The organism is Clostridium gasigenes (assembly GCF_017348895.1).
GTDB lineage: Bacteria > Bacillota > Clostridia > Clostridiales > Clostridiaceae > Clostridium > Clostridium gasigenes.
On sequence record NZ_CP071376.1, the window covers coordinates 3,500,805 to 3,558,475 of the forward strand.

A 57,671-nucleotide genomic window follows, 5' to 3' on the forward strand; every position below is an offset into this window, starting at 1 on the left:
TTTGCTCATTATCTTTAACTTTATCATAATATGCAAGTTCTTCTGCTAATTTAACTTTAGCTTCATATATATCCTCATCCTTTGATTTTATTTCTAATAAACTCTTAGCCATTTTAAAAACTAATTTTAAAGGGTTATTATCACTTATATTCTCAAGATTTATAGTTTCTACATCTATAGTTCTAAAATTATACCGTAGTATTTCTTCCTCTATTTCTGGAAGTTTATATACATATCTTTCATCCTTGCCTGCGCTGCCTTTGTACGTATATATTGCAGCTGCAACTATTTCAGATTTATCATCATATTTGTATCTGAATTTATCCCAAATTCTATAGAAATATCTAAACATTCTTTCTCCAAAGATCTCTTTCTTGCTATCATAACTTTGTACTTCTATATGAATAAATAATATTTTACTACCGTTATCTTTTAATCTAACCTTTATTATCTTATCTGATATTACTTTGTCACCGTTATATTTATCAAAAATTTCCTTTTGTATTTCTTTAAGCTCCATATCTAATGATTCAGTTCCAAGTTTCCAATCAATTTCATTAAATATCTCAGGAAATAACAATTCAACTATTTCTACTTCAAATGCTTCTAAAATAGCTTTCCAAGCGCCATCAAAATCGTGTGTCTTAGGCAATTTTGCTCACGTCCTTATATACTTTATTATTTCTCTTTCTACTTTATATTATATCCCCTAATCTATTTTTATTATAGTTTTTTATTTAATAGGAGGTCGTTGTTGAAGCGTTTTTTAATAATATGTTTTTAACTTTCAAATGATAAAGGACACTTTTTCCGTGGCCTCATTTATCTGATAGCAATATTTCTTTTTAACAATCATTATTAATATCTATGATGTAATATGTATTATTTATCAACTAAAATTAAATGTGTCCTTAACAATATTTACAAATACTTGCTGGTTAGAGTATAGCTTTACACCCCTTATCATGAATGTTATTCATACTCTTTTTTACTTATCCACCTCTATTATAATAAAGTAAACTTTAAAAATCTACTTTAAATTTAAAGTTGCAACTATATTATAATTATTAACACAAACATCCGTTCTTATGCAAACATTTATTCTTATTTTTAATTAACTTCATACTTAAACATTTATATGTACTACTTAATATTTATTACGTATCAAAGAGACTTAGAAGTTTCATCCACTTCTAAGTCCTTAAATTCCTATTAATACTAAAGCACTACATCTGTAGTTTCCTTAGTTACTATTTGAGCCTCTGCTTTAGTCTTAAGTTTACCACCTTTAGATAAGAAGATATCTTTAGTGATAATACTATCCATAGCTGTAGCAATATCTTCATCTTTAATATCAGGTTTTATATCTTTAATTGCAAAAGTAAATTTACCCTCAGCTACGTCATTAAACTTCATATTTAATACTCTTTCAACCATTCATTTCACCTCCTTTCTTTTGACATTAACTGGTTTAAACTAAGAATCAATTTACTATCTAGATAGTAAATTTACTGTTTCATTAGTTACTTGAGATATTGGATAACTAATGAAGCCTCCAATTATGTCTCCAAGATCCATTAATGTTTCCTCTGTAGCTAATAAATTTAAATCATTAGCTCTTTGATTTCTAAATATCTCATTACCTTTTGTATCAACACCAACTTTGTATTTAACAACAACTGCTGTATCAACTAATACTGAATTAACTGCCATATGTTTCACCGCCCTTCACTTAAATATATGCAGTAGTTAATGTTTTTGAAAAAATAGTTGAATTATTTAATTAGATTTTTCTTATAATGTTTACATTTTGTTACGCCTTAATACAACTACCTTATATCATTTTAAGAACAAGAAAATAGGATAGGTATAATGGTTTTAGTACCACTATTCCTATCCTCTTTATTTAAGTTATTGTATTTAATTATTTCCAGTAACCATAAAAATAGAAAATACAAGCTAAGGTAAGCATTGATTTACCTTAGCTTGATAGCTATGGGGGCTGACTCCTTTGTGAGGTAAGAGTTACCGAACTTAGTCATTGCCCATTTATATCAGTATTATTTTAAACACTACTAAATTCATATCCATAACTTGTTAATATACATCTTTAGCAATACTTAATTCACTCTCTACTTCCTTTATAACCAGTTTCGCTCTTTTACTTAAATTTAAAGCTTCTTCCACTAAACTATTTATATTTACTAATACCTCAAATACCATATCAATCATATCTTCACTATAAAATCTATTTTTTGTAGGATATCTATATAATATGAAATTATTATCTAATAATTTTAATGATGCATAATCATTTTTACTTGTTTCTGAACCTAAATCATATTTAATAGCGTCATATATAGCACTTGTTTCATGAACCAATAGTTCTATTCCATATTCTTTAATAATAAAGGATTTAAGTATTCTTTCTACAGCTCCATGTATCATTTCTAATTGCCTTGGATAAGATATACTTATTTTATTAGCAAGAATAGCGTCTCTAACCATGACATTAGAGTCTGCTTTCCAAAATTTATAAGTTTCTTTATTTACATTGTTGGGCTTAAATCTCTTTAATTTTGCTGATTTATTTGTTCTACATTCTATTGTAAATTTCTCTATTAAATCTTCCATTTCTAACCTCTTAAAAAATCTACTAAAACATTAAACCCGCACTCTTTAGAATACTCTTCAATATTAGTAAGAATCTCTCCCATTTCTTTTGCCTTTATTTCGGACTTAACATAAACCTGTATCACATAATAACCATCAAGTTCTTTATATTTAAATTCTGATATTTTTTCTAATATACTTTCACATAATGTATCTTTAGCATTGCTAATTATTTTATTATATTGTTCTTTACTCAATTATCATCACACCTGCCCTTTTTTATATTTCTATCATGGCATTATCTATTATCTGCCCAACTTCATTACTTTTTGCATTATCTCTTATGTAGTTCTATATTGATATTTGAGGTACCTATAGCTTACCTATTACCTTTGCTTGTTCCTTTTGGAGCATAATATTAGATAAGGTAATATAAAATTCTTGTTCTTCCTTCGTTTTTGCACACTTAAACAAATTCATCAATTCACTATATGAGCACTTTTCAAATATATCATATAACTTTTCCTTATTATCATTCATTAATAAAATCCTCCTGATTAAAAGTATTTATATACCACTAGAAGAATATTATCATCTAATTTAATTTAATTATACTCTTAGATGTTTTTCTATACACCTTAACATTTATTAAGCAACAAAGGACCTAGAATTTTATCCATTTCTAGGTCCTTTAAATTACGCTTAATACTAAAGTGCTACATCAGTAGTTTCCTTAGTTACTATTTGAGCCTCTGCTTTAGTATTAAGTTTACCCCCTTTAGATAAGAAGATATCTTTAGTGATAATACTATCCATAGTTGTAGCAATGTCCTCATCTTTAACTTCAGGTTTTATATCTTTAATTGCAAAAGTAAATTTACCCTCAGCTGCGTCATTAAACTTCATATTTAATACTCTTTCAATCATTCACTTCACCTCCCTTCTTTTTACATTAACAAATTTAACCTAAGTATAAATTTACTATTTTGATAGTAAACTTACTGTTTCTTTGGTTACTTGAGATACTGGATAACTAATGAAGCCTCCAATTATATCTCCAAGATCCATTAATGTTCCTTCTGTAGCTAATAAGTTTAAATCATTAGCTCTTTGGTTTTTTATGATTTCATTTCCTTTTGTATCAACACCAACTTTGTATTTAACAACAACTGCTGTATCAACTAATACTGAATTAACTTCCATATGTTTCACCTCCCTTCACTTAACCATGCAGTAGTTGAGGTTTTTGAAAAAATAGTTGGATTAATTACAGTTATTTTTCTACTATGATATTTAGATTTAAATATTCGTTAATAAAACTCCCTTATAGGATTTTAGGAACAAAAAACAGGGTGGACTAGTAATTACAACATTACTAGTCCACCTTATATATTTAAATTATTGTTCTTCCTTATTTAACTTTTACCTGGGAATAGTTCCCTCCCCCGCGGGTTTTTACGACGCCATAGGTGCCGTTTGCTACACATTATTTAGATTGATATATCTAATAATGCTGAAAATACATCTTATAGTTCATTTGAACCAAAAGCTCTCTTCCTTTATTTCGATATTTTTTAGGCGATATTTTGTTCCATTATTATAACAATATACTGATTAAATTTATTCAAAATAAAACTTTAACAACTTTCTACATTTTATGAGGATATTTTTGAAAATTAAAAATTTATTTTTGTAAATTTTCCCACCAGGTCTTTATATTTCAACCTTTCAATAAAATATCTTTTATATTTGCTTATGTTAAATATTTATTTAAATTGCACATTAAATTCACAGTGTTATAATTAAGTTATAATTAAATTGCAAATAAAAGGAGTGATAATTTTATGAAAATTAACTTACAAGAAAAATATAAATTATTTATTAACGGAGAATGGATAGATTCTTCAGATGGTGCAACTATTAAAGCTTATAATCCAGCTACAGGCGAACTTTTATCTGAAATAGCAGATGCTACAGAACAAGATGTAGATAATGCAGTAAAAGCTGCAAGAAATGCCTTTAATACATGGAGTAAGACTACACCAATCGAAAGAGCCGCTGTACTAAATAAAATTGCTGATATAATTGATGAAAATAAAGAATATTTAGCTACTATAGAATCTATGGATAACGGAAAGCCAATTAGAGAAACAATAGGTGCAGATATTCCATTAGCAGCAGATCATTTTAGATATTTTGCTGGAGTTATTCGTGCAGATGAAGGTTCTGCGACAATTCTTGATGAAAATACATTAAATATAATATTAAGAGAGCCACTTGGAGTTGTTGGACAAATTGTACCTTGGAATTTTCCATTCTTAATGGCATCATGGAAATTAGCTCCAGCATTAGCTGCAGGCGATGTTTCAGTATTTAAGCCATCAAGTACTACTTCATTAAGTGTATTAGAACTTATGAGATTAATACAAGATGTTCTTCCTAAGGGAGTAATTAATGTAATTACAGGTAAAGGTTCTAAAAGTGGTGAATATCTACAACATCATAAAGGCATTGACAAATTAGCCTTTACTGGATCTACAGAAGTAGGTAGACAAATTGGAATTGCTGCAGCAAAACGTATTATTCCTGCAACTTTAGAACTTGGCGGAAAGTCAGCTAATATCTTCTTTAGTGATGCAAATATGGATATTGCTCTTGAAGGTATTCAACTAGGAATTCTATTTAATCAAGGACAAGTTTGTTCTGCAGGATCTAGAATCTTTGTACAAGAAGATTTCTATGATGAATTTATGAAAAAAGCAATCGAATCTTTTGAAAAAGTTAAAGTTGGTAATCCATTAGATTTTAATACTCAAATGGGTGCACAAGCTAGTGAATCACAACTTAAGAAGATTCTAAGCTATGTGGAAATAGGTAAACAAGAAGGTGCTATAGTAGCTACTGGTGGAGAAAGATTCGTTGAAGGCGATGCTAAAAATGGATACTTTATGAAACCTACTTTACTTACAGGTGTTACTAATGACATGAGAGTAGCTAGAGAAGAAATCTTTGGACCAGTAGGTGTTGTTATTAAATTTAAGACTGAAGAAGAAGTTATTGCTATGGCAAATGACAGTGATTTTGGTTTAGGTGGAGGAGTATTTACTCGTGACTTAAACCGTGCTATTAGAGTTGCAAGAGGTATAAGGACAGGCCGTGTATGGGTAAATACTTATAATTCCTTCCCAGCAGGTGCAACCTTTGGAGGATATAAAGAATCAGGAATAGGTAGAGAAACTCATAAGTCTATCTTAGAGGCTTATACTCAAAAGAAAAATATTATAGTTAATTTATCTGAAACTCCTGGTGGAATGTATGTAAAATAATTATCTTAAATGATAGTAAAAAGGCTGATAATCTCATTATTAAATGAAGATTATCAGCCTTTCTTTTTTTCTTTCTTTATCATGAAAGATTTGAATAGGTCTCTTATTTGCAATACTACAATATTATATATGTAGCTAATAAGTTTAAATCATTAGCTCTTTGAGTTCTAAATACATCATTACCTTTAGAATCAACACTAACTTTGTATTTAACTACTACTGCGGTATCCACTAATACTGAATTAACTGCCATATTATCATCTCCCTTCACTATAAATATATGCACTAATGAAAGTTTTTGAAAAATACTTATAATTTTTTAAGATAATAATAAAAAGGATATCTATTTAAATGACATTACATCATTAATAGATATCCTCAATATTTATAACAATGTTTTTCTTTATTCCATTTTATATAATTGGAAATTTTTACAACCCCCAAGGATGCTGGCCCCGACTGAATTTGCGAAGGATTGTAGGGCTTGCTGCCTCCTAATTCTAAAAACTTAGCTTTCAGAATTAGCTCCCCTATTTTTTCCTTTTAGCTATACCCGCAGCAATCCAGTTTGGAGCATAGGCAGATGTACAACCTTTTGCTACTTTCAAATCTTTATATACTCCTAATGTTTCGCCAATACTTATGCATCTTTCTGTAAATTGTGGGTATGTTATCCCTATTTGACATAACGCATGATTCATTGCCCATTGCTTTCCTGGATTCGCAGTTTGCAATTCAGTTTCAATGTTTGCAAGAATATCCTCTAAATCAGCATCACTTAATTTACCGGTGGATATTTTATGAACTATCAGCTTCCAGCCAGCTCTACCTAAGTTATCTTTAGTAGAATTTGCCCACTCTTCCATAAGAATGTCAACATACTGGCTATTACAAAGAACTTCAGAAATAAACTTATCAATAATATCAAGATATGTTAATTGAGAAACCATGCTTCTAACTTCATCTAAAGATAATTTTTCTACCTCAAACATCATGCAAGCAAGCCATTGCGCATCTGTGTTTCCACTATTCCAAAGCTCTAACGCTAACTTATTATTTTTCCCTAATTTCTTTGCAAGTTTTCGTAATTCCCCTAGTAAAACACCATAAGTATTTTCACTTGCACCATTCTTTATATACATCTCTTTTCTTTTCTCGTTCCCTAAATCATTAAGTTTTGCAAGTATCTCATTTTTTGTCATTTTTGTATTCCTTTCTTTTCTACATTTTGAAATTCCTCTTTAATCGTTCTAGAAATATTTGAAGTCATAATTTCAATTTCCTCATTTTTTGATGTTAATATATTTTCAATTTTATATTTGTCTTTAAATTCATCATAATACTATTGGAATTATTGCCGGAAGTTTAAATCCCTTACTTTTAATGTTTTTCTTTGAATCATTTCTTAATATATCTCTCCAAATTTCACATATGTACTGAAATACTCTTATAGGCATACTATAATCTACTTTTGACTGCAATTCCATTAAAATATAAAAATAAACTTCTTTATCTTGCAGGTATCTCCTAATCATAAAGGAAAGTTTCTTGTTTGTTATGTTATATTCATTATCCTTAGCTTTACCATCCATAGCTTTAAGCTCTGCATCTGTAATAAACTCATTGTATTTATCACTAATATTATTAAAATGAGTAAATAACATAATAAGTATTTCTAAAACTTCATTGCTACTACCACTTATTTTAGGTAATATTTTTGAGTTATACAAAAATCCCATGCAATATCAAATTACATAATATTATCTCTAGTAGCATAAATCATATAAAACACAATTTTATCTCTAACTCTATAACCAAAATGTTGATTTGTAAGGAGTTAAAATTTCATTAATCTTAATTAACTTACTTATAACATCCGTAGCTACATCTTTATAATCTCCACACTCATAAATATCACAATTCCATTTATTTTATATTTTTCTTGATTTTATTTGGTATATATTGTGATATATATATATCTAATAGAACAAATGTTCTATTAGTCTTATGTGAAAATCTAACAAACTTCATGGCTATTATGTAGTTTTATAAAATTATAAATGACTTTTATATGTAATATATTTTCAAGTATCTAATAATTTATTTAAATCTAGAGGGGGTAATCTTTATATGCAAGTTAAATTTAATAAAGAAGTTACAAACATTACACCCAATGCAGACATCTCAATAAAAACCAGTGATTACAATGAACTCTATGAATTATTAAGCAATGCTCAAAATGGTGACGAGGCTGCAAAAAAAATTATTAATAAAAAGATACTATGGTTTTATACTTCTACAAACTAAAGGCATTTACTTAAATGGTTATACATTTGATGATCTTGTTCAAAGTTGTATAGAAACAGTTCTTAAGTCAATTAATACCTTTAATATTAAAAAAGCAATTGAAGACTTTACTCCTTATGTACTTTTGTCTATAAAAAATAACTTTAATTATTTATGTAGAAAAGACATTAGATATAATAAAGTTGTAAGTTTAAATACTGTGTTTAAAGATAATATGGAATCTATGGGTTTTATTTATGACACTAAAATTCTTGAAGAAGTTATCATTAAAAGAATAACTTCCAAAGAGTTACTGCTTTCACTTAAACTCTTAGATAAAGAAGAGCTTGGACTTATAAGGTTTATATATCTAAATAATACAGGTAAAAAAGAATATCTATCCAACTATTCTAAGCTAAAAAATAAAGATTACTATTATTGTACAATCCTAAAGAAAAGAGCACTTAGTAAGTTTAACCAAGAGTTGGAGCTCACCAGGGAAAACATTGGTTATAATATTTTCAATTAAGCTACACTCTTAATTATTTTCATGTACTACTTAACATTTATTAAGTAGCAAAAAGGGACTAGAAGTTTATCACCTCTAGTCCCTTTAAATTTCTCTTAATGCTAAAGTACTACATCTGTAGTTTCCTTAGTTACTATTTGAGCTTCTGCTTTAGTCTTAAGTTTACCACCTTTAGATAAGAAGATATCTTTAGTGATAATACTATCCATAGCCGTAGCAATGTCCTCATCTTTAACTTCAGATTTTATGTCTTTAATTGCAAAAGTAAATTTACCCTCAGCTGCGTCATTAAACTTCATATTTAATACTCTTTCAACCATTCATTTCACCTCCTTTCTTTTGTCATTAACTGGTTTAAACTAAGAAGCCATTTACTATCTAGATAGTAAATTTACTGTTTCTTTAGTTACTTGAGATATTGGATAACTAATGAAGCCTCCAATTATGTCTCCAAGATCCATTAATGTTTCCTCTGTAGCTAATAAATTTAAATCATTAGCTCTTTGGTTTTTGATGATATCATTTCCTTTAGTGTCTACACCAACTTTGTATTTAACAACAACTGCTGTATCAACTAATACTGAATTAACTGCCATATGTTTCACCTCCCTTCACTTAAATATATGCACTAGTGAAGGTTTTTGAAAAAATAGTTGAATTAATTACAGTTATTTTTCTACTAGGATATTTAGCTTTAAATATTCATTAATAAAGCTAACTTATAGGATTTTAGACACAAAAATAGGGTGGAATAGTAATTAAAGCATTACTAGTCCACCCTATATATTTAAATTATTGTTCTTCCTTATTTAACTTGTCCCTGGGAATAGCCCCCTCCCCCGCGGGTTTTTACGGCGCCATAGGTGCCGTTTGCTAAATAATTGTAGCTACCGAAAAACATATTACGGTAACTACAATAAGTGATTTCTCTGAAGTTATTTTCTAGGTTTGCTTTTAAATCATTAAAAATCTCTTCTTCTACTGCTTTTACCTCTAAGTTCCAAGCCTTTTCTTCCACTTCTAAAGTTAGGTTTATAACTATCACCTCTAAGCATTTGTAGCTTTTCTTTACAACATCTACATCTTTCACTTGAGTAATCCCACGCTAGCTTTTTACCGCAGTCTAAGCAAACTCTTTCATGATCAAGAAGACTATTTAAAAGTAGTTCATTTATTTTATTTGCTGTGTTTTCTTTTTCACTTGCAATATAGCTATTATTTATCATTAGTTTAAAGTTTTTACCGAAGGAGTAGTTTAATTCTAATGATTTATAATAACTTTCAAGTTCATCAAGTTCTTTCTTTGTGTTAACTATTTTATTTAGTTTTGGACTTTTTAGGTTTACTACACCTTTGCTGTACATCATACAGTATTCTTCCCATAATGCTAAAACTTTTTTATTATTTTCTTCAAATGGAATAGTTGCCATCTTTAAAAGATCTGATTTGGAAGCTTTAACATTAAGCGCTTTTAATCTATTTAACAGGAATATTATTGTTGTAACATCCGGCTTTTTAAAATATCCTTTTACTGGCGCCAAACTCCAAGTTTTTAATGCGTCTATAATACTTATATCTAATTCTAAAAGAGAATCTGGAATTTCTATATAGCATTTTTCTATTTTATTTGCCACTGAAGTTAATGATGACTTAATTAAATTGCTATCAGATGTTGTTATAACATAGCCTTCATCGTAAAGGCCTTTACGTCCAGCTCTTCCAGCTATTTGTTTAATTTCCGAAACTTTTAATTTTCTTTGTGAAACACCATCAAACTTTCTTGTTTCTAAGAATACAATACGTTTAATAGGTAGATTTACCCCCATCCCTATTGCATCTGTACAAACTATTACATCTGTTTCTCCATCTAAGAATCTTTCAAACTGCTTCTTTCTTGTTGAATATGGAAGTGAGCCATAGATAATACTAGTTTTTACATTATTATTTAGAAGCTCAGCTGAAACTGCTAATGCTTTCTTTTTACCAAAGACAACTAGTGCATCTCCTTGTTTAATATCTTTCTTAAGATCAAACTTCTTCTCTTCAAATATTAATTCTGTATCCCTTTTATGATCTATAACCTCAAAGGTATTTCCACAATCTTTAATCAACTTAATTATTATGTCTTTAGCCTCATAAGCCATACAAATATGTATCTCTGGTGCGAGTACTCCAATTATAGCTCTTGTCCACGCCCAGCCTCTTTGCCTGTCATCTATCATTTGAGCCTCATCTATAACACATACATCATATGGTATTCCAAGCTGCAGTTTTTCAATAGTTGAAGAAACATGTGAGGCATGGCATTTAATATCCTCTTCTTCACCAGTTAATAATGAACAAGATATATTTTGAGAGTTAAGCTTATCTTGAATTTCTAATGCGAGTAATCTTAAAGGCGCTAAATAAACGCCTGTCTCCGCATCCATAAGTCTTTCTATACTTGCATATGTTTTCCCTGTATTTGTATCACCAACATGAAGATAAAAATGTCTTTTCATCTTTCTTGCTTCTTCATGTTCCTCTATTGGATTATCTGAAATTATTTCTTGTATTTCGTCTTTTACTATACTTTTAATATAGATATTTTCAGATGTCCAAATTAATCCCTTTGTACATATCCATGGAATACACTCTGAGAAATTTTTCATCTCTTCAATAGATGGTGCTTTATCATTATTATTTAAATAGGCTTTGTACAATATATTTTCAACTATTGCGACTCTTCTTATTAATTTTTTAATCTTATCTTCACTGCCGCAAAGTTGACTTCTAAAGCTTTCCACAGTAACAGTTTTATAATATCCAAATATCATTTCTCTAGCATTTTGCATAAATAAACTCATATGATCATCTGTATTATAAATGTTCATATTAATAAGTAAATCTAACTTATCATCAATAGAGTTAATAATTTTAACCTTAAGCCTATTAATCCCTTTAGCTGATTTTGCTGCTACTTTACAATTAGATGTCATTATATCTATTAATTTTTCTTCATTATAACTCTTATCGCACTCTATTATTTCTGCCAAATATTCGTTAGTAATACCTAGTAGGGTGCACCCTTCATTATAAGTATCTAATAAAAGCTCATTATTTAAAGATCCTACCTTTGCTGCAACAAGGTTTCCCCATCTGGCCTTATATGCATTACCTATTTCAGCTTTTATTTGTTCTTCATATTTTACCCTTTTATCTTCATCTAACTCTTTTAAATCTATATCACAATATACTTTTCCATCTCTAGATCTCTTGTACCATCTAACTCTGCTAAACAGATATTCTGATGTATATCTCTCCTTAAATTCTTTATAAAGTTCACCTTTTCTAAGTTGCATAGATTTTTCTACTTTTTCAAATAAAATAGTAGCAATATCCTTAGGAATATACTTATATGTAATATCTGATTCCTCTGTTATCTTCATTGGTATGTACTTAGATCTATCTTTTAAAGCATCTGAAAGTTCACTTTCCTTAAACTCTTTTATATAGGTCCCTTCCCATGATAACTCATATAAAAAGTCCTTAACATAGATATAATCATCAATGTTAAAAGATCCATCACTTATTAAATTAACCCTAGAATTTTCATCTTCTTCATCAAAATTAGAATCAACAATCCTAACCTTATTAGTTGTATTTATATAGTTAACTATTTCCTTAATCATTTCAATAATAAATTCACTATCTATATATTTATTAATCTCATTTCTAACTTCTTTTCTTAAGGTACATTTAGTTGAACTCATCTTATCACTTCCTTCATAATATAAATTATTATTAGCTATAAGCTTTATCTTTTGATTTCCCTTTTGCTACATTTAACTATACTACAAATAAGCTGATAACTCAAAATACTTGTCTTTGATATTTCTATTGCTTTGTGTAGTTTTTCTTGAAATAATTCTTTAAGTGGCAGCAGAGTTAAATATTGACCAACATGTATTCCACTCTTATCCACTTCAAGCAGCTCTATTAATACAAGTCGTGTTAATTTTCTATGATAAAATAATAAATCAATATAGTAATCCTTATTTCCAACAGTTACTCTTAATTATTTCTATGTACTACTTAACATTTATTAAGTGGCAAAAAGGACCCAGAAGTTCATCCACTTCTAGGTCCTTAAATTCCTATTAATACTAAAGTACTACATCTGTAGTTTCCTTAGTTACTATTTGAGCTTCTGCTTTAGTCTTAAGTTTACCACCTTTAGATAAGAAGATATCTTTAGTGATAATACTATCCATAGCCGTAGCAATGTCCTCATCTTTAACTTCAGATTTTATGTCTTTAATTGCAAAAGTAAATTTACCCTCAGCTGCGTCATTAAACTTCATATTTAATACTCTTTCAACCATTCATTTCACCTCCTTTCTTTTGACATTAACAGGTTTAACCTAAGAAGCCATTTACTATCTAGATAGTAAAGATACTGTTTCTTTGGTTACTTGAGATATTGGGTAACTAATGAAGCCACCAATTATATCTCCAAGATCCATTAATGTTTCCTCTGGAGCTAATAAATTTAAATCATTAGCTCTTTGGTTTTTGAATATTTCATTACCTTTTGTATCAACACCAACTTTGTATTTAACAACAACTGCTGTATCAACTAATACTGAATTAACTGCCATATGTTTCACCTCCCCTCACTTAAATATATGCAGCCGTTAAGGTTTTTGAAAAAATAGTTGAATTAATTACAGTTATTTTTCTACTAGAATATTTATGTTTAAATATTCATTAATAAAGCTAACTTATAGGATTTTAGACACAAAAATAGGGTTGACTAGTAATTAAAATATTACTAGTCAACCCTATATATTAAAATTATTGTGCTTACTTATTTAACTTGTACCTGGAAAATTTAAAAATCCCCGTAGTGCGTGTCCCCGACTTAGTTTGCTAAGAGTGAAGGGGGTTGCTATCCATTTTTTCACAAGTACCTGACCCCTTTGTGAGGGAAGAATGACCGAACTTGTTACCTAGAAAATTTTAAACCCCTAAGGGCTGGCCTTGCCTTAGTTGCTAAGGATTAAAGGGTTTATTATGCATTCTCAGTTATTCTTTTGCATTTTTTGTATATTTTTCTTGATTTTAGTTGTAATAAATTGTATTATATAATCAAATAACAAACATCTGTTTGCGTTTTATGAAAATATAATAAGCTTTCTTATTTTCTACTAGTTTTATAAACAATATTTACAAGCAATATTCTTTATAAATATTAGTAAGGACTGTTATATCTAATCTATTTTTTCAAATACCTAATAATTAATTTAAAACTGGAGGTGGGATCTTTATATGAAAGTTAAATTTAATAAGAACTATACAGATATTAAGCAACCTGGAGATAAGGATGATGTTTTTGTATTATTAACCCTTTCAAAAAATGGGGATAAGGCTGCAAAAGAATTATTAATAAAAAAATATTATGCTTTAATAGTTTTCCAAACTAAAGGTATTTACTTAAATGGATATACCTTTGATGATCTTGTTCAAACTGGTATAGAATCAGTACTTAAGTCAATAAACAACTTTGATATAAGTAAAGGAATTGAAGCTTTTAATTCTTATGTGTTTTTTTCTATAAAAAACAACTTCAACTATTTATGCAGAAAAGAAATTAAATACAATGAAGTTTTTAGCTTAAACACCATAGTTAAGGATGATATGGAATCTATAGATTTTATCCCAGATACTAAAATATTAGAAGAAGTTATTATTAAAACAATAACTTCAAAAGAGTTACTATCTTCACTGAAACTCTTAGATAAAGAAGAACTTGAACTTATAAGGTTTCTATATTTAGATGAGGATGGTGAAAAAGAATATCTTTCCAACTATGCTAAGGTAAAAGGTAAAGACTATTATTATTGTACAAGCCTTAAAAAAAGAGCTCTTAGTAAGTTGCGCCAAAGGTACGCCTAGGAAAAGGACCTAGAAGTTTATCACTTCTAGGTCTTACGTTCCTCTTAATACTAAAGTGCTATATCTGTAGTTTCCTTAGTTACTATTTGAGCTCCTGCTTTAGTTTTAAGTTTACCACCTTTAGATAAGAATATATCTTTAGTGATAATACTATCCATAGCTGTAGCAATTTCATCATCTTTAACTTCTGGTTTTATATCTTTAATTGCAAAAGTAAATTTACCCTCAGCTGCGTCATTAAACTTCATATTTAATACTCTTTCAACCATTCATTTCACCTCCTTTCTTTTCACATTAACAGGTTTAACCTAAGAAGCCATTTACTACCTAGATAGTAAATTTACTGTTTCTTTAGTTACTTGAGATATTGGATAACTAATGAATCCTCCAATTATGTCTCCAAGATCAATTAATGTTTCTTCTGTAGCTAATAAATTTAAATCATTAGCTCTTTGCTTTCTACACCAAAGCTGGGCAGCGCCAAAAGAGGATATCTATTTCAATGGTTTTAGTCCCATTAATAGATATCCTCAATCTTTATAATAATGTTTTGTTTATGCCACTTTATATAATTGGAATTTTTTACAACCCCCAGAGGTGTTTGCCCCGACTGAGTTTACGAAGGAAAAAGGGCTTGCTAAACAGTTAACTACTATTTTATAGTATATCACACTCTACAAATGGCTTAAGACCGTTGTTTTTCAACTCTTCTCCAAAAGAACAATTTAGCGAAATAGTGTAAAGTATGAATTATTTTCTAAATTAATATATTTTGAATTTCTTTAATTAGTATGAAACTTAATACAGCTCAAATTCTTTGCGATATAAGGTAATGGTATCTATATATTAAATGTGGTATATTTGTATAAATGGGAAATGTTAAGATGATCTAAACTGATATGGAGGAATTAAAGTGAAGTATAAAAATGAAGTTCATGATATAGAAATTTGGCTTGAATATAAGATGTTAAAACTTATGCAATTTAGATTGTTTATGCTCATAATGTATTCAATAGCTATAATAACAACTATTTTAAATATTATTGAAATGTATAATACAAAGCCTACTAGTCCAATATTAATTAGTCATATAGTGGCTTTTTTAACAATACTACTTGTTATATATATATTCTTCATTTGGTTACCAAAACTTATAAAATCTAGGTTGAGAAAAAAATCTAGTCAGCTGTTCAAAAACAAGAAAATTTTTTCGAGAGAGAAGGAAATTATTATAATAGAAAATGGAGTAAATATTGCTTATGATAATGAGAAAATCAATATTATATTCGAAAAAAATACAAGAGTAATTAAATTTAAAGATTATATATTTATTACAAAGATTATTGCCAAAGATATGCCTATAAAGATTTATCCTATAATAATTCCTATATATGCATTAAAAACTATTAGTGATAATAATAATTTCATAGAGGTCTTGAAATCTAAAATACCACTTTGAAAAAAGTTATATATTAGATTTTATATATAACTTTTTAATTAATTTAGTAAGAATAATTTTTAAAAAATTTATACAAAAAAATCCTAGCAAATATAATTGCTAGGATTTTTTTGTATAAAGAGGTAGCGTCAAGCAAAGATCAAAATCCAGTTCTTATATTTATAATACTTTATAGTCTATCTATTATACTAAACCCTTGATTTACTGCAATTTGATATATAGGTGATATACTACCTCTTAATTTTTCTGAAAACCCAGCTTTCCCTTTATGTTTATAAAATTCTAAGGGGTTTTCAAGCCTCATTATATCTACATACTGCTCAAAATCTTTCTTTCTATTCTTCTCACATATAAACGAAAAGGCTTCATATTGGATATTACAGAAATCCTCTATATAATTTTCATACTTTAAAAGTTTATCACTTTTCCTACTGTTAACATTTTTGAATGTAGGCACCAAATTCCACATTTGATCATGCATTACAAAGCTCCATGGAATAAAATGATCTATACTCAAAGTTCCATGACTTTCATAGTTTTCTTTAATAAACTCTTTTCCTGTATATATTTCTTTTATTTTTCTATCATCAATTATCTCTGTCCATATTTTAGTCGCAGCAGTTAATTTTCTATAAATAGGTGGATCTAGCTTAAACATTATTGCTGGTACATTTGGATTTCTTTTTTGCAAAAAGCAAGTTAATCTATAATATATCCAGGCTTTAATTACCCTATAATTATCCTTCATATAATTAGCCCAGTCATAATTCATTTCTATTTCATCTTCATCACCTTTAATTATTCTATATAAAACCCCTTCTTCTGAATTAGATAATTCAGTTATTCTTCTAACTCTCTCTGTTCCATCTAATCCTTTTATCTCCTCATCAAAAAATGGTGTTAAAAGCTTATATGGTACCTGCTTTGTTAAATCTTTTATTTGTTTATTGAGTATTTTATCATTACTGTTATTTATAAATTCTAATAACTCTGAACTATTAATATTAGCTGATTTATTATATTCACTAGTTATATAATCTATTGATTTAACCAGATTATCAAATTGCCCAAAATAAAGTTTATATTGTATTGTAGGATACCATGCCCCTGTTATCATCCTTGCTATAATTCGTTTAAAAGATATTACGCTATTACCTAAGTTAACCTCTTCAATAATACCTAATAGCCAATACATTTTATAGCTTGCCACAACTCTACTCTCTTCTAATAACCTACCAAATATCCTTGTATCTACACTATTAGAACTAGGTAACTTGTATGATATATCCTCAAAATCACTTAATGAGATACTCTTTTCAATTATTGAAATTTTATCTATTATATTTTTCGGTCCCTTAACCTTATCTATAACATCCTTAACTCCCATTAATCCACCTCTATTAAAATAGTTGTACAAAATCTAAATGAGTTTTAAATATATGTATAACTCTTTATCTTAGTTACAAAATATCCATATATAACTTTAACTCTGTTTATCATTATGTTTATAATTTATTACTTCTAGATCCCTTAAGTTTAACTTAATACTAAAGTACCACATCCGTAGTTTCTTTAGTTACTATTTGAGCTTCTTCCTTAGATTCAAATTTACCACCTTTATATAAAATGGAATTATATGATCATAAATTCAAACTCCTTATCTAACTTTACTGTTTTTTCCAAGTAACAGTTACCTTTGCGAAGAAGGAAGAGATGAGCTTGCTACTCATATTAAACTCTATCCATTTTCTCACAAGTACCTGCCCCTTTGTGAGGGAAGAATGACCGAACTTGTTAACTAGTATCTTCTTTTATTATTTATTTTAACTTAATATCCAATTTAAGTAAAATAACTCATTCACTTATGGTACGGTTCTCCTCATCATCCCAAGTTATATTTTTCTATTTATAACTTATATAACTATATCTATATCCCTTTTTTACACATCTATCTTTTATACTATCAACTCTAATCTTCTTATCGTCTCGAATAACTTGTCATTACCAACAATCTTGATATTGTGCCATTTCATCTCTGCATTCTGCTTCATAGTCTTCTATATAACTAAATTCATAATCACAACCGTCTAGAAAATTGAATATTGCTTGCATATACTTATATACATTTTTTAAATCTATATCTTTATCATTAAATTTGTATTCAAAACTATAAGATGCAGGATACCTAAACATATCACCATTTTTATCAATACTACTAAGTTCTTTTAACTGTTTCTCCACAATATTAATTACACTAACATCTTGTCCTCTTGAATTAGCATAATATTGTATCATTGGTCTTACATTTTTCCATAATTCTTTATACAATAAATGACTTTTTCTTTTACTATAAAAAATATGTTTTGGCACCCTATATTCAATACTTTTATAAAACATTCTTTTTAGTCCCAATTCTATTAAATTTCTATGTAAAAAGAGTAGTGGGTATACTTTTTCTTCATTAGATATATGATCACATTTGCAAAATAAAAATTCTGCTGCTTTACTATATCCAACAACCTGTTTATGGAAACCATCACTTGCTATAGAATCCCACAAATAGCAATTTCCAATACCATGATTAGCAAATTGTAAAAATTCTGAAGTTCTATTTTTATCAAATTCTATAATATTTGAATTATTACCTTTCTCCAAACATTTCTTTATAAGCGAATAACTCTGCAAAAGATTATTTCCCATATGAGGAATATCTAAAAACTGGTCTCGATATTGTGATAAAAAATCGTCATTAAATGGGAACCGAAATAAATCAGAATTTCCATCTATACTTTCTAAACTCCTTAAATAATTTTCTAGCCAATTTAATTCAACATCTTCTAAATAACTTTCTTCACTCTTCTTATATAATTCAAATAATTTATATAAATTATGTTTACAGCTATGGAATATCTCTTGAATTTTATTGTTAGAATTGATAATTCTACATATCAATGCTTTAATTGCTAACTCCATACCCTGTCTAAACATATACACACTTGGTAAAAACCACATATCAGATTTAACATTATTATGACCGCTATCTACAACTTCTTTACAAATTTCATATGCACACTTAAAATAAGAATCAGCTAATTTCGAATAATCTTTTTCATGGTTTTTACACCATTTAATATTTACCAAAAACTCAGTACCTTCTATATCATAAAAACTATGTTTTTCTTTTGGCCATAGATCTTCTGTATCTAATGATTCCATGTTATCCCCCCTTACACACTATTAGTATATATCTATATATTTTACTATTCCAAAGTACACAAGTATTTTAATAAAACTAGTACCATTATTTGTCTACTTAATATATCTAATGATATTATTTCATTAATATTATAATTACACCTTTTTTAATATTAATTTATTATTATCATATTTTATCTCAATTGGAATTGTCAGAATTTCTAATATTTATATGCTTAAAAACTATATTATCAACCATGTCACGTAAACGGTAACTGTCAAGTGAGTTGACGTATTATTATAAAAAAACTTATTGATTGACCTTATTGGGTTTCTTAGGTCGATGGCTATGGTGCTAGTCTCCGACCTGAGGTTGCTATTATATAGTTAAAATTGCTACTAAGGCATGTACCTACTTCATCCCTTACTTCCTTTTCTTATTACATTAAATTCAATATCTTTTTTCCTTTTTCCCGCTGAGTATATATATAGTATATCGGATATAATTCAAACTCCGTCTTTACATCTTTAGTTAATTTTTCATAACACTTTCCAAATTCTTCATAGTCATCTAGTAGTATATAAATAGCAGCCTTGCATTTATCATCTGTTGTATTGTCTTTAATATCTAGAAGTCTCCCTATGGTTTTATAATTTAACCTTCCTGTTAATCTATACTCTATCTGAGCTTTATTAATTTCTAATATTTTGTCATCAGTATCTTCTTTTATAAAATCTAGTATATATTTTGCTAAGTCAATATATGCATCTTTACTACTTATATCCCATGCTTTTATTAACTCTAAAGCTAATAAAGTATAATAATCTCCAATCTCTTCTTGATAAAACTCTTTAGTTCTTTCTAGAGAATTTATTATCGCATCCTTACTAAAATTTTCACATAATAATGAGTCACATTTAATCATAGAATACATACTTATTTTAACCATTTTATTTTTAATATCACATCTAAGTTCAATGTTTAAATCACTAGAATAATAATCATAATATACTTCCTGATCTTCATAAATACATTTTAATAAATGTATTTCTTTATTTAAGAATGGTATTATCTTTAACTCTATATCTATTATCTTCTCTGTTTTTATTGACCCATATTCTACACATTCTAGTCTATCTAAAAAATAATAATCATCATTAGTTAAATCCTTTAATCTTAATTTTTCTGTATCCATATTAAATCTATCGCATACTCTTATTAATTTTTCAATCCCTTCTTTTTCTGACCTTAAAATTTCAAATTTTTCTAACGTTTTTACGGGAAACGTATTTTTATTAATAGTACTTATATTATCAAATACAAATTCTAATGTTCTAAGCCTTTCTATCACTATTCCTTCTGATTGTTTAATGTGAATAGTATCCTTTTTCATTACTATCTTATCACCAAACGAAATATATGCTTCATCTTCATTTTGATGCTGTTCATATGTGTCAAAATATTTTTTACTATTAAAAACCAATTCTTTATGATGTTTTAATACAACTTCATCTATCATTATAACTTCTCTTATAGGTATTAAGCAGTTATATTCATCTCTTATATAAGTATATGTTTTTTTTCCAATTGCAGTTAAAGGATGACCTATCGTTAAAAACTCTATCTCTCCTATACCTAAGTCTTCTAATTCTTCAAACGTCTTTGATACTTTCACTTGCGAAATAGCTTGATTTTGCTTATTAAGTTCAAAGTTTTTACATTCCATATAAAAATTCGTATCGTTGCCTAATATACTGTTTAACTTTACGTTTGTGGTCTTCTGATTCTCTTTAGTGTCATCTAATATGCATTGTATATCTATAGGTAATAATGAATTATAGAAAATTTTATATTCTTCCTCCTTACTACCTCTTACTTCAACAACAAAAAAAATAACTCCCCCATCATTTAAATAATTTCTTAAATCACTTAACTCTATTTTAAATGATTTGAATTTATTACTTAACTTTTTAACTTCAGTTCCTTTTATTTGAACTGGTATCCTACTACTAATATCTTTCTTACTACTCGAGCCTTCCTTCATATATATAGTAATAAACCCATCCCATGATGGACCTTTGTCATTTTTATCAAAACTAGGTGTGATTTTTCGTTGTCCAGTTTTTCGTATCATTTGCTGTAGTTTTTCTAACGAAATTGATTCTATTTCTTCTGTTTTAAAATACGGCAATACTTTTCGCCTCCTAATACCTAAACTTTCTATTTTTATACTCATCTATATAACTCTTTAACACTTACTTATTTTAATAAGTATTGAGTATTCGCTATTATCTGACTATAAAAATAAATATTTTTTATATAAAAACAAATCTAATATTATAACTTTTCTTACTGTTATAATATTAGATTTATAAGTTATTCTGATATTTACATTACTCTAACTAACTCACTTCCAATGCATTTGCTTTAATTTCACGTACCTATACTATAGATGCTTTCATTTTTTTCTTAAATATAAAATAACAACTATGTCTAACATAAATAATTATTCTAATTATTTATGTTTAGGATATCTAACATTTTTTCTAACATCTTTTTCTGATTTTTCTTCCCGGTCCCTTGAATAAGTATCTCATCTGTCGCCCAATCAATCTTATTATCTAATCTATTTAAAAGTTTTATATATTTATTATAATTTGCTTCCTCAACTTGTTTATAAACATATGGGAATAGCATCATTACAGCACCAAACCCGTTTGTTTTTAATAATTGACTCTTTGCTACTTTTAATACATAATTAGAATAATCTCTACTTTGATTATTATTATTAATATCTTTATTAAGAGTTTTTAGTAAATAAGCTTTATATTCTTCAAATTCGTCCATATTATTCATTTCTTTATTCTCGATTACTGGCCACTGTGTTTTAAATATTCTTTGAAAACACTTCAGATATATAAATAAATGATCATATATTTCTTGAGAATTTGAGTAACTTAAGTTTGCTGATTTTAATGCTTCACCAAGATATTGTATGAAAAATGCTTGAGATATTGCACCGCTACCAATTCCAAGCATTTTTATATGATTAAATAGAGGTGAATCTGGATCATTATTTAATTTTTTACATAATAAGTGTAAAGTTTTTATCTTATTTGAATTCTCATCTTTATCATTAATCAAATCAAAAAGGTCGTATATACCTGATCTATTAACTGGCGTTTGATTTCCATTTATATCAGTAAAAACTTTTGCACAAGTATGATTTGTAGCATTAAATAATAAAACTGCCGGAATTTCAAAATTCTCTTGGTCTATCTTATCTGAAATAAATAGACCTGCTAATCTATGTTGCCCATCTACGATTTGAAACATAATATCATCCGGTAGATCCACTTCACCGAAATCTTTTTCTTCCATTCTTGAATATATTTTTTCAAAGCTTTCATATTTAGAGATGTCCGCAGTCAGTACAACTGATGCTGGAAAGAAACTTTCATCTTGTTCTTCTAGGTATTTTTTGATTTTATTTATTCTAGCGATTTGAATTCTTCTTTGCACACCTTCATCATCCGCATTTATTTCAATACCTTTCTTTCTTAGTTTTTCGATATACTCTTCATATTTCTCTATATCATCAGCAGCATCACTGTATGGCTCTCTAAAGTGAAAATTAATTTTGTTTTTTAGTTCTGACGCTTTAAATTTAGTAATATAGAACACTTCATTTTTTTGCGTTAATTTAATATAAAAAATTTTCATAATAACCTCCTATACTGATGGATTTTCAAGGGAACTATATGTAATGTTTAAGTTTCCATTTTTATTTAATTCATCATTTTTCTCAACCCAATTAGTAAGATCTTTTATTTCAATAGTTTTATTTAAGTTAAACTTGAATAAAAATTCAGATATTAGGAAAAATATACATGAAGCACTTACAGAATAACATATATTATCAACGGCATTATTTGAAGATACAAAAGAAATAGTTATACCTATAAAAATTATTAAAATTAATAGTAGTATCCTAAAAAATTCTTTTTTAAGAAATTTTGAATAGGAAAAGACGTTTGATTTTATCATTACTTTATTTGAAATAATATCATCGCCTACATATATGAATAAGAGTGCTTTGTTATCTATTAATGTTACTTTAAAATTTGATAGTTTATTTGTTATGTCATCATATACATTATTTAAAGCTTCGTTAATATCCTGTAGAGAAGATAATACTATTATTTCATATGTTACCTGATCTATAGCATCATGTTCATCTATTTCTACCATGAAGTACCTTGAGTTAGATATTTTACTATATGCTATAACTGCTCTTTCAGAATACATTGTTCTTATTTGCTCTTTTTCTATTTCTGTCCACTTTCTTTTAACAAAGTCATTATATGTTTCGCTATAGCTTGATTTTTCTTTATAGCAATTTATAATGCTTTTTTTTATATTATTAGAACTTTTTTTTACTTTAATAAATGTTGAAAATTTAAATACATTCATTTCAAATATACCTCCTATAAATTTACATTAAAACGATTTATCATTTACTGATAAATTATACCATAATATATCAATTTTTAACATTATCCAACATGTATAACTTATTAAACTCATACTCGTATAATAATTAGCTTATTGTACTGAACTAAATTCATTTAACCCCTTTAACACTATCCCAGCTTTAAACCTACCACGTTCCCCTAACTTTTCTTCCCTCTTTCCAACCAACTCTTCTTCCGTATATCTAAGATTACATGCAATCCCAAACAAAACTTCCATAACATCAGCCAATTCTTCCAGATTCTTATCTTCCAAGTATTCATTTACTTCTTCCACCAACTTATCTTCTATTAACCTTGTCATTTTTTCTTTTGGTGCTATTTCTACTTCGCAGGTTTTCCCATCTGCTTCTATTATTGCTGGTATTTTATCTCTTACTAATTTGTTGTACACTTTCATTTATATAGCTCGTTAATTGCTTTTATTTTTCTTTTCAAATCTTGTCTTATAATAAACCATTGTTCTTAATTCCACTGTATCTTTAAATTGCTTTTTAAACTCCATATCATCTAAATACTCTTTTATATCTTCTTCCACTGCTATTACGGTTCCCTCTTTCTTCTTAAAGAAGTCCTCATGTGTTTGTATTAAAAACTTCACCGGATTTTTTTTGCTAGTTTTAAGTATTCGTTCTTTCCCCAGTTTTTAAAGTCTTTAGTTCCAGCCTATATACTCCATTTGACTCTTTTTCGTAGAATTCTTTGAAATTATTATTAATCAGCTATATTCCTAAAAGCATTAATTTCATTATATCTTTCTTCATCCCATATTTCTTTTAATTCTAGTATCGTCACTTTATCTTCATCTTTTTTTCTTATTTTCTCTAAAGATTCCTGTTCTAGAACAAATCCATTACTACTTATTTTCACATTTTTAATATTTGTATCTTCTTCACCATTCCAGTCTATTAGAAATTCTACATTTAAATTTATCACTCCCCATCTACTTTGGTATATAACATACCCCACTCCAAAAGAAACCTTTTTAATATCCTCCGACTTAAATATTTTGAATTTGACACAAATATACTCATCCCATAAGTTTATTTCATACTCTTCTATATACTCTGGAATTTTCTCATTAATCATGCCTGATAATGCCACTGCAAAAGCATTCTTTGCTTTAGGGTTTTGCTTTATTACTTTAGATAATAAATTACGTATAGATTTTAAATTTTTATCTATTGTATAATTTATTATTTTTTCTTGAAGTTCTTTAGCATATTCTACATCCGTAAAATCAAAGTCATTATATTCTGTAATATTATAACCAGCTAATTTTATTCTTTCTAAAATAGAATCATTTTTTTCTCTACACGCTGCTTGTAAACAAAGCCTCATTTCTCTTGAGTAATATTTCACACCTTCTCTATAATTTGCAAGCTCTTCTATTACAATTTTCCCATCTTTATTATCTATTAATTCGGTTTCATCATGTATTAAATTTTCTTCATTATTATTATTTAAAAATGCAAATGGATAAAATCCAATAATCCTATTTTCCATTACTGGCACTTGACTTGCACAACTGTTTTTAACTAAATTTTTAGATACATAGTCATTTATTACATTAAATGTTAAGATTCCATCTTGGTCATATAAACTTTTTTCTTTTATTGCTTTTAATATCATATCTGTTAGTATACCATGTTTTAAATCTAAATCTTCTGATGCCACTTGATGTTGCTGGCAAGCATATAATATAACTACCCCTTCCGAACTATCAATATAGTCACGTTCATTAAAATCACTTGATCTTGTAAGTACTTTGCCACCAGAATGACAAGCATCAATAATATAACTCTGTATTTTTGGTTTTAATGTTGATACTTCTGAAAAAACATCAGATATTTTATATTTTGTATCATTAAACTTAAGCAATGAATCTTCCCCATCTTTACCACCATGACCTGCAAAGAAAAACAAAATAGAATCTTTCCCTGCTTTAAAATTAACTCCTATGTCTTTTATAGCTTGTAGGTATTTACCAACAAGCTCTGTTTCTTTATTTTGTTTATTACTAATTATTAGTTTTATATTTTCTTCTTTAAATTTACAGCTATTAATGAGACTTTCTTTCATCGCCAATACATCACTACTACAGTAATTTAATTCAATATCATTTTCATAATAATCTATTCCTATTAAAATAGCATATCTAACCTCATCCATAATATTTCCTCCTATAAACTTTATTTTTGCTATAAGTTTCACACTTTTTATTATCCTATCATTAACATAATCATTGATATAATTTCTCCAGTTGCCTAATTACTATGTTCTATATAATTACCTATAAGCGATTCCCACCTATAAATAGAATTAGTAGCATAATCCTTAAATTTCATTATTGCCACCTCAAAACTTCATAACTCCTTATAATCAAAAAGGCATCCTAACGATAACCTTATTACATTCATTGTCTATTATTTCAGGGTTAGTGTTAAATATACTAGTCAATTGTCTAATATATTTAAGCTTCAATCTATATAACTTCACATTGTTAGATGAAGTATATTCAACTTCATCTAATAATTCTAAACTATTAAAATGATCAATGGTATTCTTATATACCTCTTCCGTGTCTCCATCCAATTCATAATAGCTATTGACCCAAAATTGGAACTCCTGTGCGCCTTTTCCTAACTGCCAAGCATATTCTAAATTATATTTTCTCTTTTTCCACATATATTTCAAAAATAAGCATTCATTAATGTTAAATTCTCCATCATTAATAAATTCCATTATAATATTAGTATTTTGTAATAAATTATTTCCCTCTATTTCCACTAAAACTTCTTTCTTTATTAAACTTCCCTCTATATCCCTAACTGATTTTTCTATTATTTCAGAACACTTAACTATATCCATTATCCTTTTTGTTGTATTTTCTGTAATCTTTGATAAAACCTCTATAACCTGTTCTTTATCATATATACTATATGCTCTATTATTTGAAGTAAATATTCCTTTTAGTAAATTACTGTAATCAGAATTTTTATCTATAATAATTGGTGTTATAGATTTTTCTAATGCATATGCCATTCCCATTTCTATTTGACTTGGTATGCTTTCATAAAACTTCTCAGATATCATAGCTATAATTAAATCAGATTCTGATATTTCTTTTAATATCCTTTTGTAAAAATCTTCTCCTGCCTCTATAGAGTTAGTTTCATTTTTAGATGAATAGAAAACCTCTCCCCCTAAATACTTTACCGCATTTACAAACTCGTCTATCTTACTTTTATCCTTTGATGAATGACTTATAAATACTCTCATAAAAACCTCCAACATTTCTTATATTTTCTCTTTAAAATACTATACATTCTCTTATTACCACTAATATATCTAATATCCATATAAACTCTTTCCCTTTACCATTTTCACATGATCTCTTCTCATTTTTTATCAGTTATATTTGCATTAGGCAGTATTTCATAAAAGTAACTAATATCTTCTGAACCTAACATTTTATCATCATTAAATTTTGATATAAATTTCTTTAACTCTTTAATATATAGTACCGGAGTAGTTACTGTAAGCTTTTTAAGTGTACACCTATGTCCAAATACAATTACTGAATGTAGTGGATCTTTATACTTTTTATCTACAATCTTTTCAATTGCTTTAACATGTCCATAGTTCTGTCTTATTGGATTAAAGAATTTGCTTTTTTTCTTATAGATTGCTTGAGTCCAATATTTAGCTTTTTCATCACCAAATATCCAACCATCATAATTTTTAGTTTCTATAACAAATACTCTTTTTCTCCCAATTAACACATGATCTATCTGTGCAGTTCCAGTATCTGTCTCTAGCGTAATATCATGTAAAACTTTATACCCATGTATCTTTGCTAATACTCTATTAACTTGCCTTTCGCCTATATTCCCCTTTATTTTAGGCTCAAATGCCTTTAATAGTGTAATTATAATAAATAGTATTATTATTATTTCCACAATCTCATCCCCGCTATAATTATCAAATCACTATAAACCATATATTTATCAAGTTTTATTTAACTCCCTTTAGTACTACCCCATCTTTAAACCCACCACGTTCTCCTAACTTGTCCTCCCTCTTTTTAACCAATTCCTCTTCCGTATATCCAAGATTACACGCAAGCCCAAACAAAACTTCCATTACATCAGCCAATTCTTCTAAATTCTTATCTTCCAAGTATTCATTTACTTCTTCCATCAACTTATCTTCTAGCAACCTTGTCATTTCTTCTTTCGTTGCTATTTCTACTTCGCATGTTTTCCCATCTGCTTCTATTATTGCTGGTATTTTATCTCTTACTAATTTGTTGTACACTTTCATCATATATCTCTCCTTAATTGCTTTTATTTTTATTTTCAAATCTTGTTTTATAATAAACCATTGTTCTTAATTCCACTGTATCTTTAAAGTGCTTTTCAAACTCCACATCATCTAAATAACATTTTAAATCTTCTTCCAGTGCTATTACTGCTCCATTTTTCTTCTTAAAGAAGTCTCCATGTGTTTGTATTAAAAACTTCACCGGGTTTTCTTTTGCTAGTTTTAGGTATTCTTTCTTTCCCCAGTTTTTAAACTCCTTCGTTCCTTTATGTTGTAGCATATCTACTCCATTAGATCCTTTTTCATAAAACTCTTTAAATGCCCTATAAATATCTTCTTCATCAACTTCCATTTTCAAGTTTCCATTGTTATAGAATGCTAGTAACACTGGCATTTTGTATGTTTTGCTCATACTTGTTGTTTCTATCATGTTTATAAATTCTCTGCCTCTTGTGTTGTATAGTTCTTTTTCTTCTTTATTTAACTCTTCATTTTCATATAAGAATTCCATATAGTTTGTTAATGGATTTAATTTGCTGTTTGATTTTATGTTTTCGTATATTTCATTATCTATATTTGTGAAGAATTCTACTCTTGAAGGTCTATGTCCTAGCTCTTCTTTTATAACTTTATATTCTTCTAGTATTTTATCTTTTATTTTCATTTCTTTTTCTGCTTGAGCTTTAAATATATCTACTATTCTAAAGTCAAAATCTATAACACATTCTTCTGGATAATCATAATCTCCCTGTTTATTGTTTTTAGATTCTGCTTTGTTATAGTCTTTTCCACTTAATAAAAATGGTATTAAGTTTGCTTTTTTATAATTTCCTATAAAATCTAATACATTTAAGTAAGCCTTATCTTTATATTTTCTAAGGCCTCTTCCTAGCTGCTGCAAAAATACTGTTGGTGATTGTGTAGGTCTTAAAAACATAACCATATCTATGCTTGGTATATCTACACCTTCATTAAACATATCTACAGAGAAAACTACTTTTATTTCCCCTGAGGATAATTTTGCTAATGCAACTTTTCTTTCTTCTGAATATTCACCAGTTTCTCCACTATATACTGCTACTGATTCTATTCCTTTTTCACTAAAGTATTTAGCCATATATTCTGCATGTTTTCTTGATGAGCAAAATCCCATAGCTGTTTTTGAGTTATATTTCAAATAATTATTTAAAATTAGATTTCCTCTTTTACTTAACATTAAGGCTTCTTCTAATTCTTTATCATTGTATTTCCCATTTTTAAATTCTATATCTTCATAGCTAACTGTTTCATCATAAATTCCATAATATCTAAAAGGCACAAGCCACCCTTTGTTTATTGCATCTTTAAGTCTTACTTCATAAACATTATTATAATCACATAAAGAGAATACATCTTTAGAATCTAATCTTTCAGGTGTAGCTGTTAACCCAAGTAAAAACTTTGGCTTGAAATATTCCATTATGTTTTTATAGTTACCTGAAACTGCATGATGAAATTCATCAACTACTATGTAGTCAAAATAATTTCTTGGGAAATACTTACAATTTAAATATTCTTTTTTCCCCAATGTTTGAACTAATGCAAAGATACATTTATTATCTGTATCTTTATTATTTCCATAGAAGTATCCTATATCATCAGAGTTTCTAACATTTTTAAAGGATATTGCTGCTTGTTTTATTATTTCTTCTCTATGAGCAATAAACAAAACTCTTTCATATTTAATAGAATCAAAAGCTGCTAAATAAGTTTTCCCTATACCTGTTGCTGCAACTACAAGTCCTTTATCATAACCTTCTTCTCTGCATTGTTTAAGTGCATATAAGGCTTCTATTTGAGCACCTCTTGGTTCAAATAAATTGTATACATTACTTTCTTCAATTTCTTCTACATCACTTTTTTCAAAATCTTTATATACATTAGGTTTAGTCCAAGATTTTGAATAATCCTTTAAAACTTCATCAGTAATTTCTAAGGAATGATTATTAAACAAATCTTCAAAGTTATTATAAAATACATTAAAATCATTATTATGCTGAGATTTAGTAAACCTATAATTCCATTCTATTGAAGATGTTAAAGCTCCCCTTGATATGTTTGAAGATCCTATATAAATTTCACTATCAACATCATCATGAAACATATAAGACTTTGGATGAAAAGATTTATTTGGAGTATTATAAAACCTAAGATCAACCCTATCCTTTAGTTTATCTTTTAATAAATACAAAGCCTGAGGCTGAGTAATATTTAGATAGTTCCCAGTTAAAATTCTTATACTAGCTCCCCTATTTAAAGCATCTTCCAAATCATTTAAAATCATCTTAACTCCAGATTCCATTAAAAATGATACTATAATATCTATTCTTTTAGCTTTCTTAAAGCTTTCCTTTAATCTATAATATAAAAAATCATCGCCACCAGTTATAGCGTTAGATGAATAAATACTATCTAATGCAATTTCCTTTTCAACTATATTATCTTCTTTAATACATATATCCTCTAATAACTCTGTCCCTTTTATTGAATATACACTTTCATTTTTAAACCCAATATCCATAATTAGCTCCAATCGTTTCCACAAGAATTCATTTTTCTTTATTTATACATGCATCAAATATTATTACACACATTTACCTATATTTTAACATAATAATTAAATTAAAACTTATATCTTGTCTAAGTAAAATAAAAATATCCAGTGTAATTTAGTTATTACACTGGATATCCCATTAAAGGGGTACGCGTTTCGCGCACCCCTTTCAGTTTTTATATATTTTATTATTTGTTTTTTTAAGTAGTTTTACCAATTCTCTAAAAAATGTTGAACGCTATATTGTTTTCTTATATATATTTAATGTAATAATTTACTTATTAACATACTACATCTTTTCAACAAACCAATTTTTCTGCTTTTTAAATCTTCATTAGCTTTTCTTCTAATCTCAATTAAATTTAGTTTTTCATATTTACAATAACTTTCAAGATCTTTCCCATTATCCATATTTTGAATTATAGTGTTAAAAAAACCTCCGTTAATAACCATATAAAACCCCTCCATATTTGTTATTGTTTATACTTATATAGTATTCTTTTATCAACGGATTGTAAACGTTATATAGTTTCCCTGTTTTTTCATAATGATTATAAAATTTACTTTTTATAGTAAATTTTATAATTAAACTACCCTTCTATTCATTGTTTACATTATACATTTATCCTTTTATATAATACTACTAAATTTAATATATAAAAATCATCTTTTTGCAATTTATTCGGAGCGTTATAAAACCTAAGATCAATCCTATCCTTTAGTTTATCTTTTAATAAATACAAAGCCTGAGGCTAGGTAATATTTAAGTAGTTCCCAGTTAAAATTCTTATATGATCTCCCCTATCTAAAGCTTCTTCTAAATCATTTAAAATCATAGGGTAGCTATTTCCTTCTCAACTATTCCAGATTCTTTTATAACTATTTCTTCTATTAAACCTATATATTCTTTGCTCTTTATACTCATACTAAACCCCTATATCTTAAAATAAATTTTTTTTTGGCCCTGCCAACCTTTGGCGTACAATCTTCTCTTATTTTGCCATAAAAATTAATGTAAAGCTTACATATTAATTTATTAAACGCAAAAAAGTTCAGTGTAACTTTGTAATTACACTGAACCTTTATTATTAGCAATTGATTATAACTTATTATACCATGACCACCTTTTTTCACCCTTATTCTAACTCTAGTCTTTGCAATTTCTGGATTTTCTACGCCTATATAATTCATTGCAATATAAAATCCATTTTCCTTTGCTAGTTTTATATTTCTTATTATACTTCTACCTATTTACCTATAACCTTTTGTTGTTCTTTTTGCAAAACAATATTAGATAGAATCATGTAAAAATTTTTTTCATCTTCTGTTTTTGCATTCTTAAACAAATTCTTTAATTGACTATATGAATAATTCACGAATATATCATATAATGTCTCATTATTATTCTCCATATCCAATACCTCCTATTTAAATCTATATACTATATATTATATATCAATAAACCAAATTAATAAATATTTTCACTTTTATCTACATCACTTTTTTCAAAATCTTTATACACATTATGTTTTGTCCAATATTTTGAATAATCCTTTAAAACTTCATCTACAATTTCTTTAGATAGTTCCAACTATAGAAACTATAACTTCTACCCCCAACAGCATAATAAAAAGTTCAGTGTAACTTATTAATTACACTGAACTTTTGCATGTATTTTTCTCTTATTATAAAGTTTTTTGGCATTGCCCGCCTTTGGTGTAAACTTTTGCGCGTATTCTTTTTCTCTTATTTGCTTTATAGCAACCTCTGGGCTATGATCCTTCTTTAGCTCAACTATAAACGGAATATCATTTTTTCGTCTTGGATGAAATGAAAATGAAACTCTTTCATAAGTTCTTGATTAGGTATCTTTAAATACCCATCATAATATGATAAGAACCCAAGAACTATCATCGCAGAATATATTTCCTCTTTAGTTTTTGGGGTTCCTTGCCCGGCTCTAAACTCTTCGTCTATAGTTATATCAATTTCGCCACCTGCAACCATTTCTATAACATCATCACGAATTTCTAAAGTATTATATTTAAGATATTCTAACACTTCATCTATAGCACCAGTGTTAGTCCAGTAACTTTTACACTTTTTATTTTGCAATGCTTTAACAACTGAACGCGGATTATACATTCTTACTCCTTGCTCATTAACATAGCCATTATACCACTCACTTATTTCACTAAATGAAAGAACATTTTCTCTATTATCATAGATTTATCTACAAAATATTTAGTATTTATTAGTCTTTTATAATTTTCTAAAGGTTTTATTGTATTTAAATATATAGCCATACTATTCCTCCTATTTATAATCCGCCGACTTCAACTGTTCTCTCTATCGGGTACATTATAATGTGTCATAGATCTTTTCATATATATATTATTATATCCAATTTGAATTTATTAAACAACCTTACTACATTTATAAAAATGCTCTTAATTACCTCCAATACTACATTTAACTCCATAATTCTCAACTATATTTTTCAATTTCTCCATTACGTCATCCGTTGGTGTCCTAATACTCTTTGGCATGCTATAACTTTTGCCTAAACAAGTATATTTATTTAATCCGAATACATGATATGGTAACAAATGTATTTCTTCTATATATTTTAAACTTTTTACAAATTCAACTATCTCTTGTATACTATTTTCATCACAATTAAAATCAGGAATAACAGGTATTCTTGCAATAACTTTTTCTGCCAGTTTTACAATAGTCTTTGCATTGTTTAATATAGTTTCATTACTAACTCCTGTAAATTTAATATGCTTAGAGTTATCAATATGCTTGAAATCCAAAAGAACAAGATCAGCTAATGGGATTACTTCCTCAAGTATATTATTATTTGCAAATCCTGTAGTCTCTATAGCTGTATTCCACCCCATACTTTTACAAGCTTTTAATAATTGAGATGCAAATTTCCATTGCATAAGAGGTTCTCCACCTGATAGTGTAACTCCACCTCCAGATTTTCTAAAATGTATAGAATCTTTTTTTATGAGTTTAATGACCTCTTCTACTGTCATATCATCCCCTGACATAAGGAGCGCTTCTGAATAGCATTTATCAACACACTCTCCACAATTGGTACATTTATTTTTATCTATCTTATACTCATTATTAAAATTAATAGCATCTCTTTTACACACTTTTATGCAATTACCACACTCATTACAATTTTCACTATTAAACATAACTTGTTTGTATGTAGATTGTGATTCTGGATTGCAACACCAAGTACATGATAGTGGACATCCTTTTAAAAAAACTATTGTTCTAATTCCAGGTCCATCATTTACAGAAAATCTTTGTATATTGAAAACTACTCCTTTTTCTTTATAATTAATATCATTTTCAAGCATTTTTATCGCCTCTTTAAAAATATTTTTAAATTAAGGCTTGATAATCTCAAGCCTTAACTTTTTTAGAAAGCTTGTTCTGTTCTTGCTATAATATCATCTTGTATACTTTTATCAAGACATATAAATTGAGCACTATATCCTGCAACACGAATAACTAAATCTCTATATTGTTCAGGATGTTTTTGTGCCTCTATCAGAACAGCTTTATCTATTACATTAAATTGTACATGCATACCTTTTTCATCAAAATACCCTCTTATAAGTGATGCTAAATTTTTAAGTCCATTGTCATTTTTTAATGAAGATGGATTAAACTTTTGATTAAACAAAGTTCCACTTGCTGCAATAAAATGATCAAGTTTTGCTACGGAATTTGCTGCAGCAGTTGGACCATTTGTATCCATCCCTCTGTTAGGAGATACTCCATCTGCTAGAGGTTGATTAGCGCTTCTGCCATCTGGAGTAGCACCTACTTGACTTCCAAGGTGAACATTATTTGATACTGGATACAATCCTGGTAAAAATTTACCACCTCTTACGTTTGTATGTTTTTCAACTTCTTTACAATAAATAAGTGCACCTTCACGAGTTAATTCATCAACTTCATCTAAGTCATTTCCAAACTTAGGAGCTTTATTAATAAGAATGTTCTTAATTTCATTAAACTTATTTCTTTTAAACTCATCACATTTTTCATCTTGTCCAAAATTTGTAAGAAGAGCATCTTTTAAGTCATTTAAAGTAATTTTTTTATCTTCAAATACAAGTTTTTTTATTGCCATGAAAGAATCACCTATATTTGCAATTCCAACTCCTAATGGTCCAGAATAACGATAATGTGCACCACCTTCTTGAATTGATTTACCCTTTTCTATACAATCATCCATCATGCAAGATACAAATGGAAGCGGTGCTCTTTCTCTATGTGCCATATCCACACAGTTATCTGCGCACACCATTTGTGATACAAAGTACTGCGTTTGTTCCTTATAAGCTTTTATAAATTCATCTAAATTCTTAAAAGAAGTAAATTCACCAGTTTTAGGCCCTATTTGTTTTTCATTAAATTTCCCATTATTTATGGTCATTTCTAGCACTTTTGCTAAGTTGAAGAATGCAGCATCGTACCATCCATCTGTCTTTCCGCCACATTGAGGTTCTACACATCCTACAATAGAATAATTTCTAGAATCCTCTAAGGTTACACCCCTGTTTAGAAGAGAAGGTATAATTACTTCATCATTATACAAAGCAGGGAAACCAAGCCCAAGTCTTACTAACTCACAACATCTAAGTAAAAACTCTTCTGGAGTCTTACTCCATATTCTGGCTGAAAGTGAAGGCTGTGGCAATTTCAAACTTCCGGTAGCTTCAATACACATATATGAAAGTTCATTTGTAGCATCATTTCCATCTGCTGTCTGACCTCCAACAATAAGATTTTGAAACATTCCATAACCGCTAAATGCCTTAGTTACAACTTCATCACGTATTTTTGTTATATCATTAAATTTAACCCATAGGCAATCTATAAGTTCTTGAGCTGCTGGCATATCTATATTTCCTGAGTCAATATCTTTTCTAAAATATTCATAGGTATATTGATCAAAACGTCCTGGAGATATAGCATGTCCATTGGATTCTAAACTTATTATCACTTGTATAAACCAAAATGATTGAACAGCTTCATAAAATGTATCGGAACCGTTCCCAAGGGCTCTATCACAAATTTCTGATATATTTATCAATTCCTTTTTTCTAGTTGAATTTTTTTCATCTTCTGCCATATTCAATGCCAATTTTGAATATCTTTTAGCAAAATTTATTGCTGCGTTACAAGATATGATTATCGATTCCCAAAACTCCCTGTTTTTTATAAATTCGGGATCAGCTTTATTACTATTATTTATCTTATTCTGAACTTCTTCTACAATGCCTTTTAGTCCATTTTTTATTACTTTTTCATAATCTACCACATAATGTCCAAGGCCATTAAAATAATAATTTCCACAAGTAAATACATTAGTACTCATTGCATCTTGTGTTTCTTGTGGCATATATGCTTTAGCTAATTCACTTACTGTTTTTCCATCCCAATACTTAAATAATTCTACTAGTTCTGATTTAACATCTTCAGATATCTCATATTTATCAGATGTTCTTTTCCCTATTCTATCAAACTCTGATACCAGCCATTTATTAGAAAATTCCGGGAACACTTGAGCTGATCTTGGATTTTTAGATAATGTACCAACTATAAGTTCACCATCTCTAATTACTACAGGAATTTCATTTAATATTTTTTCTAAAGCCTTAGCTTTACGTATAATTATAGGCTGATCTTCTGTTTCTTTAAATGATTCAGTGATAAGTCTAGCTCTCTCCACTTCAACACATGGTTGTGCAGAGAGTATCTCTTCTTTTAATTTGGATACTCTTTCAGTACTATTTTTAAAACCCTTTGATAAAAAATTTCTTTTTAAAGTTTCCATTTATACCACCCTATCCTTTTTATTTTTTTATACAATCAATAAAAAAGTTGACTGCATATATTTCTTAATACTATATTATTTTAACACATTTTATAATTATTTACATATAGCCTTTTGTTGTTCTTTTGGTAAAACCATATTAGATAGAGGCATAAAAAAAAGGTGGTATTTCGTGTATGCGACACGAAATACCACCTTTTTATTATGTTATTTTACTGCTTTTAACTTTGCTATATCATAGCAATTTACTTTAGTTACTTCTTCTACAACCTTTAAATCTTCCAATTTAGATAATACAGTTGTTCTAAATTCTGTTAAATCAGCAGTTTGCTCAACTACTCCATCAAGCTTTTTATTAATTTCTTTTAGCTCTACTTTAATTTCTTTTTGACCTTCATCTAAAGATTTAATACTTACTTGCATTTCTTTTAAAATTTCTAAAATCTCTTTTTCCACTCTTCAATCACTCCTTGTAATATCTATAGTATATCTAAAATTAGTTATTATTAATAGGCTTAATATTTTCTAATTTTATTTTTATAATATTACATTTTTATTGTGCCAACTTCTTTCTTGCTTAATAAATCTATATTTAAATTATATCATTTTTTAAAAGGCTTTAATAGTTGCTTTTAATATTTTTTCTCCTCACGTCCCTTTAACCTATAGTTACTTTCACTACCTAAAACTTCTGCTTTATAATCACCTACCATTTCATGGATTCTACTTCCAAGTGCTTCATCTATTTCAATTATTTTTTCTAGACTTTGCTCTGTTGAAATAAGTATTGGTAAATTGCTCATATATCTATAATTAATTATTTCAAACATAATATTAATATCTGAGGGTGTAATTTGCCCTTTAAATAGATCATCTATTAGAAGTACTTCTGCTTTTTTATATTTCCCCATCATTTCATTGTATATCTCACCATTCATAACATTTTGTTTTAGCTCCATTATTATTTCTCTATAAGGCATATACACAACATTTGTTTTTCTCCTAATTAGATTATTTGCAATTGCTACTATTAAATGTGTTTTTCCACATCCTGAGTTTCCAGATAAAATTAAAGAATTAGTTCTCTCTTCTTTTATAGAATCAAATTTTTTAAAATATCTTATAGCTACCTCTTTCATTAATTTTGCACCATCGCTCCATTTTTCAAAGGATTTAAAATTAAGCTTACTTGTTTCTAAAGTTAGCCCGGCTTTTTTCCATCCATTATTATTGTTTAGCATTTCTTTTTCATAACATTCACATCTATATGCACAATTCCTTTTATCCACCCTAACTTCAATCCAAGTAGTATCATCACAAAGGGGACATTTTCTAGAAAAGTTCTCTTTCTGCCCATTCAAGTTCTTCTGCTGTGAGTGGAGTGATGTTTCCAAATCTTGTTCTTTCTTTAGTTTCCTTATTCTCTCCACTATTTCTAACATTTTTAAATTGTTTTCCATAAGCTTGTCCCCCTGTCCAATTTGATTTTTTAAAGTGATTTTCTATATCTTTTACATCTTCAGTTAAATATCTTTCAAACTTAGTTCCAAATAAGGTTTCTGGTCTTAAATAAACTTTCATTGAGTTTTTTGACCATTCATCATATTTTTTATCTATTACTTTCTTGAAATCATCTAAAGTGTGGCCTTCTCTAATTCTTGCATTTATACATCTTTGTGTTTTTCCTGTTGTGCATTTATAATTTTTATTACACTTTATATTTAAATAACCAATTATCTCTTCATACATTTCCTTTTTAAGATTTTTCTTATCTTCATTTTTCTTATTTTCATCTTCATTATTTTTCTTATCTTTATTCTTCTTAACTTGATTTCTATTATTTTCACTTTTATTAGCTTTTGATTTGTTATTACTACTGCTAGATTCTATGTTTTCAAAATTTGTTTTCTCGCCAAAAATATCTAATTGGATAACATCTTCTTCTAGGTTATCTATACCTACTGGCTTTTCTACTATAGGTCTTTTTCTCCTTGTTCCACTTAATTCTAAACATTCTATTTCATTTTCTATTTCTTCACTTTCATCATTTTGAAACTCTTTAGTCTTCCCTATCTTTTTAGTAATTTCCTTAGCTATTTTCACCATGTTATCTACTGATTTCTTTATTTTTATAACCCTACGCTCTATTGCATATTTACCTTCTTCATAAACATAATTTATTGCTATGTAACCTTTGTTTTTCAAATTCTTAATTATTGCTGAACATCTAGATTTACTTAATTTGAAAAACTCGCCAAAATATCTATTGCTTGCATAGCAACCTTTTTCACCATCTAAAGCATTTATTTTAACTATAAATAACTTTTCAATAAGTGTTAAATCTTCATTTTGCCATATTTCTGTTGAAATCCAAATACCTCTGCATGTTGTTTCCATAAAATCCACTCCTACATATATCTAATTAAAAATATTCTAAATAGATTATTTTTTATATTTTTTAGCCTTCACTATAATATATGCAGTAGTTAAACTTTTTGAAAAAATAATTTACTTTTTTTATAATAAATTTATATAAACTTAAATAGATCTGTACAGTTTTTCTACTGTACAGATATTATTTAATATACTAATAGTTTAAATTTATTATTAAGTTATATTATTACTTTCTTGTTTCCAAAGTACCCCCTACCTATTTGCAATCTACCTGTAACCTATTTTATGACTACCTATTCTTATTTTTGAAATACCTATTTTAAGTAAACTTTCTCCAATTCATTTTTATAACAAGCAAAAAAGAGCCTTGCAAAATTAATTGCAAAACTCTTTTTATGGATTTATTTACGAGCTTTATTAAAAATATTTCTAGTATCTTAATATCTTATTTTCTTCGTAGCAGAATTTTTAATACCTGTATTTTTCATTATTAAACCCAAATTACAAATATCTTTTTGTTATCATATACTACTTCTTGCTGTTTATATTCTTTACTTTTATTAAAATTATATATAACTAAATATCCCTCATCTAGCCCTTTAATATCCATATAATCATATAATTGTTTTATGCCTTTTTGATGATATTCTTCACCTCTCCAAATTTTCAATTCTACTAAATACTTATTAGAAAGGTATGTTATAATTATATCTAATCTTTTTTCTTCTGATATTTGAACTTCTTTAAAATCAAAGCCTACCCCATTTATAATAGGTTTTATAAATGCTAAAAATAATAATCTTCCTTCACGCTCTATAAACTTATAATCTATGGTGCTATATTGTTCTTTAATAAATTGTTGAAACCTTAAAAGAATCTTTTGAAAATCTAATCCATCTTTTACTATGAAATTTTCTTTAAAGTTATAACTTGACATATCAGTTTTATTTTCAACCATAGCCGTGAAATAGTTGTACAGCACCTGTTCAAAAATTGCATTTGATATATTGACTTTACCATTAATATTTTTAAAGTATCCAAACATAATACCTAAATCAATATTTGAGCTATGAATGTTAAAAGTTTTTTCATTACCATTTACTATTAAATCAAAAATATAATCTTTTAATTCTTTGTTATTTTCTATATTTTTTATTAAATCATCAAACAATGTGTTACCTTCGCTTATTAATATTTTCATTGCCTTTAAAAGTAATTTTTCATCCCAAAACATTTCATTAGCTACCATAAGTTTTTCATCTATAATTTGACATAATCTACTTACTAAAAATGGATATCCACCACTATAATAATGTATCTTACTTGACATTTCTTTAATATTTATTTCTATTTTTTTATCTTTAGAATATTCTTCTAACATAGTTGCTATTTCATCTTTAGTAAAACTCATGTCTACATCAAAATTTACAGCAATATTCCAAGGGCTATTATATCTTATTTCCTCATCTGCTCTTATTTTAAGTTTTAAATTTTTTACATCATAAACTCCTGCAAGAATAACAGATTTAAAGCTACTCTCTTTACCTTGCTGTCTTAATAAAAACTTACTTCTTAACACTCCTAAAAAGCTTAAAAATAATTGGTTGTTAGAATTTTTATCTACTTCATCTATTAATAAAATAACAGGTTTATTGCTTTCATCTATAATATCACTAAGGGCATATGACAATGTTTCAAAAGAATCTACTTCTTTGCTCATTTTAATTATAAAATCACTTATTGATTTATTTTCAGATTTTATAGATCTTGATAAAATTCTTAAAAATCCTTGTGAAAATTTTAATTCATTACTGAAAATTTCATCTCCAATACCTTCAAAACTAATACTCATTACTAAATACTCATCTTTCAACTTTTGTTCTAACATGAACATAGTTGTAGTTTTTCCATATTGCCTTGGTCTATTTATAACAAAATAATCACCTCTATTAACTAAGGTTTTTATTTCACTAAGCTTATTTTCTATATTAACTACATAGTGAATACTTGGCACGCAAACACCAGTTGTGTTAAATCTTCTATCCACAGTCTATTCTCTCCTTCCTAGTAATAGATCCTTTAAATAATATTACTTCCATAAAAAATATTGTTTTGATCTATCATAAGTCCTCCTTAGATATTCCTTGTCTTTATTATATCCAATTAATATTGATTAAACAACTTTCATGGTAACAAGCGTACTACAGAATTAAGTTCAATGCTTTTTTTATTGATTACTATACACTATCAACATACTGTTAATTTCCTTGAATTGCGAACCAAAAAATACCGCATATTCAGTAATAAATAATGCGATATTTACGTCTATTACTTATTTTTATTATTTCTTAGTTTACTAAGATGGTTCAAGTCTATCAGTAAAAAATACATCTTGGATAGTTAATTGTGTAAATCCTTCTTTTTCTAGTATTTTACCAGTTTCTATATATTCTTTCTAAGGAATTATGATTCTAACAGAAACTTATTACTATAATTCTTCCCATTGATAGTTAATGTAACCTCTATTTGACCAGTAGCTTCTATTTTAGGGACCTCAGCTACGTAATGAATTTCCCGCGTTTCTAATGGATTTATTGAAGCATTACCTTCTAAATCAGTATTATCAGCATTTTCTGCTACAGAAAAACAAGTATACTCAGTGCTTTTAATTTTTATCTTTGCAGTAATTAAGTCACCTGTCAATTTAGCTTCATTATTTAAATTCTTAACATCTATAATTACATCGATATAAACATTATCTTTATTTTTTACATCAATATGAGAATATGTTCCTGAATTATTTAAAGGTTCGATTTTGGGCGTAACATAAATTCCAGCTAAATCAAATTCACAAACGTCTTGTACTGTATTAGGACTTGTAACAATGAACACTCCATTTTCAGTTGAATATTCTTGAGGAGCTGGTTGAGTATCTTGAGGTGACTCACTTCGAATGTCTTCTTGATTGTTTTGAGGTATAGTTTTTTCTACAGAATTGTTTTGCTGTTTACTTTTCACTTCATTTTCAGCAGAAGGTGATATAGTTTTTACACTTTCTTTCGCTGAATTTTTGGTGTTATCAGCAAGGTGTATTGTACTTGCGTTAGAAGAATTATTTTTTGCTGCTGAATTATTTGTTTGTCCACATGCGACAAGTGATACAGATAATAACAATAATCCTAATTTCGAGAATAGCTTTTTATTCATTTCACATCTCCTATATATCTTCTTATTTACTTCTCACAATTTCGTACTAGTATGAATTAATTATAACATATTTTGTAAATATTACATTATTCAATTTTCAAATATCATATTTATTATCTAGTTCACAATTTCCACATTTTGCCCTTGAATTGCGAACAAAAAAATATCGCATACTCAGCAATGAATAATGCGATATTTAAGTCTGTTATTTATTTTTATTGTTTCTTAGTTCTTTAAAATTATTCTCTTAAAATTGATTTAATTTGCCCTGTAAATTGGAATTTAGTTGATAAATCTTGTAATGCAGTAAGTAAAATCTCTACGTTATATTGCATTTAATCTCCCCATTAACACATTTCTTGATTCCTTAACACTAGCAGTTTTCTTACCTTCTAACCTTTCCCTTTCAGTTATTAGTAATTTCTCCCTCAATTTTAAAGATTCTCTCCATAAAAAAACTCCATGACTTATATTAATTTATATAAATAACTTTGATACACTCAATTTTCTACTATTGAATCGAGCTCATCAACTGAAGGAAATATTTTTCATCTTGAGTTTTATAAAGATTGTACCAAGAATCTAAGGTTTGTGGTGAAAACACCTCTAGAATTTTCAATATGTGCAAAGTAAATTCAAGAGGAGCTATTCCAGAGGCAGTAATCAAACTTCTATCAGTTACTGCGTATTCTTGCTTATAATATTTTTCTCCTGCATAGCTTGGACAGACCATTTTTAGATATCCCAAGTCATTGCTTGTATGAGCTCGCTTATTCAATACTCCTTCCATAGCAAGTCCTATTGTAGCACCACAAATTGCCCCTACAACAATACCTTTCTCTAAAAATTCTTCAGCCATTCTTATAACGGGAGCATGAATTGCTTCTGTCCATGTATTCCCACCAGGTAGAATCAAAGCAACTGTCTCTTCAATACTACACTCCTTAAGTTCAATTTCTGGCAATATTTCTAGACCTCCCATTGTAGTAATAGGGTTCTTATTAATTCCTACAGTTACTATTTTTAGAGGCAATAATCCCTTTTTGTAGTACCTTCCCGAATTGATTTCAGTACTTAAATAACCTATTTCCCAGTCTGCCATTGTATCAAATACATAAAGATATACTTTGTTTTTCATTTTCTATTCCTCCACATTCATTTTATTGTTACTATTTATTACAGTATGGTTTCAAACTCCATCTTGATTTATTATATATTATCTTTACTGACAAACTCAGTCAGTGAAGATGATGAGCCATCAAATCTCTAAGAGTTTCTGCCATAGCAGCTTTAAAACTATTTGGTTCAAGCACCTTTATTGCTTTACCATATGGAAGTAGAATATGAGGAACATATGTATGGATTGAGTCTTCATCCATTAAAAAATTCGCTCTGCATTCAGTTCGTTCTATAAGATGATATCCTAAAAACCAATGTGCACAAAGGTCATTTAATGCTTCTGACTTGCCCTCAATTACTAAAGTGCAAAGTCCAACTTTACTTTCTATATTCCATAATAAGCTTTCTGTAAAAAACTCACGTGCCGAAAAAGCTTCAGGACGCTTAAACGTATTTTTAGTACTTATAATATTTATTATTCTATCTACCCTAAAGTTACGAATTTCATTCCTAAGATGGCAAAATGCAATAGTGTACCATTTATTATTCCAGTAAAGCATCCCATAGGGGTCAACAACCCTATGCTTAGAATGACCTTCATAACCTGTACAGTATTCAATTTCCATAGAGCATTCATTTGCAACAGCTTGCTCGAGTTCCATTAATATAGGTTTGACAGCTGAATCGCAAATACGGCTCACTACTTCAAATCCAACTAAATGACGATTGAGAACTTTTTCTTGTTCTTGATTCGAAAACATCTTTAACTTTGATGTTGCACTATTTAGTGATTCCATAAAAGGATATCCTGATTCCATTGCAAAAACAGCAGCATGCAAAAGTGATTTCTTCTCTTCAAGATCAAAAAACAGGGGTGCTCGGATAAAATTGTTAAGCAAACTATATCCGCCGTTATGACCAGGCTCCGATATTATTGGCACTCCACTAACACACAGTGCATCCATATAACGATAAACTGATCGTATGTTTATTTCTAACCTTTCGGATATTTGCTTCGCAGTTATTTTTGCACCTGAATTCAGCATCCATAAAATTGCTAGCATATTATCATTTTTTGCCATAATGCACCCCCCTAATCTGGTTAATAATTAAATTTTATTGTTTAGAAATATAATATCATTTTTATACAATAATTAACTTTTAGTTCGTCTATTATTAAAAGTGCATCCTAATTAAATATACTCATATTAAAAAGTTATCATTATTGATAATTTTATTAACTGTCTCTTCTACACTTAATAACGTCGTATCAAGATAGTATTTTTTACTATAATCCATTGCTTTAAACTCATTTAATAATAAAATAGAGCGTTCACCCATTTGGCAGTCTAATGTACGCATTTTATCACGTTTTATAATAGTTTTTTCATCTGTTACAAGAATACATAGTTTTATCTTTATACTTTTAATGTTATTTCTTAAATATCCTATATCTTCAGGTGTGCATATGTAATTGAAAACCACATTATATCCTCTATTTAGAAAATTTATAATTAAATCTATAGAATTTTCCCAAAATACTTCTAAATGGTTACCTTCAAGCCATGGTTTTACATAGCCACCACACACCAAGTGATAAATATCATCACCTTCTATTAGTGCCGATTTTTCATTTTTACCTGCTAAAATTTTAGAAACTGTTGATTTCCCTACACCTGCTGGACCAGTAATTATATATAAAAAACTCATTTTTTTCCACCAAACCTTCTTCATATTACAACATAACAAGACTACTATTTTGATTTTTTCCAACAGGTTTTATTATATTCTCTACTTCTAATTGCTTTATTATCTTATAAAATTCTTCATAATATTTATTTTTCAAATCATTTACATCATATTCACTAAATTCACTAACTATAGTATAAATTTTTTCAAGTTCGTATCTAGTTCTAGATGAACTTAGAAATACATTTTTAACATCTTTATACATAATTCCTCCAAACCCTATCTGATTCAATCTAATATACATATTATTTTACCATACAAATTAATGTAAAGCTTATCCATTAACTTATTAAACGCAAAAAAATTCATGGTTCAATATAAGTTACATCCAATAAATAACAAGTCCGTGTTCTTGTATTTTTTCAACTATGAAATAGAGAATGAAGAAGATAGTTCTTCTGATGGTGAGTTGTGTATTCCATATCCTTGCCATTGACACTTTTCATAATTATCTTAATGTATTTAAAATATTTCAGCTGTTTCTTCGAAACTATCACAATGAAGCACATCTGCTATGTCCTTTATATATAAAAGTTCCTTTTTTCCCAAAACATTAACTATATATTTACTTGTATTATTAGTTTCTCTACTAACAAACTAAATCAAAGAACATAAATAATATAAATCATCATATTCTTTAGTTAATAATTTAATCATTATAAATATAACGCCTTTCAAATTTTAATCTTGTACACACCTTTACTGTATGGAAACTAATTTGATGTGTTGGCTCTCTGAATTTAGCTGCAATGCTTTTTTGCCCTAACGCATGCTTAAAAAGCCATCTTATTTTCTAAGGTGGCTTCTTGGTAGTTTATTAAAAATAAATATCTGAAAATTCTACTTGAGTTCTTTCTACTAGGTTTGTTGAGCTATAATTATTTTCTTTTGAACATGAATTATTTTCAGGTAAAACAGTTACAGGAATTTCTATTGTAAATGTACTTCCTTTTCCATATTCACTTTCTATAGAAATGTTTCCTCCCCACATTTCTACTATAGATTTTACAATACATAATCCTATTCCACTTCCTTCATGATTACGAGTTAATGATCTGTCTACTTGTCCAAAACGTTTGAAAATCATATGCAGCTTATTTTTTGGTATTCCAATTCCAGTATCTTTTATAATAATTAAAACATTTTTTCCTTTATCATAAAAGTTAACTGTTATTTCCCCTCCATATTGTGTGAATTTTATTGAATTAGATAAAAGATTTAAAATAACTCTTTCCATTTGATCAACGTCACAGCCCATAATTTTTTCTTCTACATCTGTATCAAATTGTAAAGATATCCCTTTCAATTTTAAATATGGAACTATAGATAACGTAATTTCTTCTAATACATTTACAATATTATGGTTTTCTAAATTAGTTTTGTAAAATTCCGAATCAATTTTTGAAATATCAATTAAGTTATTTATCAATCTTAATAATCTATAACAATTTTGTTTAATTATTCTAAAGTACTTTGATTCTTTATTATCTTTTACATTTAGACCCAACACTTGTAAACTACTTAATATTACATTTAAAGGAGTACGAAATTCATGAGACAAATTACATAAAAATTCCGTTTTTAAACGTTCGCTTTCATTTGCCGCATATAATTCTTTATTTTTTTGCAAAATCTCATCATCTTTTTTAATTTTTCTAAGTGCATTAATTAATTGTTTAGATGTCATAGATAAAATTTTTGTATCGTCAATGTCAAAAATCATCCCTTCTTTTTGGGTAGCACATAATATATTTCCTACCAACTCATCATTATCAATTAAGGGAATATTTATAATTGAAAAAAAAGTACTGCCTATATCTCTATATTTTAGGTCTTCGCTTACATTTGGAATAATAGTAATTTTTCGTTCCTTTGTTAAGGTTTCAATCAATGTAAGAGTATCTAAATGATCTACTTCTAAAACTTGATTACAATATATGCATTTCCACTGGTTATCTTCTTTTAAATATAAAAAGCTATATTCAACAAAAAAAGTATCATGAATCAAATTCATTACATTTTTAATTAATTCTTCTTTCTTTTTTTCTCTTCCTATAATTTCTTGTAAGATATTTAAAAAGTTAATTTCATTGATTTTTTTATGAAGATTATTTTTTATTAATTCTTCCTGTACATAATCACTAATCCACTGTAAGTCATAAAATTTATTATATAATTGTAAAGGTTCTTTTATCTTTCTTTGATCTCCTAATTCTTTTAAAAGTAAATTTTTATGAAAGGAATATTGTAACTCCTCACAATATTGTATTCCTGTTTTAAATAAACTTTCTGCTTCTTCTTTTTTCCCTTGTTCTTTTTTCATTAAACCATATTCATAATAAAACCTTGGAGCCATATACTTTATTTTTTGTATATAAGTCATAGCTACTTCAAAATGAAAAGTGGCTTTTTCATAATCTCCTTCTATTTTATATGATAATGATTTAAACAATTCCACCCAAAATTTATCTTCATCTATATAACAAAAACTTCGTATATTTTTTATTTTTATCATATATTCATATGCCTTAGATATTTCTCCCAGCTTACAATAGTTTATTCCTATTAAGGAGTAAATTCCATACATGGTGTGATAATATATAGAATCTATTTTTACACTATTAATTAATAGCAATAGTTTTTCTAAATATTGTATAGATAACTTATGCTGTAAATCCAAAAAATAATTATTTGCTATGTTAAATAAGGTGATTGCAATTTGATTATAATTTTTTAATTTTTTCAAATATTCTAGTGCTTTATTATAATATAAATATGCTTCTTCATAATTTTCTATTATAAAATAGTTAAACCCAAGTCCATTAAAAATACAGGCAATCTCAGAGTTATTCTCTAATTCTAATTTTAATTTTTCACTTTTTTTATGATATTTTAAAGCTTCATGATATTTTCCTTTTAATATATAGGATATCCCCTGTGAGTGATGTGCAACTGATAATCGGTATTTATTATTGTATTTTTTAGCAATGGATATCCCATAATCATAAAATTTAATACGGTCTTCTTCATCCATAATTGCTACTATACAAGGATTGGTATAATAATAAGCTAATGCATTTTGCATATTAAATTTTTCAGCTATTTTAATTGAATCATAATAGAGTTTTTTAAATTGTTTAATGCCTTCCTTATTTTTCGGGTCATCTATTAACAATAATAAAAAATTTGAATTTAATATTAACATTTCGTCCTGTAATTGTAGAGCAATTTGCAAACTTTGTTTCCCTAATCGCTCTGCCCTTTTTCTATTACCTTTTTTCCAATAAATAAGTCCCATTTTTTGATAACAATAGGAAATTTCTTTAACATTATTACTCTTTTTAGAAAAGTTTAGCAAATCATGATAATGCATAAATGCAATATCATTTTCTTCTAAAGAACAATAAATATCTCCTAAAAGATGAAGCATTCTTAAAAAATATATTGGAGTCAAACATGTATTATTAATTACTCTTTGATCATATACTGTTGTAATATATTCCTTGGCTTCTTGTAATGCAAAGAAATGAAAACTCTCCATACTTAAATCTATAATTTTTTCCAATTCTAACACTTGATCTTCTTTATTTTCCTTACAGTAATCTTTTTTTATATCTTTTAAAATTTCAACATCTATTATTGAATCATAGGTATGTATACATTGAATAAACTCGTCCCATTGCTTCTGTTTTTCTTGTATTTCAAATTGATATTCTTTATTAAAAGAAAATATAAAAAATATGTTATTCTTTTCTTTTGTTTTTATAATATGTTGAATCAACTCTAATGTAGATTGCTTTGCATAATGAATATCTTCAATCACCACAATCATTGGCGTATTTTTAGATAAAGAACCGTACAAATTTAAAATAGATTGATGCATTCTATTCTTCTCATAATCTAATTCTCCTAAAATTACCGCTTCTTTTCTTTGTATAGCTTCTCCATAAAAATAAGAAATAAATACAGGTTGTTGAAAATAATATACATCTGATTTTTCAACAAAATCCTGAATTTCTTTTCTATTTTTCAGTTTTACAGTCTCTTTTATAAAATCCAAAAAAGGATAATAGGGTTTAGAAAAATTTGTATTACAAATCCTTTGACGAAATATTTTTGTTTTTTCGGAAATACTTTGTAAATAGGAATCCATATAGAGAGAAAACTTGTCCGAATTTTTTGTATTTAAAAAAATTGTTTTTGTATTTCCCATTAAGGTTTCATTCCAATGATTATTCATTAACTTGTCTATATAAGAACTAGTCTCTATTTCAAAATATTGATGTTTCATCTTATGCGCTCCTTAAATGTCATAAAAACTTATTTTTTGTAAATTTTATCACATTGCACAAAAAATTTCAACTTATCGTTAACTTCAATCTTATCGTAACTGTCAAATATTCGACATATAAAATTGCTAAATAACAAATGATATAATAAGCCCAGTAGTAGTAAATACTAGGCTATGCGATTTTCACATATCTCTTTAATATATATTACTATAATCTTATTTTTTATATAAATTTCTTTTCCATTGATAACTACGATTACCTGTTTAGTCTCTCTATCCAATCAAAAAAAAGGTGGTGTTTCGTGTATGTGGACACGAAATACCACCTTTTTATTATGTCATTTTACTGCTCTTAAATTTGCAATATCTCTCCATTTTTTTTGCAGTAGCTTCTTCAACAAAACATAAATCTTTCTTTATTACTTCAACATCGTCTTTTATTTGTAAAGTATTTTTTTGTATCAATTATTATATAGCCTTGTCTAATTGTAATTGGCACTTTGATCTTTCTATATCTATTTAACAGCCTCGCTAATTAAATAAGGATTATCCTTCTTAATAAGCTTCCATTTCCAAGAATGACCTTCTATAAGCCTTTCCATAACAATCGTTGCATACTACACTATCTCTTACTGCAATCTTACCATTTAATATAACATATTTAACTCCAACAGGAGCTTTAGTTGGCTCAAAATAATTTTCAAACCCTTTAATCTTATTTAAATCAAATACAACTATATCAGCAGTTTTACCTAGTTCTATCTCTCCTATATCTTTAAGTCCTAAAGTTTTAGCAGGTAAATATGATATTTTATATACTGCTTCTTCAAGAGACAAAACCTTTTTATCTCTTACAAATTTGCCTATAAAAAGAGGATAATTTCCGTAGAGCCTTGGATGTGGATTTCCTGCTGGTATGCTGTCTGACCCTACCATTTGCAAAGGATGTTGTATAAGTTTAATTGTATCCTCTTCAGAAAACACATTAAGTGTTACTATTGCTACCCCAAACTTTTCTTTAATAAGAAGCTTTAATGCAAAATCTAACTCATCCATACCTAATTCTTTAGCAATATTTCCTATAGTTTTTCCAAGGTATTTTAAGTTTTCATCTCTTTTTACTGAAGTTATAAGTATGTTATCCCATCCTGTAATTAAGCTATAATTGTCCCAACCTGCATAATGAGTTTTATAACTTGTAAGTTCTTCTTTAAGCTTTAGAAGTGTTTCTTTATTTTCAAGCCTTTTAGTCATTTCATAACTTCCCCCAGAAGTAATCCAAGGTGGTAAAAGTTGTGTCATAAGAGTGCTTCCAGATAAATATAAATGCTCGTCAAAGGTTATTTTTATTCCCTTATTTACAGCCTTATCTATATATCCCATAAGGCTTTTGGCATCACAACCTAGTTCCTTTGAATTATAGGATCTTAGGTGTGATATGTGAAGCCTTACTTTAGAGTGCTGAGCTATATAAATCATTTCATCTAGGGCATTTGTTATAGTATCATCATGATTTCTAAGATGAACCATAACAATTCCATCATACTTTGCTATTACTTTACATATTTCTATTAATTCTTCTTTTCCACTAAAAATCCCTGGAATATATTGAAGACCTATAGACATACCAAAAGCACCCGATTTCATAGCATTATCTGCTATAATGCACATGGCGTTAACTTCCTCTTTAGTTGCTATTCTATTCTCAAACTCCATAACACTTGTCCTTATTGCGCCATGAGAAATTAGAATACTAACATTATTTTTTAATCCTTTTGAAGTTATTTGATCAATATATTTATCAACATTAGGGAAATTCCACTTAAGCCCTGGATCTCCAACAACTCCTCTTATATAGTTTTTCCATATATCATTTTCTTCTTCAATACAAGGAATAACCCCTAACCCGCATTGTCCCACAAGTTCTGTTGTTACACCTTGCATTAATTTTAATTTTTTAATATTATCATCCATAAAAGGTACTAAATCATTATGGCTGTGCACATCAATAAATCCTGGTGAAACTACAAGACCCTTAGCATCAATAATTTCTAAGGCTTCTTCCTCTATATTATTTTCAATTTTTAATATTTTTCCATCTTTTATTCCTAAATCCTTTTTATAACTAGGATTGCCTGTCCCATCTACTATACACCCATTTTTAATTATAATATCTAACATCTAAATCTCCCCCTCTTCTTATGCCACTCAAATTACAATTTATACATGCATCATAATTGCCTTACCAATAAAACTTAGGCTCATAATTTATTTGCATTGTTATCAAACCTCATTATTTAGCCACTTTTCTAATTCAGAAATCATATCTGCATAATGTCTAATAGCTTTTATTGTTCCTATTACTTGATCAGTCCCAACTTGCTGCTCTTCTTCATCTGTACATTCAATCCCTAAAGACCGTTTTAAATTATATTCCAGCCAGCCTAACTTGCCTAAGAAACCACTTACTAATACTGTTTCCCAATTTGCTTTTACTGTTCCGTATCTCTTTTTATATCCACCTATAAAAGCAAAAAATCTTTCTTTATCGATATTTCCTTTTTCATTTTCAGACCAGTAAATAGCTGTTTCAGTCAATTCTTGAATAGGATTTGTATACCCCGCTGACTCCCAATCAATAATAATTGGTTTATCTTTACTCCACATAACATTTTTAGAATCTAAATCTCTATGACTAATAACCATATTTGATGCAAGTTGTTTTGCCGATTTATTTGCCTGAGCATTCCAATCGTAAAGATTGTCAACTATTTCAAGTAATAGGCTAACCCACACTATATTATTTTCTTCTCCTTTTTTTAAATAGTAATTCCAATCTGTTAGTTGTGCATTATCAGACCAATCATTAATTATGCCTAACTCTGAAAAATTAGTCATATGTATATCTGCAAGAATATTACCTATTTTTTCACAATGGTCAATATTGATTTCATTAGGTTTCAGATTTTCACCATCTACCCAATCAAAAATAAGGTAGAATTGATTTTCTATTTCTTGAACGAAAGTACCATTAAATTTTTCAGCTGGAAGAGCCGGTATATTATTTAATGCAATATTGCAAATTAGTTCTGAATTTATATAGTTCTGCATTGCCATAGGTCTAAGCATTATTTGAGGATTTAATGCTTTAATTGCATATTTTCCTTTTGTTGTTTCCATAGCATACATTCTATGTAAAAGGCCCCCAGATATTGGTTTAGGATTACCTACTATATCGCCAAGTTTCAAAACATTACACAATTTTTCAAATTGTAAATTGTACTGTATATCACTCATTTTTTCTACACCTCTTTACGTTTTATATTCATTATATAAATAAACTTTATTTTACTATTGTAAGTCAATTATAACATATTTTGTAATTATTATTATCCAATTTAAAAATGGTCATCTAATTTATAAGGCAGTTTTATAAGACTGTGTTGATTTTTAATTAAAAATTAGTAAAATTCGTCAAAACTAAATTAACAAAAAAAAGAGCACCCGAGTTGCTCTTTTGATTTGTTCGTAATATCCTAAGATGGTTCAAGTCTATCAGTAAAAAATACATCTTCTATAGTTAATTGTGCAAATCCTTCTTTTTCTAGTATTCTACCAGGTTCTATATATTCTTTCTAAGGCATCATACCTTCAAAATTAAACTTATTACTAAAATCTTTTCCATTGATAGTTAAGGTAAGAGTTATTTCACCAGTGGCTTCTGTTTTAGGAACTTCAGCTACGTAATGAATTTCTCTCGTTTCAAGTGGTTTTATTGAAGTATCTTTTTCTAAATTATGACCATTAGCACTTTCTGCAATAGAAAAACACTTATAATCATTACTGTTGGTTTTTATCTTTGCAGTGATTGTGTCCTCTGCCATTTTAGTTTTATCATTCAAATTGTGCACTTTTAGAATAAAATCTATATAAATATTATTTTCAGTTTTTACCTTATAACAGGAAGAGCTTTCAGTAATAATTGAAGGCTCGATTTTTGCTGTAAGATTAAACTCCTTTAAATAATATTCATAAACCCCCGGTACTCTATTATTGCCTGCAACAATGAGTAACTCATTTGTAGTTGCATTTTGTTGAGTATTTTGTTGAGTATTCTGATCCTTTTGTTTACTTTCTACTGGATTTTCAACAGATGTAGGTGGAGTTTTTACACTTTCTTTTTCCGAACTCTCAGTGCTGCTAACTGATTGGTTTATACTTGATTTAGAAGAATCATCTTTTCCTACTGAATTATTTTTTTGCCCACATGAGACAAGTGACAGAGATAATAACAATAATCCTAATTTCAAGAATAGCTTTTTATTCATTTCACATCGCCTCTATATCTTCTTATTTACTGCTCACAATTTCGTACAATTGTGATTTGCTAATTTAATATTATAATAGTACTAATAACCTTAATTCACCATAAAAATCCTACATTCCTTTTTTAAAATGCAACTTTATTCGTATTATAATCCGCTGTATGAGCGTGCACTAATAGATTTCTAACCTTAATAATATCTTTATCAGTCTTGAAGTATTCCAACCAACGAAACCATGCTAGGTAATCAGATAGATATTTTGTTACAACGCCATTAAACCTATTCATTCAATTCTTTAATCTACTATGAAAAGAGTTGACATGTTGTATTTGATTAATTTTCAAATATTATATTTTATAAACTTCGTTTTGCTTTAAATATCCACTGTCTATAAGAACACTATTTATATTATTCTTATCTATAGCTATTGGTGTAATAAGAATTGAAGGCACATCTATTTTACCATTATTTACCTTGCTAGTTACTTCTACCTCCTCTCCATTAGCTAGTTTTATTGCAGCATCTATAGCAGCTTTTCCTAATTCCCTGGTATCTTTGAACACTGTCATTAATTGGGTTCTTTGAATTATTCTTCGAGCCGCTGCTAATTCTGCATCTTGACCTGTTACTGCTACCTTGCCAGCCAAACCTTGTGCTTGTAATGCTTGAATTGCAGCACCTGCTATAGCATCATTTGGCGCTAATATTGCATCAATTTTATTTTCATTAGCAATTAAAGCATCTTCTACTATCTTAAACGCAGTATTTGGATCCCAGTTCTTGACTGTTTCATCTGCAACTATGTTTATATCTTTTTTAGCAGCTAATGGTTTTATATATTTCATTGCACCTTCTTTAAACATGCCATCAGGATCTCCTGAAATAATAATATAATTTCCCTTTGGAACTTTCTCGATAAGAAACTTTCCTTGAAGTTCTCCAACCTTTATTTTATCAAAAGCCATATATAGATCTAAATCACTATTTTTTACAAGCCCATCATAAGATATTACCTTGATTCCTGCTTTGTGAGCCTTTTCAACTATATCGGCCGCAGCTAATGGATCTATAGGCACCAAAATTAATACATCTATACCCTGTGATATTAGATTTTCTACTTGTGAAGCCTGCTTGGCTGCATCATAATCAGCATTTTCTACCTTTAAGGTAACCCCTTTATTTTTAGAATATTCTTCAATAACCTCCTTATCTCTAACCCATCTCTCTTCTCTTTGAGTAGGTAAAGATAGACCTATTACTACTTCCTTTCTCTTTACAGTTTTATTTGTAAAATCACTATCAAAATTGCAGCCTTGTAATATTACTATTTTTTTCATATTTAAAATATCTTCTTCAGCATAATAAACTGGTACTAAAAAAACATTTGGTATTGATAGATACATATTTACCACCTATTTGATTATTAATCTCATAATTAACATATTCAGCTTATGAGCGTTTATTTCCATTTTTTTTAATTATTTATAGCAGTAATCATTAATTCCGAATTGATTTCATTAATCCAAATGTTATATGCACCTTCACCAAACATTATTCCTTGCCAATTTACAAATAGATATTTTGTATAAGCATTACCAATTGATTCCTTATAACTAGAATGGAAAATTTGATTATAATTCTTAATAAAGTCATCTTTATTTTGTATTTCAGTAACTTTGCCATCAATTTTAACATTGATAGGATATTTTACACGTTTGGCTAATTGTTCTTTATTATCGTTTATTACATAACTTTGAATTTCACTAACAAAGTTCTCTACATCTTGGTCACTTTTTGTACTTATGGCTAAAGCATATCTTCTGCCATACTCCGACCCTGGAATATTACTTTTAAGTGACAATGTAAATGGATAACTTTGCTTACCATCTGCACTTAACCATGTTCCTTCAATTTTATCAATTGTATTCATAGTTCCTTTAAAAGTGCCTGTATTTTCGCCTGCCTCATTATATTCATATAACACAATATCTTTTGCTCCCGCTTTTCCTTTTATTTTAATTTCCATTCTCTTACTGTCATAAAAGTATGAGCCAACAATATCTTTTTCTAATGGATAAATACTCATTTGAATTGCCATGTTATTACTTATAGTACCCTGATAATCATAATACCCTTTTTCAAAAGGGCTCTTAGTAGTATCTATATTATCAATTAAACTAGAGTCTATATTACTATTATCATCTTTAATATTTTTAGATTTGTTTCCTGATTGTGGTTGAGTTAGTTTATCATCTGATGGATCATTTGATGAATCATTTGATGAATCATTTGATGAATCATTTGATGAATCATTTGATGAATCATTTGATGAATCATTTGATGAATCATTTGAATATGTAGTATTATCAACTGACTGTGTATTTGTATTATCGACACCCTTTTTTGGATTTGAACACCCTGTTAACATGATCATTAATGCAATTATAATTCCTATTATTTTTTTCAATTCTAATTCCCCCTATTTTACAATATATTTTATAATATTTTCTACAATCTTAAATTGTAGAAATATGTTATAACTTACTATTATAAATTAATTATAGCATATTTTGTAAATGTTTGTTATGCAATTTAAACAGAATATTGCTCTTTGGCTTGAAATAGGTGCTGCTATTTTATGTGCTTTTGTTGCCATCAATAAAAAAATAAGTTCCATTTCTGAAACTTACCTTATTATATACACTACATTTTTCTTCTTTGACTAAATTTCCAAAACTGCACAATTAAGAACTTTTCTTAACGCTATTATACTTGCTATAGGTACAATAAAAGCACCAGCTATTACAAATGGCAAAATCATTGTTTTTATTATAAAGGTAGGTTGTACAAGACTTATTTCTGTTAAAAACTCCTTTGCTATAGTGCAAATCAAACTATATGCACAAAATAGAGCTAAATTTGCTACAAAAGCTCCTATAATTCCTATAACTAACCCTTCAATAATAAATGGCCATCGAATAAACCAGTCAGTAGCGCCAATAGACTTCATTATACTTATTTCACACCTTCTTGAAAACACAATCATCTTAATTTCGTTTACAATTAAGAGTAATGAAAGAGGTGGTAGTATAATAAAAACTGCAACTCCAACATATCTAAAAATTGTAACCGCTTGTTTATTAATTATAAAAATAGTTGCCGAATTTTTATTAAGTAATATCATATACAATAAAAATAATCCAACAATAAAAAAAGTTGCAGATATAGTAATTACTGAACCTATTGTTAGTGTAACATTTCGTTTTAAGCTTTTTATTGCATCTAAAAAAAAATATTTAAATGTATTAATCTTCATAACCATGTTTCTCCTTATTTTTGTCCAAACTCATTAATTAAAAAATTCTTCTTATTTTTCATCTTCTAAAATTATTTAGATCGACATTTCTAATATTTGTAATCACTAATTAATTATATCATATTTTATAAATTTTTCATTATTCAATTTCAAAGAACTTTATTTTTATTGATTACTACTCGCTCTCCTCATATTGTAAATAGATCTTGTCAACTATCCATTTGGGAATTTATAATTAGCATTATTCTCTTTACGAATTATTTGCTTGAATTGCTAACGAAAAAATACCGCATACTCAGCAATGAATAATGCGATATTTAAGTCTATTATTTATTTTTATTGTTTAACCTTGAAGACCATTTGCCTGTCGTTCCATATTTTCTACAACAACATCATGAATATCACCTAATAAATTACAATACTCAAGTAATTTCCATGGAGTATTTGTGTGAAAATGAATTTTAATCAGTTCATCATCACCAACTGCAAGTAAGCAATCGCCTTCAATGTTTTTTGTAATATACTCGTTTATTTTATCTTCTGAAAGATTTTTTCCTTCAATTAATAACTGCGTATCAAATTTGTATTCAAGCATACT

The 57,671-nt window shown here is 27.9% G+C and carries 57 protein-coding genes and 4 pseudogenes (1 of these 61 only partly in view); 5 read left to right on the plus strand and 56 right to left on the minus strand.

Going from position 1 to position 57,671, the window contains the following annotated elements:
- From J1C67_RS16405 to J1C67_RS16440, 8 genes are all read right to left on the minus strand, one after another.
- Positions 1-652, minus strand: partial view of an Rpn family recombination-promoting nuclease/putative transposase gene (locus J1C67_RS16405; RefSeq protein ID WP_167865250.1) — the 5' portion only. It extends 272 nt beyond the left edge of the window; only the first 652 of its 924 coding nucleotides appear in the window; it begins with the start codon at positions 650-652; the stop codon falls past the left edge of the window.
- Between the two features lie 566 nt (positions 653-1,218).
- On the minus strand, positions 1,219-1,437 hold the full coding sequence (locus tag J1C67_RS16410) for a DUF2922 domain-containing protein (protein WP_243176626.1): 219 nt from the start codon (positions 1,435-1,437) through the stop codon (positions 1,219-1,221).
- Positions 1,438-1,491: 54 nt separating this feature from the next.
- Positions 1,492-1,713, minus strand: a complete 222-nt coding sequence (locus tag J1C67_RS16415) for a DUF1659 domain-containing protein (RefSeq protein WP_167865251.1) — start codon at positions 1,711-1,713, stop codon at positions 1,492-1,494.
- A 384-nt stretch (positions 1,714-2,097) separates the two neighbouring features.
- Positions 2,098-2,634: a hypothetical protein gene (locus tag J1C67_RS16420; protein WP_167865252.1), complete on the minus strand. Its 537-nt coding sequence runs from the start codon at positions 2,632-2,634 to the stop codon at positions 2,098-2,100.
- 2 nt (positions 2,635-2,636) lie between these two features.
- Positions 2,637-2,870, minus strand: coding sequence for a hypothetical protein (locus tag J1C67_RS16425; protein WP_167865253.1), 234 nt, complete (start codon positions 2,868-2,870; stop codon positions 2,637-2,639).
- A 115-nt stretch (positions 2,871-2,985) separates the two neighbouring features.
- Entirely contained in the window at positions 2,986-3,153 is a 168-nt protein-coding gene (locus J1C67_RS16430; protein WP_167865254.1) for a hypothetical protein, read from the minus strand.
- 168 nt (positions 3,154-3,321) lie between these two features.
- Complete coding sequence (locus J1C67_RS16435; protein WP_167865255.1) at positions 3,322-3,540, minus strand: DUF2922 domain-containing protein; 219 nt, start codon at positions 3,538-3,540, stop codon at positions 3,322-3,324.
- Between the two features lie 54 nt (positions 3,541-3,594).
- Entirely contained in the window at positions 3,595-3,816 is a 222-nt protein-coding gene (locus J1C67_RS16440) for a DUF1659 domain-containing protein (protein WP_167865256.1), read from the minus strand.
- A 641-nt stretch (positions 3,817-4,457) separates the two neighbouring features.
- Here J1C67_RS16440 and J1C67_RS16445 point away from each other — a divergent pair.
- Entirely contained in the window at positions 4,458-5,939 is a 1,482-nt protein-coding gene (locus tag J1C67_RS16445; protein ID WP_167865257.1) for an aldehyde dehydrogenase family protein, read from the plus strand.
- A gap of 115 nt (positions 5,940-6,054) precedes the next feature.
- On the opposite strand, the gene J1C67_RS16450 is transcribed toward J1C67_RS16445, so the two are convergent.
- The 3 genes from J1C67_RS16450 to J1C67_RS16460 form a co-directional block, all read right to left on the minus strand.
- Positions 6,055-6,192 (minus strand): DUF1659 domain-containing protein, encoded by a 138-nt coding sequence (locus tag J1C67_RS16450; RefSeq protein ID WP_167865258.1) that lies wholly within the window; start codon positions 6,190-6,192, stop codon positions 6,055-6,057.
- A 277-nt stretch (positions 6,193-6,469) separates the two neighbouring features.
- Positions 6,470-7,141, minus strand: a complete 672-nt coding sequence (locus J1C67_RS16455) for a DNA alkylation repair protein (protein ID WP_167865259.1) — start codon at positions 7,139-7,141, stop codon at positions 6,470-6,472.
- 132 nt (positions 7,142-7,273) lie between these two features.
- The gene (locus tag J1C67_RS16460; protein ID WP_167865260.1) at positions 7,274-7,678 is read right to left on the minus strand and encodes an Rpn family recombination-promoting nuclease/putative transposase; all 405 of its coding nucleotides are present in this window, start codon (positions 7,676-7,678) and stop codon (positions 7,274-7,276) included.
- A 391-nt stretch (positions 7,679-8,069) separates the two neighbouring features.
- On the opposite strand from J1C67_RS16460, the gene J1C67_RS16465 reads away from it, so the two are divergent.
- Positions 8,070-8,246: a hypothetical protein gene (locus J1C67_RS16465; RefSeq protein WP_167865261.1), complete on the plus strand. Its 177-nt coding sequence runs from the start codon at positions 8,070-8,072 to the stop codon at positions 8,244-8,246.
- A 214-nt stretch (positions 8,247-8,460) separates the two neighbouring features.
- Complete coding sequence (locus J1C67_RS16470) at positions 8,461-8,754, plus strand: hypothetical protein (protein WP_207253527.1); 294 nt, start codon at positions 8,461-8,463, stop codon at positions 8,752-8,754.
- 101 nt (positions 8,755-8,855) lie between these two features.
- On the opposite strand, the gene J1C67_RS16475 is transcribed toward J1C67_RS16470, so the two are convergent.
- From J1C67_RS16475 to J1C67_RS16500, 6 genes and pseudogenes are all read right to left on the minus strand, one after another.
- A complete protein-coding gene (locus J1C67_RS16475; protein ID WP_167865263.1) occupies positions 8,856-9,074 on the minus strand; it encodes a DUF2922 domain-containing protein in 219 nt (72 codons plus the stop codon).
- A 54-nt stretch (positions 9,075-9,128) separates the two neighbouring features.
- Positions 9,129-9,350, minus strand: coding sequence for a DUF1659 domain-containing protein (locus tag J1C67_RS16480; RefSeq protein ID WP_167865264.1), 222 nt, complete (start codon positions 9,348-9,350; stop codon positions 9,129-9,131).
- A 366-nt stretch (positions 9,351-9,716) separates the two neighbouring features.
- Positions 9,717-12,506: a helicase-related protein gene (locus J1C67_RS16485; RefSeq protein WP_167865266.1), complete on the minus strand. Its 2,790-nt coding sequence runs from the start codon at positions 12,504-12,506 to the stop codon at positions 9,717-9,719.
- Between the two features lie 44 nt (positions 12,507-12,550).
- A pseudogene (locus J1C67_RS16490) lies at positions 12,551-12,796 on the minus strand (hypothetical protein); the annotation flags it as partial.
- 103 nt (positions 12,797-12,899) lie between these two features.
- Positions 12,900-13,118: a DUF2922 domain-containing protein gene (locus J1C67_RS16495; protein WP_167865263.1), complete on the minus strand. Its 219-nt coding sequence runs from the start codon at positions 13,116-13,118 to the stop codon at positions 12,900-12,902.
- A 54-nt stretch (positions 13,119-13,172) separates the two neighbouring features.
- Positions 13,173-13,394 (minus strand): DUF1659 domain-containing protein, encoded by a 222-nt coding sequence (locus tag J1C67_RS16500; protein ID WP_167865267.1) that lies wholly within the window; start codon positions 13,392-13,394, stop codon positions 13,173-13,175.
- Positions 13,395-14,064: 670 nt separating this feature from the next.
- Here J1C67_RS16500 and J1C67_RS16505 point away from each other — a divergent pair.
- On the plus strand, positions 14,065-14,691 hold the full coding sequence (locus tag J1C67_RS16505) for a sigma factor (protein WP_167865268.1): 627 nt from the start codon (positions 14,065-14,067) through the stop codon (positions 14,689-14,691).
- Positions 14,692-14,741: 50 nt separating this feature from the next.
- Here the strand turns inward: J1C67_RS16505 and J1C67_RS16510 are convergent, their stop codons facing one another.
- Positions 14,742-14,960 carry a DUF2922 domain-containing protein gene (locus tag J1C67_RS16510; RefSeq protein ID WP_243176629.1) on the minus strand — a complete coding sequence of 73 codons (219 nt, stop codon included), beginning with the start codon at positions 14,958-14,960 and terminating at the stop codon, positions 14,742-14,744.
- Positions 14,961-15,604: 644 nt separating this feature from the next.
- On the opposite strand from J1C67_RS16510, the gene J1C67_RS16515 reads away from it, so the two are divergent.
- The gene (locus J1C67_RS16515) at positions 15,605-16,150 is read left to right on the plus strand and encodes a hypothetical protein (RefSeq protein ID WP_167865269.1); all 546 of its coding nucleotides are present in this window, start codon (positions 15,605-15,607) and stop codon (positions 16,148-16,150) included.
- Between the two features lie 169 nt (positions 16,151-16,319).
- Here J1C67_RS16515 and J1C67_RS16520 read toward each other — a convergent pair whose 3' ends face one another.
- The 38 genes and pseudogenes from J1C67_RS16520 to J1C67_RS16680 form a co-directional block, all read right to left on the minus strand.
- Positions 16,320-17,537 carry an HNH endonuclease domain-containing protein gene (locus tag J1C67_RS16520; protein WP_167865270.1) on the minus strand — a complete coding sequence of 406 codons (1,218 nt, stop codon included), beginning with the start codon at positions 17,535-17,537 and terminating at the stop codon, positions 16,320-16,322.
- 614 nt (positions 17,538-18,151) lie between these two features.
- A complete protein-coding gene (locus J1C67_RS16525; RefSeq protein WP_167865271.1) occupies positions 18,152-19,366 on the minus strand; it encodes a hypothetical protein in 1,215 nt (404 codons plus the stop codon).
- Between the two features lie 419 nt (positions 19,367-19,785).
- Positions 19,786-21,537, minus strand: a complete 1,752-nt coding sequence (locus J1C67_RS16530) for a hypothetical protein (RefSeq protein WP_207253528.1) — start codon at positions 21,535-21,537, stop codon at positions 19,786-19,788.
- A gap of 320 nt (positions 21,538-21,857) precedes the next feature.
- Complete coding sequence (locus J1C67_RS16535) at positions 21,858-23,069, minus strand: DGQHR domain-containing protein (RefSeq protein ID WP_167865273.1); 1,212 nt, start codon at positions 23,067-23,069, stop codon at positions 21,858-21,860.
- 9 nt (positions 23,070-23,078) lie between these two features.
- Positions 23,079-23,819, minus strand: coding sequence for a hypothetical protein (locus J1C67_RS16540; protein WP_167865274.1), 741 nt, complete (start codon positions 23,817-23,819; stop codon positions 23,079-23,081).
- Positions 23,820-23,951: 132 nt separating this feature from the next.
- A complete protein-coding gene (locus tag J1C67_RS16545; RefSeq protein WP_167865275.1) occupies positions 23,952-24,278 on the minus strand; it encodes a nucleoside triphosphate pyrophosphohydrolase in 327 nt (108 codons plus the stop codon).
- A gap of 12 nt (positions 24,279-24,290) precedes the next feature.
- Positions 24,291-24,479 carry a hypothetical protein gene (locus tag J1C67_RS16550; RefSeq protein WP_167865276.1) on the minus strand — a complete coding sequence of 63 codons (189 nt, stop codon included), beginning with the start codon at positions 24,477-24,479 and terminating at the stop codon, positions 24,291-24,293.
- Between the two features lie 113 nt (positions 24,480-24,592).
- Positions 24,593-26,050 carry a caspase family protein gene (locus J1C67_RS16555; protein WP_167865277.1) on the minus strand — a complete coding sequence of 486 codons (1,458 nt, stop codon included), beginning with the start codon at positions 26,048-26,050 and terminating at the stop codon, positions 24,593-24,595.
- Positions 26,051-26,260: 210 nt separating this feature from the next.
- Positions 26,261-27,160 carry a toll/interleukin-1 receptor domain-containing protein gene (locus J1C67_RS16560; protein ID WP_167865278.1) on the minus strand — a complete coding sequence of 300 codons (900 nt, stop codon included), beginning with the start codon at positions 27,158-27,160 and terminating at the stop codon, positions 26,261-26,263.
- Between the two features lie 119 nt (positions 27,161-27,279).
- Positions 27,280-27,840: a nuclease-related domain-containing protein gene (locus tag J1C67_RS16565; protein ID WP_167865279.1), complete on the minus strand. Its 561-nt coding sequence runs from the start codon at positions 27,838-27,840 to the stop codon at positions 27,280-27,282.
- 55 nt (positions 27,841-27,895) lie between these two features.
- Positions 27,896-28,204 (minus strand): nucleoside triphosphate pyrophosphohydrolase, encoded by a 309-nt coding sequence (locus J1C67_RS16570; protein WP_167865332.1) that lies wholly within the window; start codon positions 28,202-28,204, stop codon positions 27,896-27,898.
- 13 nt (positions 28,205-28,217) lie between these two features.
- A complete protein-coding gene (locus J1C67_RS16575) occupies positions 28,218-30,764 on the minus strand; it encodes a DEAD/DEAH box helicase family protein (RefSeq protein WP_167865280.1) in 2,547 nt (848 codons plus the stop codon).
- A 294-nt stretch (positions 30,765-31,058) separates the two neighbouring features.
- The gene (locus J1C67_RS16580) at positions 31,059-31,250 is read right to left on the minus strand and encodes a hypothetical protein (protein WP_167865281.1); all 192 of its coding nucleotides are present in this window, start codon (positions 31,248-31,250) and stop codon (positions 31,059-31,061) included.
- A 657-nt stretch (positions 31,251-31,907) separates the two neighbouring features.
- Positions 31,908-32,045 (minus strand): annotated as a pseudogene (locus tag J1C67_RS19560) (ATPase); the annotation flags it as partial.
- A complete protein-coding gene (locus J1C67_RS16585) occupies positions 32,045-32,209 on the minus strand; it encodes a hypothetical protein (RefSeq protein ID WP_089972849.1) in 165 nt (54 codons plus the stop codon). The gene J1C67_RS16585 and the pseudogene J1C67_RS19560, both read right to left, overlap by 1 nt.
- A 56-nt stretch (positions 32,210-32,265) precedes the next feature.
- The gene (locus J1C67_RS19735) at positions 32,266-32,388 is read right to left on the minus strand and encodes a hypothetical protein (RefSeq protein ID WP_279286149.1); all 123 of its coding nucleotides are present in this window, start codon (positions 32,386-32,388) and stop codon (positions 32,266-32,268) included.
- A gap of 57 nt (positions 32,389-32,445) precedes the next feature.
- Positions 32,446-33,017, minus strand: a pseudogene (locus J1C67_RS16590) (hypothetical protein); the annotation flags it as partial.
- 230 nt (positions 33,018-33,247) lie between these two features.
- Positions 33,248-34,180 (minus strand): glycyl-radical enzyme activating protein, encoded by a 933-nt coding sequence (locus J1C67_RS16595; protein ID WP_167865282.1) that lies wholly within the window; start codon positions 34,178-34,180, stop codon positions 33,248-33,250.
- A 62-nt stretch (positions 34,181-34,242) separates the two neighbouring features.
- The gene (locus tag J1C67_RS16600; RefSeq protein WP_167865283.1) at positions 34,243-36,672 is read right to left on the minus strand and encodes a glycyl radical protein; all 2,430 of its coding nucleotides are present in this window, start codon (positions 36,670-36,672) and stop codon (positions 34,243-34,245) included.
- Positions 36,673-36,879: 207 nt separating this feature from the next.
- Positions 36,880-37,128: a restriction endonuclease subunit S domain-containing protein gene (locus tag J1C67_RS16605; RefSeq protein ID WP_167865284.1), complete on the minus strand. Its 249-nt coding sequence runs from the start codon at positions 37,126-37,128 to the stop codon at positions 36,880-36,882.
- A gap of 176 nt (positions 37,129-37,304) precedes the next feature.
- Positions 37,305-38,114 (minus strand): DnaA ATPase domain-containing protein, encoded by an 810-nt coding sequence (locus J1C67_RS19820; RefSeq protein WP_341479193.1) that lies wholly within the window; start codon positions 38,112-38,114, stop codon positions 37,305-37,307.
- The gene (locus J1C67_RS16610; RefSeq protein WP_167865285.1) at positions 38,005-39,069 is read right to left on the minus strand and encodes a conserved phage C-terminal domain-containing protein; all 1,065 of its coding nucleotides are present in this window, start codon (positions 39,067-39,069) and stop codon (positions 38,005-38,007) included. The genes J1C67_RS19820 and J1C67_RS16610 overlap by 110 nt, the downstream gene beginning before the upstream one ends.
- 487 nt (positions 39,070-39,556) lie before the next feature.
- Complete coding sequence (locus J1C67_RS16615) at positions 39,557-41,113, minus strand: P-loop NTPase family protein (protein WP_167865286.1); 1,557 nt, start codon at positions 41,111-41,113, stop codon at positions 39,557-39,559.
- Positions 41,114-41,529: 416 nt separating this feature from the next.
- Complete coding sequence (locus J1C67_RS16620; RefSeq protein WP_167865287.1) at positions 41,530-42,273, minus strand: hypothetical protein; 744 nt, start codon at positions 42,271-42,273, stop codon at positions 41,530-41,532.
- Between the two features lie 511 nt (positions 42,274-42,784).
- Positions 42,785-43,411 (minus strand): type 1 glutamine amidotransferase family protein, encoded by a 627-nt coding sequence (locus tag J1C67_RS16625; RefSeq protein WP_167865288.1) that lies wholly within the window; start codon positions 43,409-43,411, stop codon positions 42,785-42,787.
- 100 nt (positions 43,412-43,511) lie between these two features.
- The gene (locus tag J1C67_RS16630; RefSeq protein WP_167865289.1) at positions 43,512-44,474 is read right to left on the minus strand and encodes a helix-turn-helix transcriptional regulator; all 963 of its coding nucleotides are present in this window, start codon (positions 44,472-44,474) and stop codon (positions 43,512-43,514) included.
- A 121-nt stretch (positions 44,475-44,595) separates the two neighbouring features.
- Positions 44,596-45,102 carry an ATP-binding protein gene (locus tag J1C67_RS16635; protein WP_167865290.1) on the minus strand — a complete coding sequence of 169 codons (507 nt, stop codon included), beginning with the start codon at positions 45,100-45,102 and terminating at the stop codon, positions 44,596-44,598.
- A gap of 25 nt (positions 45,103-45,127) precedes the next feature.
- The gene (locus tag J1C67_RS16640) at positions 45,128-45,346 is read right to left on the minus strand and encodes a hypothetical protein (protein ID WP_167865291.1); all 219 of its coding nucleotides are present in this window, start codon (positions 45,344-45,346) and stop codon (positions 45,128-45,130) included.
- 612 nt (positions 45,347-45,958) lie between these two features.
- On the minus strand, positions 45,959-49,201 hold the full coding sequence (locus tag J1C67_RS16645) for an ATP-binding protein (protein WP_167865292.1): 3,243 nt from the start codon (positions 49,199-49,201) through the stop codon (positions 45,959-45,961).
- A 564-nt stretch (positions 49,202-49,765) separates the two neighbouring features.
- The gene (locus J1C67_RS19740) at positions 49,766-49,897 is read right to left on the minus strand and encodes a hypothetical protein (protein WP_279286150.1); all 132 of its coding nucleotides are present in this window, start codon (positions 49,895-49,897) and stop codon (positions 49,766-49,768) included.
- Positions 49,898-49,987: 90 nt separating this feature from the next.
- Positions 49,988-51,613 (minus strand): N-acyl-D-amino-acid deacylase family protein, encoded by a 1,626-nt coding sequence (locus J1C67_RS16650; RefSeq protein WP_167865293.1) that lies wholly within the window; start codon positions 51,611-51,613, stop codon positions 49,988-49,990.
- Between the two features lie 102 nt (positions 51,614-51,715).
- Entirely contained in the window at positions 51,716-52,729 is a 1,014-nt protein-coding gene (locus J1C67_RS16655; protein WP_167865294.1) for a phosphotransferase, read from the minus strand.
- Positions 52,730-53,067: 338 nt separating this feature from the next.
- Positions 53,068-53,760 (minus strand): hypothetical protein, encoded by a 693-nt coding sequence (locus J1C67_RS16660; RefSeq protein ID WP_167865295.1) that lies wholly within the window; start codon positions 53,758-53,760, stop codon positions 53,068-53,070.
- A 217-nt stretch (positions 53,761-53,977) separates the two neighbouring features.
- Positions 53,978-54,095 (minus strand): annotated as a pseudogene (locus J1C67_RS19935) (IS1595 family transposase); the annotation flags it as partial.
- A 9-nt stretch (positions 54,096-54,104) separates the two neighbouring features.
- On the minus strand, positions 54,105-55,160 hold the full coding sequence (locus J1C67_RS16665; protein ID WP_167865296.1) for a sugar ABC transporter substrate-binding protein: 1,056 nt from the start codon (positions 55,158-55,160) through the stop codon (positions 54,105-54,107).
- Between the two features lie 71 nt (positions 55,161-55,231).
- Positions 55,232-56,224: a hypothetical protein gene (locus J1C67_RS16670; protein ID WP_167865297.1), complete on the minus strand. Its 993-nt coding sequence runs from the start codon at positions 56,222-56,224 to the stop codon at positions 55,232-55,234.
- A gap of 255 nt (positions 56,225-56,479) precedes the next feature.
- Positions 56,480-57,073 (minus strand): FtsX-like permease family protein, encoded by a 594-nt coding sequence (locus tag J1C67_RS16675; protein ID WP_167865298.1) that lies wholly within the window; start codon positions 57,071-57,073, stop codon positions 56,480-56,482.
- Between the two features lie 343 nt (positions 57,074-57,416).
- Positions 57,417-57,668, minus strand: a complete 252-nt coding sequence (locus J1C67_RS16680; RefSeq protein ID WP_167865299.1) for a kinase to dihydroxyacetone kinase — start codon at positions 57,666-57,668, stop codon at positions 57,417-57,419.
- Positions 57,669-57,671: the final 3 nt, after the last annotated feature.

Coding starts and splice junctions, on each gene's coding strand:
- J1C67_RS16410 (WP_243176626.1), bottom strand. CDS start 1,437: ATGGTTGAAAGAGTATTAAATATGAAGTTTAATGACGTAGCTGAGGGT.
- J1C67_RS16415 (WP_167865251.1), bottom strand. CDS start 1,713: ATGGCAGTTAATTCAGTATTAGTTGATACAGCAGTTGTTGTTAAATAC.
- J1C67_RS16420 (WP_167865252.1), bottom strand. CDS start 2,634: ATGGAAGATTTAATAGAGAAATTTACAATAGAATGTAGAACAAATAAA.
- J1C67_RS16430 (WP_167865254.1), bottom strand. CDS start 3,153: ATGAATGATAATAAGGAAAAGTTATATGATATATTTGAAAAGTGCTCA.
- J1C67_RS16435 (WP_167865255.1), bottom strand. CDS start 3,540: ATGATTGAAAGAGTATTAAATATGAAGTTTAATGACGCAGCTGAGGGT.
- J1C67_RS16440 (WP_167865256.1), bottom strand. CDS start 3,816: ATGGAAGTTAATTCAGTATTAGTTGATACAGCAGTTGTTGTTAAATAC.
- J1C67_RS16445 (WP_167865257.1), top strand. CDS start 4,458: ATGAAAATTAACTTACAAGAAAAATATAAATTATTTATTAACGGAGAA.
- J1C67_RS16450 (WP_167865258.1), bottom strand. CDS start 6,192: ATGGCAGTTAATTCAGTATTAGTGGATACCGCAGTAGTAGTTAAATAC.
- J1C67_RS16455 (WP_167865259.1), bottom strand. CDS start 7,141: ATGACAAAAAATGAGATACTTGCAAAACTTAATGATTTAGGGAACGAG.
- J1C67_RS16460 (WP_167865260.1), bottom strand. CDS start 7,678: ATGGGATTTTTGTATAACTCAAAAATATTACCTAAAATAAGTGGTAGT.
- J1C67_RS16465 (WP_167865261.1), top strand. CDS start 8,070: ATGCAAGTTAAATTTAATAAAGAAGTTACAAACATTACACCCAATGCA.
- J1C67_RS16470 (WP_207253527.1), top strand. CDS start 8,461: ATGGAATCTATGGGTTTTATTTATGACACTAAAATTCTTGAAGAAGTT.
- J1C67_RS16475 (WP_167865263.1), bottom strand. CDS start 9,074: ATGGTTGAAAGAGTATTAAATATGAAGTTTAATGACGCAGCTGAGGGT.
- J1C67_RS16480 (WP_167865264.1), bottom strand. CDS start 9,350: ATGGCAGTTAATTCAGTATTAGTTGATACAGCAGTTGTTGTTAAATAC.
- J1C67_RS16485 (WP_167865266.1), bottom strand. CDS start 12,506: ATGAGTTCAACTAAATGTACCTTAAGAAAAGAAGTTAGAAATGAGATT.
- J1C67_RS16495 (WP_167865263.1), bottom strand. CDS start 13,118: ATGGTTGAAAGAGTATTAAATATGAAGTTTAATGACGCAGCTGAGGGT.
- J1C67_RS16500 (WP_167865267.1), bottom strand. CDS start 13,394: ATGGCAGTTAATTCAGTATTAGTTGATACAGCAGTTGTTGTTAAATAC.
- J1C67_RS16505 (WP_167865268.1), top strand. CDS start 14,065: ATGAAAGTTAAATTTAATAAGAACTATACAGATATTAAGCAACCTGGA.
- J1C67_RS16510 (WP_243176629.1), bottom strand. CDS start 14,960: ATGGTTGAAAGAGTATTAAATATGAAGTTTAATGACGCAGCTGAGGGT.
- J1C67_RS16520 (WP_167865270.1), bottom strand. CDS start 17,537: ATGGGAGTTAAGGATGTTATAGATAAGGTTAAGGGACCGAAAAATATA.
- J1C67_RS16525 (WP_167865271.1), bottom strand. CDS start 19,366: ATGGAATCATTAGATACAGAAGATCTATGGCCAAAAGAAAAACATAGT.
- J1C67_RS16535 (WP_167865273.1), bottom strand. CDS start 23,069: ATGAAAATTTTTTATATTAAATTAACGCAAAAAAATGAAGTGTTCTAT.
- J1C67_RS16540 (WP_167865274.1), bottom strand. CDS start 23,819: ATGAATGTATTTAAATTTTCAACATTTATTAAAGTAAAAAAAAGTTCT.
- J1C67_RS16545 (WP_167865275.1), bottom strand. CDS start 24,278: ATGAAAGTGTACAACAAATTAGTAAGAGATAAAATACCAGCAATAATA.
- J1C67_RS16555 (WP_167865277.1), bottom strand. CDS start 26,050: ATGGATGAGGTTAGATATGCTATTTTAATAGGAATAGATTATTATGAA.
- J1C67_RS16560 (WP_167865278.1), bottom strand. CDS start 27,160: ATGAGAGTATTTATAAGTCATTCATCAAAGGATAAAAGTAAGATAGAC.
- J1C67_RS16570 (WP_167865332.1), bottom strand. CDS start 28,204: ATGAAAGTGTACAACAAATTAGTAAGAGATAAAATACCAGCAATAATA.
- J1C67_RS16575 (WP_167865280.1), bottom strand. CDS start 30,764: ATGGATATTGGGTTTAAAAATGAAAGTGTATATTCAATAAAAGGGACA.
- J1C67_RS16580 (WP_167865281.1), bottom strand. CDS start 31,250: ATGGTTATTAACGGAGGTTTTTTTAACACTATAATTCAAAATATGGAT.
- J1C67_RS16585 (WP_089972849.1), bottom strand. CDS start 32,209: ATGGAGAATAATAATGAGACATTATATGATATATTCGTGAATTATTCA.
- J1C67_RS16595 (WP_167865282.1), bottom strand. CDS start 34,180: ATGCTTGAAAATGATATTAATTATAAAGAAAAAGGAGTAGTTTTCAAT.
- J1C67_RS16600 (WP_167865283.1), bottom strand. CDS start 36,672: ATGGAAACTTTAAAAAGAAATTTTTTATCAAAGGGTTTTAAAAATAGT.
- J1C67_RS19820 (WP_341479193.1), bottom strand. CDS start 38,114: ATGTTAGAAATAGTGGAGAGAATAAGGAAACTAAAGAAAGAACAAGAT.
- J1C67_RS16610 (WP_167865285.1), bottom strand. CDS start 39,069: ATGGAAACAACATGCAGAGGTATTTGGATTTCAACAGAAATATGGCAA.
- J1C67_RS16620 (WP_167865287.1), bottom strand. CDS start 42,273: ATGAATAAAAAGCTATTCTCGAAATTAGGATTATTGTTATTATCTGTA.
- J1C67_RS16625 (WP_167865288.1), bottom strand. CDS start 43,411: ATGAAAAACAAAGTATATCTTTATGTATTTGATACAATGGCAGACTGG.
- J1C67_RS16630 (WP_167865289.1), bottom strand. CDS start 44,474: ATGGCAAAAAATGATAATATGCTAGCAATTTTATGGATGCTGAATTCA.
- J1C67_RS16635 (WP_167865290.1), bottom strand. CDS start 45,102: ATGAGTTTTTTATATATAATTACTGGTCCAGCAGGTGTAGGGAAATCA.
- J1C67_RS16640 (WP_167865291.1), bottom strand. CDS start 45,346: ATGTATAAAGATGTTAAAAATGTATTTCTAAGTTCATCTAGAACTAGA.
- J1C67_RS16650 (WP_167865293.1), bottom strand. CDS start 51,613: ATGTTAGATATTATAATTAAAAATGGGTGTATAGTAGATGGGACAGGC.
- J1C67_RS16655 (WP_167865294.1), bottom strand. CDS start 52,729: ATGAGTGATATACAGTACAATTTACAATTTGAAAAATTGTGTAATGTT.
- J1C67_RS16660 (WP_167865295.1), bottom strand. CDS start 53,760: ATGAATAAAAAGCTATTCTTGAAATTAGGATTATTGTTATTATCTCTG.
- J1C67_RS16665 (WP_167865296.1), bottom strand. CDS start 55,160: ATGTATCTATCAATACCAAATGTTTTTTTAGTACCAGTTTATTATGCT.
- J1C67_RS16675 (WP_167865298.1), bottom strand. CDS start 57,073: ATGAAGATTAATACATTTAAATATTTTTTTTTAGATGCAATAAAAAGC.
- J1C67_RS16680 (WP_167865299.1), bottom strand. CDS start 57,668: ATGCTTGAATACAAATTTGATACGCAGTTATTAATTGAAGGAAAAAAT.